At 65.7% G+C, this 55,807-nt stretch carries 55 protein-coding genes, 1 tRNA gene, 1 other RNA gene, 1 pseudogene and 1 riboswitch (1 of these 59 cut by a window edge); of the genes and pseudogenes, 24 read left to right on the top strand and 34 right to left on the bottom strand.

Annotated elements, in window-relative coordinates; all coding sequences use genetic code 11:
- Nucleotides 1–86: pseudogene (locus Q322_RS23230) on the top strand (IS982 family transposase); the annotation flags it as partial.
- On the opposite strand, the gene Q322_RS0109105 reads toward Q322_RS23230, so the two are convergent.
- Nucleotides 83–691, bottom strand: coding sequence for a hypothetical protein (locus Q322_RS0109105; RefSeq protein WP_029477595.1), 609 nt, complete (start codon nt 689–691; stop codon nt 83–85). The pseudogene Q322_RS23230 and the gene Q322_RS0109105 sit on opposite strands and share 4 nt — an antisense overlap.
- Before the next feature lie 278 nt (nt 692–969).
- Complete coding sequence (locus Q322_RS0109110) at nt 970–2,103, bottom strand: alpha-hydroxy acid oxidase (RefSeq protein ID WP_051668380.1); 1,134 nt, start codon at nt 2,101–2,103, stop codon at nt 970–972.
- 119 nt (nt 2,104–2,222) lie between these two features.
- On the opposite strand from Q322_RS0109110, the gene Q322_RS0109115 reads away from it, so the two are divergent.
- The 6 genes from Q322_RS0109115 to Q322_RS23235 all read left to right on the top strand — a co-directional run bounded on the left by Q322_RS0109115 (nt 2,223) and on the right by Q322_RS23235 (nt 6,249).
- Entirely contained in the window at nt 2,223–2,741 is a 519-nt protein-coding gene (locus Q322_RS0109115) for a DUF427 domain-containing protein (RefSeq protein WP_029477598.1), read from the top strand.
- 10 nt (nt 2,742–2,751) lie between these two features.
- Nucleotides 2,752–3,243, top strand: a complete 492-nt coding sequence (locus Q322_RS0109120; RefSeq protein WP_029477599.1) for a nucleotidyltransferase domain-containing protein — start codon at nt 2,752–2,754, stop codon at nt 3,241–3,243.
- The gene (locus tag Q322_RS0109125; protein ID WP_029477600.1) at nt 3,240–3,644 is read left to right on the top strand and encodes a hypothetical protein; all 405 of its coding nucleotides are present in this window, start codon (nt 3,240–3,242) and stop codon (nt 3,642–3,644) included. The genes Q322_RS0109120 and Q322_RS0109125 overlap by 4 nt, the downstream gene beginning before the upstream one ends.
- Nucleotides 3,645–4,316, top strand: a complete 672-nt coding sequence (gene pth / locus Q322_RS0109130; protein WP_051668381.1) for an aminoacyl-tRNA hydrolase — start codon at nt 3,645–3,647, stop codon at nt 4,314–4,316.
- Nucleotides 4,317–4,320: 4 nt separating this feature from the next.
- Nucleotides 4,321–5,397 (top strand): M42 family metallopeptidase, encoded by a 1,077-nt coding sequence (locus Q322_RS0109135; RefSeq protein WP_245593194.1) that lies wholly within the window; start codon nt 4,321–4,323, stop codon nt 5,395–5,397.
- Nucleotides 5,398–5,601: 204 nt separating this feature from the next.
- On the top strand, nt 5,602–6,249 hold the full coding sequence (locus Q322_RS23235) for a hypothetical protein (protein ID WP_156952973.1): 648 nt from the start codon (nt 5,602–5,604) through the stop codon (nt 6,247–6,249).
- Nucleotides 6,250–6,380: 131 nt separating this feature from the next.
- On the opposite strand, the gene lpdA is transcribed toward Q322_RS23235, so the two are convergent.
- From lpdA to Q322_RS0109150, 3 genes are all read right to left on the bottom strand, one after another.
- Nucleotides 6,381–7,784, bottom strand: a complete 1,404-nt coding sequence (lpdA, locus tag Q322_RS0109140) for a dihydrolipoyl dehydrogenase (RefSeq protein WP_029477604.1) — start codon at nt 7,782–7,784, stop codon at nt 6,381–6,383.
- Nucleotides 7,785–7,893: 109 nt separating this feature from the next.
- Nucleotides 7,894–8,742 carry a carbon-nitrogen hydrolase family protein gene (locus Q322_RS0109145; protein WP_029477605.1) on the bottom strand — a complete coding sequence of 283 codons (849 nt, stop codon included), beginning with the start codon at nt 8,740–8,742 and terminating at the stop codon, nt 7,894–7,896.
- A gap of 35 nt (nt 8,743–8,777) precedes the next feature.
- Nucleotides 8,778–10,037, bottom strand: a complete 1,260-nt coding sequence (locus Q322_RS0109150; protein WP_029477606.1) for a cytochrome P450 — start codon at nt 10,035–10,037, stop codon at nt 8,778–8,780.
- Between the two features lie 60 nt (nt 10,038–10,097).
- Between Q322_RS0109150 and Q322_RS23240 the strand changes: the two genes are divergently transcribed.
- Complete coding sequence (locus tag Q322_RS23240) at nt 10,098–10,760, top strand: hypothetical protein (RefSeq protein ID WP_029477607.1); 663 nt, start codon at nt 10,098–10,100, stop codon at nt 10,758–10,760.
- On the opposite strand, the gene hemW is transcribed toward Q322_RS23240, so the two are convergent.
- From hemW to Q322_RS0109170, 3 genes are all read right to left on the bottom strand, one after another.
- Entirely contained in the window at nt 10,757–11,899 is a 1,143-nt protein-coding gene (gene hemW / locus Q322_RS0109160) for a radical SAM family heme chaperone HemW (RefSeq protein WP_029477608.1), read from the bottom strand. The genes Q322_RS23240 and hemW overlap by 4 nt on opposite strands.
- A 69-nt stretch (nt 11,900–11,968) precedes the next feature.
- Nucleotides 11,969–12,463 carry a hypothetical protein gene (locus Q322_RS0109165; RefSeq protein ID WP_029477609.1) on the bottom strand — a complete coding sequence of 165 codons (495 nt, stop codon included), beginning with the start codon at nt 12,461–12,463 and terminating at the stop codon, nt 11,969–11,971.
- A gap of 19 nt (nt 12,464–12,482) precedes the next feature.
- Entirely contained in the window at nt 12,483–13,358 is an 876-nt protein-coding gene (locus tag Q322_RS0109170; RefSeq protein WP_029477610.1) for a sulfurtransferase, read from the bottom strand.
- A gap of 228 nt (nt 13,359–13,586) precedes the next feature.
- Between Q322_RS0109170 and Q322_RS23245 the strand changes: the two genes are divergently transcribed.
- The 3 genes from Q322_RS23245 to Q322_RS0109175 all read left to right on the top strand — a co-directional run bounded on the left by Q322_RS23245 (nt 13,587) and on the right by Q322_RS0109175 (nt 14,806).
- Entirely contained in the window at nt 13,587–13,871 is a 285-nt protein-coding gene (locus Q322_RS23245; RefSeq protein ID WP_156952974.1) for a hypothetical protein, read from the top strand.
- A gap of 421 nt (nt 13,872–14,292) precedes the next feature.
- Nucleotides 14,293–14,645, top strand: a transfer-messenger RNA (tmRNA) gene (ssrA, locus tag Q322_RS22385).
- A gap of 79 nt (nt 14,646–14,724) precedes the next feature.
- A tRNA-Leu gene (locus tag Q322_RS0109175) sits at nt 14,725–14,806 on the top strand.
- A 73-nt stretch (nt 14,807–14,879) separates the two neighbouring features.
- Here the strand turns inward: Q322_RS0109175 and Q322_RS0109180 are convergent.
- Nucleotides 14,880–15,746 carry an alpha/beta fold hydrolase gene (locus Q322_RS0109180; RefSeq protein ID WP_029477611.1) on the bottom strand — a complete coding sequence of 289 codons (867 nt, stop codon included), beginning with the start codon at nt 15,744–15,746 and terminating at the stop codon, nt 14,880–14,882.
- A gap of 110 nt (nt 15,747–15,856) precedes the next feature.
- Between Q322_RS0109180 and gatB the strand changes: the two genes are divergently transcribed.
- Nucleotides 15,857–17,314 (top strand): Asp-tRNA(Asn)/Glu-tRNA(Gln) amidotransferase subunit GatB, encoded by a 1,458-nt coding sequence (gene gatB, locus Q322_RS0109185; protein WP_029477612.1) that lies wholly within the window; start codon nt 15,857–15,859, stop codon nt 17,312–17,314.
- A 40-nt stretch (nt 17,315–17,354) separates the two neighbouring features.
- Nucleotides 17,355–18,035: a hypothetical protein gene (locus Q322_RS0109190; protein ID WP_245593195.1), complete on the top strand. Its 681-nt coding sequence runs from the start codon at nt 17,355–17,357 to the stop codon at nt 18,033–18,035.
- A 1-nt stretch (nt 18,036) separates the two neighbouring features.
- On the opposite strand, the gene Q322_RS0109195 is transcribed toward Q322_RS0109190, so the two are convergent.
- Both Q322_RS0109195 and Q322_RS0109200 read right to left on the bottom strand, forming a co-directional pair.
- On the bottom strand, nt 18,037–18,753 hold the full coding sequence (locus Q322_RS0109195) for an ankyrin repeat domain-containing protein (RefSeq protein WP_084147899.1): 717 nt from the start codon (nt 18,751–18,753) through the stop codon (nt 18,037–18,039).
- Between the two features lie 57 nt (nt 18,754–18,810).
- Nucleotides 18,811–20,091: an NAD(P)/FAD-dependent oxidoreductase gene (locus Q322_RS0109200; RefSeq protein ID WP_029477615.1), complete on the bottom strand. Its 1,281-nt coding sequence runs from the start codon at nt 20,089–20,091 to the stop codon at nt 18,811–18,813.
- 193 nt (nt 20,092–20,284) lie between these two features.
- On the opposite strand from Q322_RS0109200, the gene Q322_RS0109205 reads away from it, so the two are divergent.
- From Q322_RS0109205 to Q322_RS0109220, 4 genes are read left to right on the top strand one after another with little or no spacing between them, the layout of a single operon-like run.
- On the top strand, nt 20,285–21,295 hold the full coding sequence (locus Q322_RS0109205) for an ABC transporter substrate-binding protein (RefSeq protein ID WP_029477616.1): 1,011 nt from the start codon (nt 20,285–20,287) through the stop codon (nt 21,293–21,295).
- Nucleotides 21,296–21,327: 32 nt separating this feature from the next.
- A complete protein-coding gene (locus Q322_RS21710; protein WP_051668383.1) occupies nt 21,328–23,643 on the top strand; it encodes an iron ABC transporter permease in 2,316 nt (771 codons plus the stop codon).
- A gap of 22 nt (nt 23,644–23,665) precedes the next feature.
- The gene (locus tag Q322_RS0109215) at nt 23,666–24,718 is read left to right on the top strand and encodes an ABC transporter ATP-binding protein (protein ID WP_084147901.1); all 1,053 of its coding nucleotides are present in this window, start codon (nt 23,666–23,668) and stop codon (nt 24,716–24,718) included.
- A 31-nt stretch (nt 24,719–24,749) separates the two neighbouring features.
- Entirely contained in the window at nt 24,750–25,307 is a 558-nt protein-coding gene (locus tag Q322_RS0109220; protein ID WP_029477619.1) for a hypothetical protein, read from the top strand.
- Nucleotides 25,308–25,661: 354 nt separating this feature from the next.
- Here the strand turns inward: Q322_RS0109220 and Q322_RS0109225 are convergent, their stop codons facing one another.
- The 6 genes from Q322_RS0109225 to Q322_RS0109250 all read right to left on the bottom strand — a co-directional run bounded on the left by Q322_RS0109225 (nt 25,662) and on the right by Q322_RS0109250 (nt 31,842).
- Complete coding sequence (locus Q322_RS0109225) at nt 25,662–27,293, bottom strand: MDR family MFS transporter (RefSeq protein ID WP_029477620.1); 1,632 nt, start codon at nt 27,291–27,293, stop codon at nt 25,662–25,664.
- Nucleotides 27,290–27,772: a MarR family winged helix-turn-helix transcriptional regulator gene (locus Q322_RS0109230; RefSeq protein ID WP_029477621.1), complete on the bottom strand. Its 483-nt coding sequence runs from the start codon at nt 27,770–27,772 to the stop codon at nt 27,290–27,292. The genes Q322_RS0109225 and Q322_RS0109230 overlap by 4 nt, the downstream gene beginning before the upstream one ends.
- A gap of 91 nt (nt 27,773–27,863) precedes the next feature.
- A complete protein-coding gene (locus Q322_RS0109235; protein WP_029477622.1) occupies nt 27,864–28,319 on the bottom strand; it encodes an NUDIX domain-containing protein in 456 nt (151 codons plus the stop codon).
- Between the two features lie 8 nt (nt 28,320–28,327).
- A complete protein-coding gene (eutC, locus tag Q322_RS0109240) occupies nt 28,328–29,089 on the bottom strand; it encodes an ethanolamine ammonia-lyase subunit EutC (protein ID WP_051668384.1) in 762 nt (253 codons plus the stop codon).
- On the bottom strand, nt 29,086–30,534 hold the full coding sequence (locus Q322_RS0109245) for an ethanolamine ammonia-lyase subunit EutB (protein WP_342667664.1): 1,449 nt from the start codon (nt 30,532–30,534) through the stop codon (nt 29,086–29,088). The genes eutC and Q322_RS0109245 overlap by 4 nt, the downstream gene beginning before the upstream one ends.
- A gap of 90 nt (nt 30,535–30,624) precedes the next feature.
- A complete protein-coding gene (locus Q322_RS0109250) occupies nt 30,625–31,842 on the bottom strand; it encodes a CynX/NimT family MFS transporter (protein ID WP_084147903.1) in 1,218 nt (405 codons plus the stop codon).
- Between the two features lie 113 nt (nt 31,843–31,955).
- Nucleotides 31,956–32,057: riboswitch (TPP riboswitch) on the top strand.
- A gap of 95 nt (nt 32,058–32,152) precedes the next feature.
- On the opposite strand from Q322_RS0109250, the gene Q322_RS0109255 reads away from it, so the two are divergent.
- Nucleotides 32,153–33,163 carry a thiamine ABC transporter substrate-binding protein gene (locus Q322_RS0109255; protein ID WP_245593197.1) on the top strand — a complete coding sequence of 337 codons (1,011 nt, stop codon included), beginning with the start codon at nt 32,153–32,155 and terminating at the stop codon, nt 33,161–33,163.
- 134 nt (nt 33,164–33,297) lie between these two features.
- Here the strand turns inward: Q322_RS0109255 and Q322_RS0109260 are convergent, their stop codons facing one another.
- Nucleotides 33,298–33,711, bottom strand: coding sequence for a YbaN family protein (locus Q322_RS0109260; RefSeq protein ID WP_051668385.1), 414 nt, complete (start codon nt 33,709–33,711; stop codon nt 33,298–33,300).
- 96 nt (nt 33,712–33,807) lie between these two features.
- Here Q322_RS0109260 and Q322_RS0109265 point away from each other — a divergent pair, with 96 nt between their 5' ends.
- From Q322_RS0109265 to Q322_RS0109280, 4 genes are all read left to right on the top strand, one after another.
- Nucleotides 33,808–34,539, top strand: a complete 732-nt coding sequence (locus tag Q322_RS0109265; RefSeq protein WP_029477628.1) for a phosphotransferase — start codon at nt 33,808–33,810, stop codon at nt 34,537–34,539.
- Nucleotides 34,540–34,708: 169 nt separating this feature from the next.
- On the top strand, nt 34,709–37,345 hold the full coding sequence (locus tag Q322_RS0109270; protein WP_029477629.1) for an ExeM/NucH family extracellular endonuclease: 2,637 nt from the start codon (nt 34,709–34,711) through the stop codon (nt 37,343–37,345).
- A gap of 123 nt (nt 37,346–37,468) precedes the next feature.
- On the top strand, nt 37,469–37,903 hold the full coding sequence (locus Q322_RS0109275) for a S1 RNA-binding domain-containing protein (RefSeq protein WP_051668386.1): 435 nt from the start codon (nt 37,469–37,471) through the stop codon (nt 37,901–37,903).
- Nucleotides 37,904–37,998: 95 nt separating this feature from the next.
- Nucleotides 37,999–39,333: a S1C family serine protease gene (locus Q322_RS0109280; RefSeq protein WP_029477631.1), complete on the top strand. Its 1,335-nt coding sequence runs from the start codon at nt 37,999–38,001 to the stop codon at nt 39,331–39,333.
- A gap of 120 nt (nt 39,334–39,453) precedes the next feature.
- Here the strand turns inward: Q322_RS0109280 and Q322_RS0109285 are convergent, their stop codons facing one another.
- The 10 genes from Q322_RS0109285 to Q322_RS0109330 form a co-directional block, all read right to left on the bottom strand.
- Entirely contained in the window at nt 39,454–39,732 is a 279-nt protein-coding gene (locus tag Q322_RS0109285; RefSeq protein WP_029477632.1) for a hypothetical protein, read from the bottom strand.
- A 7-nt stretch (nt 39,733–39,739) separates the two neighbouring features.
- Nucleotides 39,740–40,069, bottom strand: a complete 330-nt coding sequence (locus Q322_RS0109290) for a YbjQ family protein (RefSeq protein WP_029477633.1) — start codon at nt 40,067–40,069, stop codon at nt 39,740–39,742.
- A 40-nt stretch (nt 40,070–40,109) separates the two neighbouring features.
- The gene (locus Q322_RS0109295; RefSeq protein WP_029477634.1) at nt 40,110–40,913 is read right to left on the bottom strand and encodes a [LysW]-aminoadipate kinase; all 804 of its coding nucleotides are present in this window, start codon (nt 40,911–40,913) and stop codon (nt 40,110–40,112) included.
- A gap of 65 nt (nt 40,914–40,978) precedes the next feature.
- Entirely contained in the window at nt 40,979–41,974 is a 996-nt protein-coding gene (gene ispH / locus Q322_RS0109300) for a 4-hydroxy-3-methylbut-2-enyl diphosphate reductase (protein WP_029477636.1), read from the bottom strand.
- Nucleotides 41,975–42,043: 69 nt separating this feature from the next.
- Nucleotides 42,044–43,561, bottom strand: coding sequence for a phospholipase D-like domain-containing protein (locus Q322_RS0109305; RefSeq protein ID WP_245593198.1), 1,518 nt, complete (start codon nt 43,559–43,561; stop codon nt 42,044–42,046).
- 411 nt (nt 43,562–43,972) lie between these two features.
- Nucleotides 43,973–45,658 carry a glycerol-3-phosphate acyltransferase gene (locus tag Q322_RS0109310; protein WP_029477638.1) on the bottom strand — a complete coding sequence of 562 codons (1,686 nt, stop codon included), beginning with the start codon at nt 45,656–45,658 and terminating at the stop codon, nt 43,973–43,975.
- A 131-nt stretch (nt 45,659–45,789) separates the two neighbouring features.
- Nucleotides 45,790–46,194 (bottom strand): hypothetical protein, encoded by a 405-nt coding sequence (locus tag Q322_RS0109315; RefSeq protein ID WP_051668388.1) that lies wholly within the window; start codon nt 46,192–46,194, stop codon nt 45,790–45,792.
- The gene (locus Q322_RS0109320) at nt 46,191–47,711 is read right to left on the bottom strand and encodes a glycine--tRNA ligase (protein ID WP_029477641.1); all 1,521 of its coding nucleotides are present in this window, start codon (nt 47,709–47,711) and stop codon (nt 46,191–46,193) included. Before Q322_RS0109320 ends, Q322_RS0109315 begins: the two co-directional genes overlap by 4 nt.
- 507 nt (nt 47,712–48,218) lie before the next feature.
- Nucleotides 48,219–49,838, bottom strand: coding sequence for a bifunctional metallophosphatase/5'-nucleotidase (locus Q322_RS0109325; RefSeq protein ID WP_029477642.1), 1,620 nt, complete (start codon nt 49,836–49,838; stop codon nt 48,219–48,221).
- A 568-nt stretch (nt 49,839–50,406) separates the two neighbouring features.
- Nucleotides 50,407–51,237, bottom strand: coding sequence for a metallophosphoesterase (locus Q322_RS0109330; protein ID WP_156952975.1), 831 nt, complete (start codon nt 51,235–51,237; stop codon nt 50,407–50,409).
- On the opposite strand from Q322_RS0109330, the gene Q322_RS0109335 reads away from it, so the two are divergent.
- Nucleotides 51,186–51,410, top strand: a complete 225-nt coding sequence (locus Q322_RS0109335; RefSeq protein ID WP_029477644.1) for a hypothetical protein — start codon at nt 51,186–51,188, stop codon at nt 51,408–51,410. The two genes, Q322_RS0109330 and Q322_RS0109335, sit on opposite strands and share 52 nt — an antisense overlap.
- Nucleotides 51,411–51,679: 269 nt before the next feature.
- Nucleotides 51,680–51,889 (top strand): hypothetical protein, encoded by a 210-nt coding sequence (locus Q322_RS23250; RefSeq protein ID WP_156952976.1) that lies wholly within the window; start codon nt 51,680–51,682, stop codon nt 51,887–51,889.
- 105 nt (nt 51,890–51,994) lie between these two features.
- Here the strand turns inward: Q322_RS23250 and Q322_RS24500 are convergent, their stop codons facing one another.
- From Q322_RS24500 to mutS, 6 genes are all read right to left on the bottom strand, one after another.
- The gene (locus Q322_RS24500) at nt 51,995–52,189 is read right to left on the bottom strand and encodes a hypothetical protein (RefSeq protein ID WP_245593201.1); all 195 of its coding nucleotides are present in this window, start codon (nt 52,187–52,189) and stop codon (nt 51,995–51,997) included.
- Nucleotides 52,132–52,668: an MFS transporter gene (locus tag Q322_RS24505; protein ID WP_245593199.1), complete on the bottom strand. Its 537-nt coding sequence runs from the start codon at nt 52,666–52,668 to the stop codon at nt 52,132–52,134. Before Q322_RS24505 ends, Q322_RS24500 begins: the two co-directional genes overlap by 58 nt.
- Entirely contained in the window at nt 52,574–53,221 is a 648-nt protein-coding gene (locus tag Q322_RS24510) for an MFS transporter (RefSeq protein WP_245593200.1), read from the bottom strand. Before Q322_RS24510 ends, Q322_RS24505 begins: the two co-directional genes overlap by 95 nt.
- A gap of 59 nt (nt 53,222–53,280) precedes the next feature.
- Nucleotides 53,281–53,481: a LamG domain-containing protein gene (locus Q322_RS0109345; protein WP_029477645.1), complete on the bottom strand. Its 201-nt coding sequence runs from the start codon at nt 53,479–53,481 to the stop codon at nt 53,281–53,283.
- 549 nt (nt 53,482–54,030) lie between these two features.
- The gene (locus Q322_RS0109350; RefSeq protein ID WP_029477647.1) at nt 54,031–55,428 is read right to left on the bottom strand and encodes an FAD-binding oxidoreductase; all 1,398 of its coding nucleotides are present in this window, start codon (nt 55,426–55,428) and stop codon (nt 54,031–54,033) included.
- A 137-nt stretch (nt 55,429–55,565) separates the two neighbouring features.
- On the bottom strand, nt 55,566–55,807 hold the final stretch of the coding sequence (gene mutS, locus Q322_RS0109355; RefSeq protein WP_034418136.1) for a DNA mismatch repair protein MutS. It continues 2,305 nt past the right edge of the window; the window shows 242 of its 2,547 coding nt (coding positions 2,306–2,547); its start codon lies beyond the right edge, outside the window — the gene reads right to left on this strand; it ends in the stop codon at nt 55,566–55,568.

The raw sequence follows: 55,807 nt of genomic DNA on the forward strand, positions 1-55,807 counted from the left end.
TTCGGTCTGTTCAGACCAAAACGCTGGCCTCATTGCGGTTGCGCGTCGTCCTGGCCGTCATTGCCCACAATCTCACCAAGCCCTAAACGGGGTTATTTTCCTTGAATATGTCCTCGCTCATCACAGCGTTTTCAAGCGTAAATTTGATGGCTGTCGGGCTGATGGCGTTAATGACAAGGACGCCGCTAATACTGGTCCAGTCGGTTGACTGTCGATCTCCGCTTCGATATGTCTCGCCGTAAATTACAGTCGCACCATCGGGCGGTGTGTCGGCCAGGAAAAACTTTGCCGTGTTGTAAAGCGGAAGGCGGTCACCGACCTTGAAGGTGCCCGTCTTGTTGCGGAAGAAAAAGCCCAGCGTACGATCCGAAACGCGGCCAGACGCGTACGTTTCGTAGACGACGGCCAGGCCGCCGCTGACTCCAGTGCTGTCGGGATTTTCAAATGTTCCGCCCACCGCGCCGTTCGCACCCGTCAGGGGAGCCAGACTGGCAGTGGGTGATCCTGACGCCTTGAACGTGAAGCTGGCTGTATTCGCCGTATTGCCTGGCAGCGGTTTGACAGGCGGTGGCTTGACGGGGGTGGTGTCCTCGGGCGGAGGGTTCTTAACCGGTGGCGTGTCAGGGCCACCCCCACAGGCGGACAGAAGTGTGGCGCTGAGCAACAACAGGGCAGGCAGGCGGTATTTCATCAGGAGACTCCTCTGGAGCAGTTCGTCAGACAAAAGTACGCGTCTGGGAGAGGGGCGAAGGGGGTAGGCCGTCATCCTCGCCGTCCGGGATGATGAAAAAAAAGGTCACTTTTCAATTCAGCGCGAGCATGAATGTTGGTTAAGCTTTTGCAGGTGCCGCCGCTGGGCACGGCCCAGCGGCAGCACCTGCGGCTCTGCCGTGCGGGCTGGCGTCGGTGGCTCCGGCATGCAAGGACTGCCGCAGCCGGAACTACTGCGGCAGGCTCCACGGTGCTGTGTCAGGGGTGCAGGGGGCTGGTCTCCATTCTCAGCAGGTCTGGCCCCACCTGCCCCAGATTCTGCTTGCCGCTCAGGGCCAGGGCCAGCCGCACTTCCTCGCGCAGCAGCTCCAGCACGCGGCGCACGCCGTCCTCGCCCCCAGCAGCCAGGCCCCACAGCGCGGGGCGGCCCAGAAACACCGCCCGTGCGCCCAAGGCCACGGCCTTGATCACGTCCGTACCGCGCGAGATGCCGCCGTCCAGGTAGATCTCGGCGCGGCCCGCCACCGCGTCGGCAATCTCGGGCAACGCGCCGATGGCGCTGATGGCCGTGTCCAGTTGCCGCCCCCCGTGGTTGCTGACCCACACGTGGCAACCGTGCTGCACGGCCAGTTCGGCGTCCTCGGCGGTCAGAATGCCCTTTAAGATGATGGGCAGCTCCGTCTGGGCGCGCAGCCAGTCCAGGTCGTTCCAGGTAAAGGACTTGTCCACCAGATTTTGAAAGTAATTGGTCAGTTGCGAGCCGGTGTCGGTTTCCACCCCGGCCAGCGTCTCACGGGAGGCGACGTTGGGGGCGCTCAGGTGCGGGGGCAGGGCAAAGCGGTGGCGCTCGTTGGCCTCGCGGCGGCCCAGGTACGGTGCGTCCACGGTAAAGACCAGCGCGCGTGCCCCGCTGTCCCCGGCCCGCGCGATGATCTCGCGGCTCAGTTCGCGGTCACCCAGCAGATACAGTTGAAACCAGAACCGCCCGGCGGCGGCCTGCCCCACATCGGCAATCGGCGTGTTGGAAAAGGTGCTGAGGGTCATCACGCTACCCAGCCCGGCGGCGGCCCGCGCGGTGGCCAGTTCGGCGTCCGGGTGCGCCAGCCCATGAAAGGCGCTGGGGGCGACGCCCACCGGGAAGCCCAGCGGCAGGCCCAGCACGCTGGTAGAGGTGTCCACCCTGGAGACGTCCACCAGCATGCGCGGGCGCAGGCGAATGCGCGCGAAGTCCTCGCGGTTGGCGCGCAGGGTGTGGCCGTCGTTCGCACCGCTGACGTAGTAATCGAGTGCGTTCTGGTCCAGCCGGGCGCGGCCCAGCGTCTCGATCTCGGCCAGATTGACGGCCTGCTGGAGTGCTTCCAGATGGACCTCGGTGGATGCAGTCGTGTTCATGAGACAGGGTAGCAAGTGCGGTCAGGCGGGCGTGTGTGGGGCAGGACAAAGCGCGCGGCTCTCCTTCCTCCGTAACTCCTCTGACAGCCCGTCGTATCCATTCGCGCCATGCTGACCCCATGTTCCGTTCCCGTCCAAAACCCGAAAAGCCCCGCGCCGGACCGGACGGTGTTCTCCAGGAGAGTGTCTGGGACTACCCGCGCCCGCCCCGGCTGGAGCGCACGCACAGGCGCATTGAAATCTGGCTGGGCGGCGAGAAGATTGCCGACACCACCGCCGCCTACCGTGTTTTGGAAACCAGCCACCCGCCCGGCTACTACCTGCCCCCCGAAGCCTTTTCGCCGGGCGTATTGAGCCGCGCCCAGGGCAGCAGCATGTGCGAATTCAAGGGTGCGGCGACGTACTGGACGCTGTCGGCGGGGGGCAAGGCGGCGCAGGCGGCAGGCTGGAGCTATGAATCTCCAACGCCTGCTTTCCGGGACATCGCCGGATATATCGCCCTCTACCCGGGCCAGATGGACGAGTGCCGGGTGGACGGCGAAATCGTCATTCCGCAGCCGGGCACCTTCTACGGCGGCTGGATCACTTCAGATGTGGCCGGACCGTTCAAGGGCGCGGCGGGGACGATGGGCTGGTAGATTCGGGCCAGTGCTGCACCCCCAGATTCTTTCCCTGTGCCGCGCCTTTGCTGAGGCGGGCGTCAAAGTCTGGCTGATTGGCGGGCAGGCGGTAGAGCTGCTGTGTGGCGGCAACGTGCGCGAACATGATGACATTGATTTTCTGGTGCGTGAGGCCGATGGAGTGCGGGCCACCGATGTTTTGCGCGGTATTGGCTTCTTCAAGGTCCACGGCTCCCTGGAAGAAGGCAATGTCTTTTTCTATCGGGATGGCCTGCTGGTGGACCTCGTTCCCATCCACGACGAACTTAACCCGCCCCGAACTGTCGGCAGGCTGGACGAAATCGCGTGGCCCGCCGACTTCCTGGCCCCCTTTGACGCCGACCTTGATGACCTGGCCATCCTCACCCTGACGCCTGCCAGCCACCGCGCCATGAAGGGGATCGTGGCCGCGTTCTACGGCGCAGAAATGAGGGACAAAGACTGCCTGGACCTGTCCGCCCTTGCTACCCTGGCCCCATGACCGACGCTCCGATCCGCACCCGCCTCAATGCCCTGGTCCCGGCGCTGCGCCATTTTCACTCGGCGCTGCTGGACTTCGCCAGGGGCGAATACGAGTTCCTGCACGGCCCGGTGGGCAGTCCTTTTGAGCTGTACTCGCTGGTCATGAACAACCCGGATTTTCAGTGGCTGCGCCCGCTGTCGGGCCTGATGGCGACGCTGGACGAGGTGCTGGACGCCAAGGACAAAACGCTGACCGAGCAGAACCTGACCGACGTGCGCGGCGCTCTGGGCCTGCTGTTCTCGGACAGTGACACCCGCTTTGCCGACTTCCGCGCTGGATATACCCGCGCGAAGAGTGACAACCGCGTGTGCGAGACGGAAACCGAATGGCGTGAGGTCCTGAACAGCCTGGAAGCCTGAATGAAGTTGGTGGTAGGACTCGGAAATCCCGGCTTGAAATATGCCCAGACCCGCCACAACGTCGGCTGGCTGGTGGTGGACGAGGTGGCCCGCCGCGCCGGGGCAAGCTGGCTAAAGGAGAAAAATGCGGAGGTCTGCGAGGTCCGCCTCGGTCCCGCTCCCGGCGAAAAGGTGCTGCTGGTCAAGCCGCAGACGTTCATGAATGCATCGGGCAAGGCGGTGCTGCCGCTGTTCGCCTTCTACAAGCTAGAGCTGGGCGACTTGCTGGCCGTTCAGGACGATCTGGACAGTCCATTCGGCCTCCTGAAGTTTCGGCTGGATGGGCGGCATGGTGGACAGAACGGCGTGCGCGACATGATCCGCCTGCTGGGTTCGGAGGCGTTCGCACGACTCAAAATTGGAATTTCACGCCCCCCTGCTGGCCGTGATCCGGCAGACTGGGTGCTGAGCAAATGGCATCCGGACGAGGCCGCGACGCTGGCCGAACTGGTGCGTCTGGGCGCGAATGCGGTGGAAGCCTGGGCGGCACAGGGGCTGGCCGAAGCGCAGGGGCAATTCAACGGCACGGATCTTCGCCCCAAACCTCCGGCCCCGCCCGTTCCCAAACCCGCAGCTCCTGAAAAAGATGAGGCGGAGGTTGAGCCGCCCAAGCCCGTGCAAGGCGTACCCTGAGCAAATGGCAAAATCCAAGATGGCTCCCGCTCCCGAAGCGGATTTAAGATTAGATGTATTGATGCACCTGTCCAACCTCCCCGGCGTTCCCGGCCAGGAGGACGCCGTGCGCGACTTCGTGCTGGTCGAGCTGGATGGGCTAACCGACGACGTGCGCGTGGACGCGCTGGGCAACGTGATCGCCACCCGCAGCGGTAGCGGCGGCAAGAAAGCCAAGCGCGAGCGCGTGATGGTCAGCGCCCACATGGACGAGATTGGCTTTCTGGTGCGCTTCATCGACGAGCGCGGTTTTCTGCGGGTGCAGGCGCTGGGCGGCTTCGACACCCGCAACCTGTTCGCGAGGGACGTGACCGTGCATGCGCGGGGCGGGGCGCTGCCCGGCATCATGACGCCGGGTGGCAAGCCCATTCACATCTCGTCCGCCGAGGAGCGCAAGAAGATTCCCGAGGTCAAGGAGTTCTTCATTGATCTGGGACTGGACGCCGAGGAAGTCAAACGCCGCGTGCGCGTGGGCGACATGGTCACGCTGGACCACACAGCCCGCCGCGTCGGCTCGCTGGTCTGCGGCAAGGCGATGGATGACCGTGCCTCGGTATTCATGCTGCTGGAAGTCCTGCGCCACTTCCGCAAGACGCCGCCGAAGCATGACCTGATCGCCGTTTTCAGCGTGCAGGAAGAAGTGGGTTTGCGTGGGGCGATAACAGCCGCTTATGGCGTGGAACCCACCGTCGGCATCGGCCTGGACGTGACATTGGCGGTGGACACCCCCGGCGTCAGCCCCGACGAGGCCGTCACGCGCATGGGCGAGGGCATCGGCATCAAGGTCTTCGATTCCAGCATGATCTCCACCCGCAGCCTGGTGGACGAGTTCTACGATCTGGCCGAGAGCCGGGGCATCCACGCGCAGATGGAAGTGCTGGCGGCGGGCGGCACCGACGGCGCGGCCATCCAGCGCAGCCGCGCGGGCGTGCCGACGCTCACTCTTAGCCTGCCCACCCGCTACATCCATAGCGTCGTGGAGTCCGTGCATGTGGACGATTTGCGGTCCGGGGTGGATTTGCTGGTGGCGTATCTGGAGTGAGGGCAGGCACAACGCATTGTGAGTTTATATAGAGTTTTATGAGCCTGCGTATTCTAATATACAATGAGCGATCATAGATAGCTGTGTCTACTGCTTTGAATATACCCAAGCGCATTCGCCTGCGCTCCCGAAGCAATATTCTGGCAAGTTAGTTTTCTTGAATGAACTTGGTGATTCGGTTTTGTCAAAGTTTAAGGTGGTGCGATGAGCAGAAATAATTCCAAAGCATTTGTTATAAACAACTGCTTAAATACCTCAATAATAGGGTGCAGAGCTACAGGGTTTAACACTGGTTTTGAATTTATTAATTGCCGTCATACAAGAGTTGACAAGACGGAATCAATTGGGACCCGAAACCCCAGGAATCTTGATCAAGCTACGGATTATATTTCTAAAATTCTGGAGTCTGATATGGAAAGTGAAAAACTATCTAAGGGATTTGTCGTTAAAGATAGTTTCGATACTACTTTGAAAAATACTACATCGATTGGTCATGATATTGGTTATGAGATTGACAATAGTGATTCGACATTATTGGATGGCGCTGTAACTGTGAGTAGAGAGGTCTACAAAAGTATTCACGAAATAGATTTCATAATATCATTTGTAAGGGGCAGCCGAGATGTAGAGGTTAAGCTTTTTCAACAAACTCTTGAATCCGCTAAGGCTGAGTTGATGAGTCCTACTCCTCACAAAGGAATGCTCCTCGCTTTTTTTGGTTATATATCCGGCATTGTTTCTTCCGCTGCTTCCGATGCAATTAGCAGCAAATTAAACGAACTATCTCCTGAAATCTTGGAAAGGTTGCATGAACTCTACCATGCGGTGAAAATAGTCGTCAGCCAATTCTAATTTAGAGGCTACTATGATCTAACATATTTTGTGATTGACAGTTTTATCCATCATGAAGTATGGAGTTGCTAAAGATAAATTTAGAAAATGAATGGCATATCTTAATTTCAGAATATGCCATTCATTTTTTCCTACTTATTCATGATGTGAATGGCCTGCTTATGCACGGCTTCCGCCGCTTCCAGCACGGCCTCGCCCAGGGTGGGGTGGGCGTGAATGGTCAGGGCGATGTCGCTGGCGGTGGCGGCCATTTCCAGCGCCAGGCCCGCCTCGCCTAGCAGGTCGGAGGCGTGCGGACCCACGATATGCACGCCCAGCAGCAGGTCGGTGTCCTTTTCCACCACCATTTTCACGAAGCCGTCGGTGGCTTGCAGGGTCATGGCGCGGCCAGAGGCGCTGAGGGGGAAGATGCCGGTCCTGACCTCGTAGCCCTTTTCCCTGGCTTCGGCCTCGGTCAGTCCCACCCAGGCCAGTTCGGGGCTGGTGTAGACCACGCCGGGAATCGCCACGGCGTCCTGCTCAGCGGGTTTGCCTGCAATCACCTCGGCGGCCACCAGACCCTCTTTCATGGCCTTGTGCGCCAGCATGGGGTTTCCGGCCACGTCGCCGATACTGTAGATGTGCGGCACGTTGCTGTGCTGGCGGGTGTCGGCGGGGATGAAGCCGCGCTCGGTGACGTTCACGCCCGCCGCCGCCGCGTTCAGGCCATCGGTGCGCGGGCGACGGCCCACGGCCACCAGCACGCGGTCAAAGACCTCAACTGTCTTCTCGCCGGTCTTGACGTTTTCCAGCTCCACATGCACGCCGTCGCCCTTTTTCTCGGCCTTGTTCGCCTTGGTCTCGGTGGCAATGTTGATGCCCTGCTTTTTCATGATCTTGCCGAATTCCTTGACCGCGTCGGCGTCGGCACCGGGGATGATGTTGGGAAGGAACTCGATGACTTTGACCTCGCTGCCCATGTTGTTGTAGATGTGCGAGAACTCGAAGCCGATCACGCCGCCGCCCACGCACAGCATCCGCGCGGGAACGGGGTCAGGCATGACCAGCGCGCCGGTGCTGTCCACGATCACGTCCTGATCCACCTCTAACCCCGGCAGCTTGGCGGGTTCGGAGCCGGTGGCAATGATGAAGTTGGAGGCGGTGTAGGTCTTGTCGCCCACCTTGACGGTGTGGGGGTCCACGAAGCTGGCCTCGCCGATCAGGTGCGTGACCTTGTTGGCCTTGAACAGCGCGCCCACGCCGCCGGTCAGCTTCTTGACGATGCCGTCTTTCCAGCCGTTGAGCTTGGCGATGTCCATCTTCTGCTCGCCGAAGGTCAGGCCGAAGTCGGCGGCGTGGCGGGCGGCGGCGATCTGCTCACCCGCGTGGAGCATGGCCTTGGTGGGAATGCAGCCCACGTTCAGGCACACGCCGCCCAGGGAATCGCGCTCGACACAGGCGACGTTCAGGCCCAGTTGCGCGGCGCGGATGGCGGCGTGGTAGCCGCCGGGGCCAGCGCCGATTACCAGTACGTCAAAATCCATTGGCTTGGTCATGCGGGCAGTCTAACGCCCGTTTGGGTGGGCGTCAGTAACCTGCTGGGATAGCTGGACGCGCACGATTGACAAGACGGAATGGTGGGTTGAGGCGGGGCCGTTTGTGCGACTACAGCGTCGTTCGGTTCGTGCTGCGCGGGTCATCCAGAATCTGAGCGTTGTACCTGAGATCGGTGTCGATACTGGCCCGCCAGGGCCGCGCGTACCGGAGTGCGATGTCCAGTTCCGGTGCATCCCGATCTAGCGTATTGACCGTCACGCCCCGCGCGGCGCTGACCTGCCCCAGACATTCTCCATGCGGGCCGATCAGTCCAGACCTCATCAGGTGATCTGTTTCGGTGGGCGTGGACAGGCTGACCCAGAAGTTGTGAATAGCGGCGTAGGCCCGCGCCTTGATCACGAAGATGGTGTCCACCGGATAAGCCGAGAGCAGTACACAATCGACGCCCAGCCGCCCGTATTCGATGAACAGCGCCGGGAAGTTGATCTCCACACAGATGGCGCAGCCGAAGCGGAAGCCGTCCACCTCAAAAGTAATGGCCGCCGTGCCAGGCGTGTAAAAGTGTGCGACCTCGGTGTGGGAGGGAATGCGCTTGTCGTAACGCGTCACCAGCTCGCCGCCGTCAGAAATGACGTACAGGCTGTTGTGCGGCCAGCGGGGCGGGGTCAGCGGATGGGCCGAACCCAGCACCACCCACAGCCGCAGCTCTGCCGCCAGCGCCATCACCGCTTCCAGTTCGGCCCGCACGACAGAGAAATCCACCTCGGCCCAGTCCTGAATGGGATTCTTGGCGTAGCCGGAGAGCATTCCTTCGGGAAAGTGAATCAGTCGCGCGCCCTGTGCCGCCGCCTCACGCATGGCCGCCCGCACACTTTCCCCGTTCTGGCGGGCATTCCCCGTGATGGGCAGTTGGGCGGCAGCGATACGGAACGGACTTGGGGAAGGTAGAGCGGTCACGCGGCGAGTCTAGCCAGTTTGGGGAAGCTGCTAGATCAATCCACCGCCACATCCAAGCGTTGAACGCCGCGCAGTACCGGGTTGGGCTTGAAAGGTGGATTGGTCTCCGTGACCCGCAGCCTGGGGAAACGAGTGGCGATGGCCGCGAAAGTCTCGGTGATTTCCAGCCGCGCCAGGCTGGCCCCCAGGCAGTAGTGCGGCCCGGCGGCGAAGGCCAGATGGCGGTTGCTGTTTGGGCGTTCCCAGTCGATGCGGTCAGGATCGGCAAACACCTGCGGGTCACGGTTGGCGGCCCCCAGCACCAGTTGGGCGAGGTTGCCGCCGGGCAGCCTTCTCTCGCCCACGCTCACGTCCGCGCTCAGCGTGCGGCCATCGAACTGCACCGGGGAAACCACACGCAGCAGTTCGTCGGCCACGTTGGGGCGGTGGGGGTTTTCCACCAGGGCAGCCCAGGCGTCCGGCTGGCGCGACAGTTCCAGCAGGCCGCCGGGAATCAGGTTGCTGGTGGTTTCGTGCCCGGCGGCCAGCAGCAGCACCGCGTTCGACAGCAGCTCGTCGCCGCTCAGGCATTCGCCCCCGTCCTGGGCGGCGCTCATGGCACTCAGCAGGCCCGGCTGCGGGTGGGCACGCAGTTCATCGGCCAGATCCTGGAAGAAGGCACGCATCTCGCGGGCGTCGGCGTCGATGCGGGCCATCAGTTCGGGAGACTGGTTCATGCCCCCCAGCAGATCGGCCACGCTCTGCGTCCAGCCCACGAAACGGGCCTCGTCGTCGCCGCTCAGGCCCAGCATGCCCATGATCACGCGGGCGGGCAGTGGGTTGGATAAATCGGCCACGATATCGCCCCCGCCTCGCGCGGCCATGCCGTCCAGCAGGCTATCCAGCAGTGAGCGCACCAGTTCGCGCTGCTCCTCGACGACTCTGGGGGTAAAGGCCGCGCTGACCAGCCCGCGCAGCCGCTGGTGCGACAGGCCATTGTGGAACAGCATCATGGATTGCAGCAGGCGCACACCTTCAGACGCCTCGCCGTTCATGCCCTGAATACCGTTGCCGCTGATGGCATGGGGCGAACGCAGCACTGCCGAACAGGCCGCGTGTCCGGTCAGGAAGAGCGCACGCCAGTCGGGGAACTGCGCTTCCAGCACGCCGTTCTCGCTCAGCGCCCGCACCCGCTCGTAGGCGGGATAGGGATTCGCCAGCGCCTGCGGTTCCCACAGCGCGTTGATGGCACTGCCGATAGCAGCGGCGCGGGCCTCGTTCATGGGCTCGGAAATGCTGGGCTGGGAAGAGGTCATGCTCTAGCCTGCACCGTTCTCTACTTGACGCTCAAGCTGCCCTGTCGAGTAGGCTGTCCCATGCCCCAATCCTGGCAGCAGGTCACCAACCCGGACGCCGTGAAGGTCTTCCTGTCTGGCCGTGATTTGCCTGTGCTGGGCGCATTGATGGGAGGAGAATGGGCCATTGCGCCGCTGGCCGCGTCCCTGCACCTGCCGCTGAACGCCACGCATCACCGCGTCCGCCGTCTGCTGCGGCTGGGGCTGGCGCGCGAAACCCGGCAGGAAGCACGCCGGGGCCGCCCGATCCGGCATTACCGGGCCAGTTCGCAGGCGTATCTGGTGCCGTACCACGCCACGCCGCTGGGTTCCCTGGAGGAACTCGTCGGCGTGTACGAACAGGATTTCACGGCCCGCTTTCTGCATGCCGTGGTGCAGGCCGCCACACCTCTGGTCAGCGATGAGCGCGACATCGGCCTGCGCGTCTTTCTGGATGGGGGAGAGGTGTCCTTCGACGTGACGCCCACCGCCGGGGCCTTCCAATATGCGGACCTGCTGCGCCCGGATCGCCCGGCCCTGCTGCTGAACTGGGGAACGCTGCATCTGGACCCAGCGGACGCAAAAGCCCTCCAGCGCGAGCTGAGCGAGCTGCACGCCCGCTACGCCGCCCTGCACGGCCCCGAGCGCTACCTGCTGCGTCTTGGTCTGACGCCCGATGTGCCGGGGGACGATACGGGAGGCTAAGCCTCTAAAAAGTCGGTTACCACGCGGTTGAGGACCCACCAGCCCGCAGGTGTGGCCCGCAACCATGTTCCGTCCAATTCCAGCCAGCCGCGCTCCACGTTGGTGGCGATGGCCCCGGCGTGACGCGCCCGCACGTCCAGCCCACTGCGCTGTGACACGTCAGCCAGATCGACGCCTGTCCGCAGCCGCAGCCCCATGAATAGCGCGTCGGTGACGTACTCCTCGGCGTCGATGGCCTCCGCCTCGCCGGGTTCGCCCGTCAGCCAGGTGTGCAGGTGGGGATTGGTTCGTCTCGAAGTCAATGCTGCCTCACTGACTGACGCTGCTGGGTAATGGCCCGCCGCACCCGGCCCCAGGCCCAGGTACGTGCGGTTGTTCCAGTACGCCAGGTTGTGGCGCGATTCCTGACCGGGCCGCGCGTAGTTGCTGATTTCGTAGCGGGCGAAGCCGTGGGCGGTCAGCAGTTGCTCGGTGCGCTCGAAGCCCGCGCGCTCGTCGTCCTCCTGCACGGTCACGCCGCGCCGGGCGAACTCGGTGCCGGGTTCGATGGTCAGGGTGTAGGCGCTGATGTGGTCCACGCCCAGCCCCACCAGACCGTGGATATCGCCCTCCAGCGGCTGCCCCGGCACGGCGGTGATCAGATCGCCGGACACCCGGAAGCCCGCGCCGATCAGGGTGCTGACCGCTTCCCGCGCCCCAGCCGCGTCGTGCTGGCGGCCCAGAAACTTCAGCGTGGCGTCGTCCAGACTCTGCACGCCCACGCTGGCGCGGTCAAAACCTAGCGACTTCCACAGCGCCGCCCGCGCCGGACTGACCGTGCCGGGGTTGATCTCCAGCGTGTTTTCCCCCGCGCCCCAGCCCAGGTGACGGCGAATGCTGCCCACCAGCGCTTCTAACTCGGCGTCTCGCAGAAAGCTGGGGGTGCCGCCGCCCAGATACACGGTGTCCAGCTCAACCGTGTATTGCGAGGCCAGCCACGCCGCCTCCCGCTCCAGCCGTTCCAGATACGCCTCCACCTGTCCGCTCTTGCGCGTCAGCACATGGAAATCGCAGTACGGGCAGATGCTGGGGCAAAAGGGAACGTGAACATAGAGGTGACGCACCGTCTGGTCAAGGACAGGTGCATTCAAGACGGGCATGGCAGGGACGAGAAGACTCACTGAATGGAGTCTATGCGTGGGCGTGGGTCCGGCACCGTGAGGCTTGGCTCACCGCCCGTGCGGCGTAACGTCCATCCACCCTTCCAGCGCTTTCTGAAGTGCCCCCGCCGTGGTCACGATCACCGGCACGTCCAGCCAGGTGACTGCTGAAGCTGACGCGCTCTGGCCCTTGCGTTTGCCGGTCTTCAGTGCGGTGGGGGCGGCCCAGGCCGGGAAGGTGCCGCCCTCGGCGTATTCCACGCCACCAGCGTCGGAGATCAGGGATTCAGCCACCGTTACTTCCGGCCCGGCAGCCAGCACCTGCTTTCCGATGACCAGCACCCCGCGCGGACGGACTTCGCGCACGGCGGCCAGCAATGGGGTCAGGCCGTCGTGGACGATCAATTCCACGGTTCCCTTGCCGTCCACGGCGTTTAGCGCGGCAGGCAGGTCTGCGGCCAGTTCGGGCGGCGCGGCCACCAGCCACGGGTGGCCCCCGGCGCGGCCCTCAAAACTGGCGTGGGCGCTGCCGTAAATGTCGGTCCAGGTGCGGGTGTGCTGCATGGGGTTCAGAATAGGCGGATTATTCGCTGCCTTCTCCTTCCTCGCCCAGCGCCACCGCCCGCGCGTCGTCGCTGATCCAGTCGCTCCACGATCCGGCGTACAGGCGATTTGCAGGCCCCAGCGGGACGCCCGCCAGCTCGCGCGCCAGCAGGTTGGGCGCAGCGCTGACGCCGCTTCCACAGTAGGTGATGGTGGAGGCATTTCCTGCGTCCAGCCGCGCGGCCTGCAACTCGCCGTCGCGCCAGCGACCTGCGCCGTCCAGAGCGCCGCTCCAGTCGCGGTTGACGGCCCCCGGAATATGCCCGGCCTTCGCGTCTATCGGCTCGGTCTCGCCCCGGTAGCGGGCAGGGGCGCGCGAGTCAATCAGCAGGATTTCGGGGCTGCGGTTCTCTACATCTTGCGCAGCTGCCACCAGGCCGGGCTGCACGTCCGGCGTAAAGGTGACGGGCGCGTGGGCTGCTTCCGCCGCGTCCACCACGCCACCTGCCGCCAGATATGCGGGCCAGCCGCCGTCCAGCACGCAGACCTGCGTGTGGCCCAGCCAGCGCAGCAGCCACCACGCGCGGGCGGCGTAAAAGCCCTGTCCGGTGCCGGGATCGTCGTAGGCCACCACCACGCTGCTCTGGCCGATGCCTGCGCCTCCCAGCCACCCCGCCAGCGCCGCCGGATCGGGCAGCGGGTGACGCCCGCCCGCGCCGTCCTCGCGCACGGGGCCGCTCAAATCGGTTTCCAGATCGGCGTAGATGGCCCCCGGAACGTGGCTTTCCAGGTAGGCGATGCGGCCCACCAGCGGATCGCTCAGGGCGTAGCGGCAGTCCAGCACGCGCACGTTGGCGTCATGCAGATGATCTACCAGCCACTCGGCGGACTTCAATGGAGAGGAAAGATTGGTCATGGGGGCAGGCTACACTGTCCTCTCAAAAGAGGTCAAAACGAAAAATCCGCCCTTCGCGGACGGTGATAGGTCAACTCTACCGTGGAATGCAGAGTATGTCAAATCCATTCACTGCATCTGAGAATACCGTCCTGGACAGCGTTTTCAAATTTCGGTGGCGGACGCCAGTGCATAAAGGCTCTTGCGCGCCCAGCCCGCCAGGCGGTGGGGCAGGGGAGGACAGCAACCATGCCGAATACCGTGGAGGCGGGCGACATCATGGCGGGTGGGCAGAATTTTGATCTGCGGGTCAGGTCCGACGTGATCGGTGGGCGCGATCTGGAATACCGCCCAGGTTTGCCACTGCCGCCGCCGGAGGTGATGAACACGGCGCTGGGGCCGGGGACGCGCGCCAGTCAGTCCCTATATGCTCCACGCGTTGGCCCTCGCCGAAGACCGCCTGGCCTGATCTGGAAGACAGGGCGTCCCGCTCAGGGTCCGCGCGGCTGTCGCTGGGAGCCTTTTACCGGGTGAACCCGCACGGTATTGACGCTATGCAGCCCGCCATTGCCGAGCCAAGCGCAGTGACGGCGGCTGCATGTCATTGACCGCCGCCATGCTGAGCAATCCGCCGATTAAATTGAAGTCTCCAGACGTTCGTCCAGTAGTCGGGCTACTGATGCTGCCGCCTCTTTTCCTGGCCTCCTCGCAAGCATCCGAACGGGTGTTCGCCGCGCCGCGCCGCCCCCGCCCGTGCCAGAGACTTCGGAACTCGATCAGGGGGCCAGGCCGTCACTGACCGCATCACGCGTGACGGCTGGCAGGTAGTAGAGGATAGGGCCAGGTCTCAAGGCAGGAGAAAGACTGCCGGGCGGCGCAAATAGTGGAAATGGTCTATGTGCTTTTCGCCGACGGCTGCTAGACTGCCGCTATCGGTGAAAGCCGATCAACATCTGGGGGTGACCCGGTTTCGACAGGGGAACTGAAGGCGCTGTTGCGTGTCGAGGATTCCGTTGGCCTCGTTAAAAAACGGAAAAGCCATTAACTGGCAACCAGAACGAATTTGCTTTCGCTGCATAAGTGAAGCCAGTGACCGCGAAGCCCCGCCTTTGGCGTCGCGCGAGCTGAAACAAAAGAAGGCTAGTCCGGGCGATGTTCTGTAGTCCAGGGCGAAACTAAACAGAAATAAGGAAAGGGGAAACCCGCCCACTGGTGGCCCCTGACCCGACAATCAAACAGTGGGATACACACGTAGACGCACGCTGGACGGACTTTTGGACGGCGGTTCGACTCCGCCCACCTCCACCACACTGAGCAGCACCACAGAAATGACCCCGTCACCCCGGTGGGGTTTTTCTCTATATTGAATGCGCCAGCATAGGCGTGGGCCGGGATGGCGGAAGGGTAGACGCATTCGACTTAAAATCGAACGGGAAACCGTGCGGGTTCAAGTCCCGCTCTCGGCACCAGATAAAGACGGACCTCGCTTGACGCGGGGTTTTCTTATGGCTGCCGCGCCCGTCTGATATCGCCGCCTGCCACTCAACGCGTTGTTGCTCTTTCCCCATCCACCCGCGTCCGCAGCCATTCCAGCGCCGCCTCGCCAGAGTTGAGGACCGAGATATGGCCGTCCTCCGGGCAGCGCCATAACTCTGCTGTGGGGCAATGGGCCAGCAGCCATTCGCTGTGCGGGCTGGGAACCACGCGGTCCTGCATGCCGTGTAACAACAGAATGGGCGCGTTAATTTGCGACGGTTGAAAGCCCCACGGCGCGACATACGCCAGATCATCGGCGATCATTCCGCCGGGGCCGTGGGCCATCGCCGGTCCCACCACGCTGCTGAGCCACTTCCACGGGCCGGAGAGGGCGGCGTAATCGGCGGGCGTGAAGGTTGCGGGGTCAAATTCGGGGTCTGTCGCCTCGTAAGCCTCTTTTGCGGTGCGTCCCTCGGCAGCCGCCCGCAACGACGCCGCGCCCGAAGGATTCATGCCGCCGAAATAGTCCAATCCCTCCGCCCCGTACGGAGCCAGTCCCGCCCCGCTGACCACGCCCAGCACCCGCTCTGGCAGCAGCGCGGCACAGGCCAGGGCGTGCGGCCCTCCGCCCGAATGTCCCATGACTGCAAATTCCCGTATGCCCAGCGCGTCGGCGATCTGTTCCACGTCACTCGCCGCTGCGGCCACATCCCGGCCCGGCAGCGGAGAGGAGCCGCCGTAGCCGGGGCGGTCATTCGACACCCAGCGGATATTCAGCCTTCTCGCCACCTCAAACAGCGGCAGGGGCGGCGCACCGATATTCGGCGTGCCGTGGTGCCAGAACACCGTTAGCGGGTGGGTCAATCCCTCCTCGCCCGTGTCGTAGATGTGGAGGGTACGGCCATCTTTGAGGGTCAGATCGGTCTCGGTCATGGGTAAGTCTCCTTCGGTGTGGGGCTATTTTAGCATTGAGATTCTGCTACAGAAGAAGTCGGTCTGAATCCTTCTCTTTCGTCCCGCGCCCCGGCGCTATCCTTTCCCCCATGTCTCAAGCGGCCCGTTCCTCAACAGCCCAGACCTACGCAGTGGTGATCGGTCTGGAGGTTCACCTGCAACTGCGGACGCGCAGCAAGATTTTCAGCGACTGTCCCGCCGACTACCACGGCGCGGACCCAAATACGTTTACCGATCCCCTGACGCTGGGCCTGCCCGGCACGCTGCCCACCCTCAACCGCGAGGCCGTGGAACTGGGCATCATGTTCGGCCTGGGCCTCAACTGCGACGTATCGGGCTTCACGCAGTTTCACCGCAAGAATTACTTTTATCCCGACGCGCCCAAGAACTTTCAACTGTCGCAATATGACCGCCCCATTGCGCGCGACGGCCACCTGGACATCGCCGGAACCCGCATTCGCATCAAGCGCGCCCACCTGGAGGACGACGCGGGAAAGCTGATGCACCCGGCCTACGCGCCCTACAGCCTGCTGGACCTCAACCGCGCCGGTTCGCCGCTGATTGAGATGGTCACCGAGGCCGATATCACCAACGCCGAACAGGCCCGCGCCTTTCTGGAAACCGTGCAGGCCATCGCGCAGGCGCTGGGGGTCAGCGACGCCACGCCCGAGGAGGGCAAGATGCGCTGCGACGTGAACCTCAGCATTCACCGGCCCGGCGAGCCGTGGGGAACCAAGTGCGAGGTCAAGAACCTCAACTCGTTTCGCAGCGTCGAGCGCGCTATTCAGTACGAAACGGCGCGGCAGGCGCGCGTGCTGGACGGCGGCGGGCGCATCACGCAGGACACGCTGGGCTGGGACGAGGGCGGCGGCAAGACCTTTTTGATGCGGACCAAGGAGGGCGAGGCCGATTACCGCTACTTCCCCGAGCCGGACCTGCCCCCGCTGGACATTACCCCCGAATGGATCGAGCGGGTGCGGGCGCGGATGCCCGAACTGCCCGCGCAGAAGCTGGAACGCTACCTGGCGGCAGGGGTACGCGAAAGTGATGCAGAAATGCTAAGCCTGAACGTGGAGCAATCCCGCTTCTACGACGAGGCGCTGAAGGCCGGTGCAGAGGCCCAACCCCTAGATGCACAGAAACTCGCCAACTGGCTCCTGACCGATGTGGCAGGGGCACTGGCGTCTTCCGAACAGAGCCTGAGACAGTCCTCGCTGCAACCCGCCCACCTGGCCTCGCTGGTGCGGCTGATCGACGCTGGGACCATCAGTGGCAAGATCGCCAAGGAACTGCTACCGGAGGTGCTGGCGGGCCACGATCCTGCCAGGCTGGTGCAGGAGCGCGGCCTGAGCGTGGTCACTGACACCGACGCCATCGACGCGGCCATCGACGCCGCCATGAGCAATGATCCGGCCACGGTAGAAAAGGTGCGCGGCGGCAATGCCAAGGCCATCAACGCGCTGTTCGGCCCGGTCATGAAGGCGATGGGCGGCCAGGCCAAACCGGAAGTGGTGCGCGAACGCTTGACGCACAAGCTGGGGTTGTGAGGCCGGGAGTTTTGAGGCCGGGCGCTTTGAGGACAGTGCTGTGAACCTGATCCCCAGCCTGCCGCTCTCGCGCTGGCGGGCGCTGGCGCTGGGCTTCCTGTGGGCCGAGGTGGTGGCGGTCCTCGGCACGGTGGCCTTTGTGCTGCTGCGGGGCCAGCCGGGGCCGCAGGACTGGATCAATGCCTTTGACGCCTTGCTGGCCGCGCTGGTGCTGACGTGGTGGACGCGGGTCTTCACGCGCCTGAGCGCCGGGCAGGCCACCCCGCCAGAGGACCGCACGCTGCGGGCGCTGACGGTGGCCTTTCCCTGGCTGACCTCATTCCGGGCGGCACTGTGGGGCGTGACCCTGCTGGCCCTGCTGACCGGAGCGGCCTCGGAAGCCAATACCCTGGCTCTGACCGCCTTGATGACCGTATGGGGCGCGGCGATTCTGGCCAGCAATGCGGTCAACGGCTGTCTGGTGCGGCTGGCCCCCGAGCCGGAAGATCCAGCCAACCGCAAACGCCTGATGGACTGGCTGAACCTCTCGGCGGCGTTGGCGCTGGGCATGGCGGTCTTCAACGCGGTGCCGATCGTGGGCTTTTCCGGCGACGTCACGCTGGGCGGACGACTGGTTTACGGCGTGGGCGGACTGCTGGACGTGATCGCCACCGTGCTGGCCCTGTGGGTGCTGATGGCGCGGGCTGGTCAGGGAGAGGGGCGGGCCGTCAGGGGCGGGTGACTCAATCCGCGGCCCCCAGCAGCCGAACCATTTCCGCGTAGCCGCGCTGACGGGCATGTTGCAGCGGGGTGACGCCCCCACGGTCGGCGGTCCGGCGGTCTGCGCCGTGGGCCAGCAGCTCGCGCACGATCTCGGTGTGGGTGGGGCCGCCGTCGCCCAGGATCACCGCTTCCAGCAGGGCGGTCCAGCCCAGGTTGTTGACGTGATTGACGTCGATCTCCGTGGTGTTCAGAATCTCGCGCACGTAGGGTAAGTGCCCCCGGTCTGCGGCGGGGATCAGGGCGGTGCCGCCGAAGCGGTTGGTGCGGGTCAGATCGGGCCTGGCCCTGAGGACCTCGCGCAGCATGGCGACGCTGCCAGTCTCGCCCGTCACCAGCAGGGCGTTGCTGCGCCCCTCGTCCTGCGGATCGGGGTCCGCGCCCGCCGCGATCAGGGCGCGGGCCACCGCCACATGGTCCCCTTTTGCCGCCCAGGTCAACGCCGTGCGCCCGCTGCCGTCGGTGGCATCGGCGGACGCGCCCGCTTTCAGCAGGGCCTGGACCCGGGCCAGGTCACCGCTTTCGGCGGCCTGGAGGAGTTGCACGTTCTGCTCGCTTTGTCTGGTGCTACTCACGGTGGTCCCCCTCGCGCTGCCCGCCGAACCCGCCAGCACGGGAATCAGCGTGAGGCCGCCCAGCAGGGCCAGACCGAGAATCAATGTCCTGGACAGCTTTATCATTCCTGTCATCCTATCCTGGCGGGATCAGGCTGTTTTTCACGGAACATTGCCAAACCTTCAGCCTCCCCTCGGGCGGCTCAGCGCGGCCAGATCGTCCAGCAGGATGGCCGCCGCCTTCTCGCCGCTTTCCATCGCGCCCTGGATGCCGCTCATGGAGGTGACCTCGGAGGCCAGCAGCACGCCGGGTAGCCCGGTGGCGTGGCCCGGCAGCGTGGCCGCATAGCCCGGCGGCTGCGGGTACTGCGCGTGTGGAATGCGTTCTGCCGCCAGCGTCCGCAGCCCTGATACCGCCGCCTCGCCGTACCAGGCTTCCAGTTCGCCGCGCACTTCGGCGTCCAGATCGCAGTCATTCTCGGCGTGTAACCCCAGCAGCGTGACCGCCAGCAGATGTTGCCCCGGCGGCACCCGCCCCGGCAGCACGTTACTGAGCCACTGGGCGTTGTTGATCAGTCCTGCCTCGGCGTTCAGCAGCAGCCGGGGCTGACCGTCCACCTCTTGATCCGAGGCGTAATATAGGTACGTGCTGCCCAGGCTCCCGCGCGAGACGCCCTGCCCCAGCAGCCCCGCCGCCGTGTTCGGATCGGTGGCGACGATCACGCTGCGGGCGTCCAATTCACCGTTCAAGGTCTGGAGCGTGACGTGCGATCCGTGCGCCCTTAAAGCCGTGACGCGCACATTGACCTGAACGTCCAGCCCCGCCGCCAGTTGCCCCGGAATGGCGCTCATGCCCGCGCGGGGCAGGGCCGCGCCGCCGCCTATGAGCATGCGGAAGTAATACCGGAACAGCCGTGCGGAGGTGTCCAGCTCGCGCCGCAGGAAGACGCCGCCGAAGAAGGGGCGGAAGAAGTTGTCCAGCGCGGCCTCGCTGAAGCCCTGGCCGCGCAGGTAGCTCTCGGTGGTCTCGTCGGGGCCGGTCAGCAGGGTGTGGGGCGCGCCCCTCAGCAGCTCCAGCGCCAGCCTGCCCACCCGCAGCTTGTCGCCCAGGCCCAGCACGTCCGTCGTGAGCGTGCTGAGAAATGCCGCCGGATCGCGCCGGGGGTCGCCCAGCGCGTCTTCGCGCGCGCCGCGCCGCACGGCAGCCGAGGGGAAGATGGGGACCAGATCCAGCGCGTCCAGATCCAGGTTGCGCCCCACCGCCGGATAGCTGGGAAACAGCACCTGATATCCGGCGTCCAGCGTGAAGCCGTCCAGCACGCGCGAGCGGACCCGCCCGCCCAGCACCCCGGACGCCTCCAGCACCCGCACCCGCCGCCCGGCCCGGCTCAGAATGCGCGCCGCCGTCAATCCGGCCAGGCCCGCACCCACGATCACTGTGTCCAACTGCTGCGTGTCGTGCATGGGCCACAGGGTACGGGATGCAAGGGAGGGTCAGGCCGACGCTCTGCGGTGGTCCCGCCGCCTCTGCGCCCAACTGGAAAAAGATGAGAAATCTGGCGTACACTCCAATGGTACAATCCTCACTTTTTTCGCCCTGAAGTCCACCCGTGGTCTTCGCCCCTTGTTCTACCCAGGAGGCACCATGTAGCGTTCCATGCAACGATTTTTAACCCTGACCCTTTTTGCCACGGCGGCCACGGCGGGCGCGCAGGGCAACCTGACATTTGTGTGCGGCGCACAGGCCGACTGGTGCCAGGTGGTGGCCAACGCCTACAAGAAGGAAACCGGCGGCGAGGCCAAGTTCCTGCGGCTGTCGGCGGGCGAGTCGCTGGCCCGGCTGCGCGCCGAGAAGGCCAACCCCGGCTTCGACGTGCTGTTCGGCGGCACGGGCGATGTTCACGAGGCAGGCACCAAGGAAAAGCTGTTGACGTACTACAAGCCCAAGGCCTGGAACGAGCTGTATCCGGCGCTCCGCAAGCAGGTCAAGGACGCCTATATCCCGCTGTACACCGGGGCGCTGGGCTTCGCGGTCAACGACACCGTGTTGAAGAAGCGCAATCTGGCCGCCCCCGCCGACTGGCCCGATCTGGGCGATCCCAGATACAAGGGTCTAGTCGCCATGCCCAACCCCAACACCTCCGGCACGGCCTACACCATGATCACCACGCTGGTCCAGATTTACGGCGAGGATGGGGCCTTTGACCTCCTCAAGAAGATTCACAACAACGTGCCGCGCAACGGCTACACCCGCCCCGGCTCCGGCGCGGCGTTCCTGGCGGCGCGCGGCGAGGTGGCGGTGGGCGTGACCTTTATGCACGATGCGGTGGCGCAGAACGTGCGCGGCTTTCCGGTGCGGGCGGTTGCGCCCAGGGCCGGAACCGGGACCGAGATCGGCGGCGTCAGTCTGGTCACCGACGGCCCCAACGGCGCGGTGGGCAAGCAGTTCATTGACTTTGTGCTCAAGCCTGAAACGCAGAAGCTGGCCGAGACGGTGGAATCCTTTCAGATCCAGTCCAACAGCAAAACGCCGGTGGCCGCCGCCTCGCCCAAGCTGGACAAGATCAAGCTGATCGACTACGACTTTGCTAAATGGGGCGACAGCGCCACCCGCGCCCGCATCATCTCGCGCTGGACCAAGGAGGTCTTTCCATTACCACGGCGGTAATTCCTCCCGTTTCGGAGAGGAACCGGGCCGGGGTGCAGCCAGCGCTGCTGCTGTGGCCGCTGCTGGGCCTGCTGGCCTTCTGCGTCCTGCCCTGGGCGCGTGAGGGCCGGGCCTTTCTGGCAGGCGGCCCGAGTGGTTTAAGTTTGCTGGAAACCCTGCCTGTGCTGTGGGTGCCGCTGATTGCCCTGATCGCCACCCTGGGCCTGAGCTTCCTGGGCCGCGCCGCCCGCGCCCCGCCCACGCTGATCGCTGCGCTGGCCGGATTTCTGGTCACGGCCTTTTTCATCGTGTTCAGGAACGAGCCAGCGGACCTGGGGGCGCTGATCACCGCGCTGGCGCTGCTGTCGGTCACGGGCATGGCGCTGTCGGACACGGGGATGATCAAGGCAGACCGCTTTATTGCCAGTTCCACGCTGTGGGTGGGCCTGTTTCTGATCCTGTTCGTGATGTTCCCGCTGTACAAGGTGCTACGGGGCGCTTTCGGGGAGACTGGATTTTCGCTGGAAGCGTTCCGCAGCGTCCTGACCTCTCCGGCGTTCTTCGTGCTGGAGAACGAAACCACGGCGCGGAGTGAGGCGACATTGGCCCTGATCGCCACCGTTGTCGGCGGGGTGGCCGGGCTGGGCCTGTCGCTGTGGCGGCGGCGTCCGGTCTGGGCCACCGTGCGGAATACCGTGCTGGCGGCGCTGGGCGTGGGCATTTTCGCCGCCATGTACTTCGGTTTTGGCTCGCTGCGCAACAGCGTGCTGCTTTCGGTCAGCGTGGCCGCCGTGTGTACCGCGCTGGCGCTGGGCTTCGCGCTGCTGGGAACGCGCAGCCGGGCGTCGTTCGGGCCGTACCTGTTTGTGCCGCTGGCGCTGGCGGGGTACGCGATTGGATCGCTGGCGTCCAGCACTCCGCAAACCGCCGGGCTGGGCATTCTGTTCAAGGCAGCGGGCGTGCTGGCCGCAGTCGGGCTGGCGTGGTGGCTGACCCGGCGGCGCATCACCGCCAGCAAGCTGCTGGGCGTCTTCTCGCTGCTGCCGATCATCACGCCGCCCTTCGTGATTGGCTTCGCGCTGATCTTCTTGCTGGGCCGCCAGGGGCTGATCACCAAGGACATCCTGGGGCTGGACACCGACGCGCTGCTGGGGCCGCTGGGCGTGGGCATCGCGCAGACGCTGGCCTTTACCCCGATTGCTTACCTGGTGCTGGTGGGCGTGGTCAAAAGCCTGAACGGCACGCTGGAAGAAGCCGCCGTCACCCTGGGCGCGAGCCGCTGGCACGTCCTGAAAACCGTGATCTGGCCCCTGGTGCGCCCAGGACTGGCCAACGCCTTTCTGCTGACCATCATTGAAAGTCTGACCGACTTCGGCAACCCGTTCGTGATGGGCGGCTCGTTCCTGGCCACCGAGGTCTATTTCGCGGTGGAATTCAACCCCGCCGAGGCGTCGGTCTACGGCACCGTGCTGCTGGCCCTGAGCGTCTCGGCAATTCTGGCGCAGCAGGCGTGGCTGGGCCGCACCAGCTTTACTACCATTACTGGCAAGCCCGCTGCGGGCATGGTGACGCCGCTGCCGCCCGTGCTGGAGCGCGTGCTGCTGTTTGTGTTCATGGTGTGGGTGCTGTTCGTGGGCGCGGTGTACGGCAGCATGTTCTTCGGGGCGCTGGTCAAGTTGTGGGGCTTTGACAACACCTTTACCACTGAACACATCCTGAATCTGTCTGTCGGCTCGCTGGGCGTGTTCTTCAATACCCTCAAGATCGCGGCCATCAGCAGCCTGCCCGTGCTGGTCCTCAGCGTGGTGATCGCCTACCTGATCACGCGGCAGAAGTTCTTCGGGCGCGGCTTTATTGAACTCGGCTCGCTGCTGTCCTTCGCCGTTCCCGGCACGGTCATCGGCATCGGGTACATCCTGGCGCTGAACAGCGGTTTTGCGTACATGACCGGCACCATGCTGATCCTGATCGTCGCGTTTATCTTCCGCAACATGCCGGTGGGCATCCGCTCCGCCGTCGCCAACCTGCGCCAGATTGACCCGGCGTTGGAGGAAGCCAGCACCACCCTGCGCGCGGGCAGCCTGACCACGCTGTGGCGGGTGGTCATGCCGCTCATTCGCCCCGCGCTGATCTCGGCGCTGATCTTCGCCTTCGTGCGCGCCATGACCGCCATCTCGCAGATCATCTTTTTAATCTCGCCCGATCACAAGGTGGTGACCAGCGAGGTGCTGAGCATGGTGGAACGCGGACAACTCGGGGACGCGGCGGCCCTCTCGGCGCTGCTGGTCTTCACGCTGGCCGTCGTGATCGCGCTGATGACCTGGGGCGTGGGGCGGATGGGCGGCTCACAGGCGGGGGTAAGCGTATGAACAGCATTCTTGAGGGGAACCCATGACCGCCACCCAGTCCCGTCCAACCGCTACCCCCAACAGTCAGGCGGCCCCGGTCAAGCTGGAGGGCGTGACCAAGCGCTTCGGCAAGACCACCGCCGTGCAGAGTGCCAATCTGGAGGTGGAACCCGGCACGCTTGTGACGCTACTGGGGCCTTCGGGCTGCGGCAAGACCACCATTTTGCGGATGATTGCGGGGCTGGAAACCATCACCGAGGGCAAACTGTCCATTGATCACGAGGACGTGACCCAGCTCTCGGCGGCGCAGCGTGACGTGACGATGGTGTTCCAGAGTTACGCGCTGTTTCCGCACCTGAGCGTGCTGGAAAACGTCGCCTACGGCCTGCGCGTGGCCCGCCGCCCCGACGCTGCCGAGGAGGCCCTGAAACTGGTGGGCCTGAGCGGCTACGCCAGCCGCGCGCCGTCGCAACTGTCGGGCGGACAGCAGCAGCGCGTCGCCCTGGCCCGCGCGCTGGTCATGAAGCCCAAGGTGCTGCTGTTCGACGAGCCGCTGTCCAATCTGGACGCCAAATTGCGCCGCCAGATGCGCAACGAGATTCGCGCCATCCAGCAGAATCTGGGCATCACTGCCGTCTACGTGACCCACGATCAGGCCGAGGCGCTGGCGATCTCGGATGTGGTGGTGGTCATGAGCGCGGGCCGCATCGAGCAGATCGGCACGCCCGAAGACCTCTACCGCCGCCCCGCCAACGCCTTTGTGGCGGACTTTATCGGCGAGGCCAACCTGCTGCGGGCCACCTACGACGGCCAGCAACTGGGCTTCGGCCACGTCACCCTGCCGTATACCCAGCCCGGCGCACCCACGGGTGAAGTGCGCGTGCTGGTGCGGCCCGAGTCCATCTCGTTCAGCGACACGGGCCTGGCCGGGCGCATCACCTCCGGGGCGTACCTGGGGGCCATGACCGAGTACACCATCGACACCGAGGCCGGAGACGTGTTGATCGCCCCGCCCTCCGAGTCCACCATCCTGCCCAACGGCAGCGACGTTCACCTGGATTTCCGCAGCAACGGCCTGTACATCCTGCCCGCCTGAAACCACCCTCTTTCCCTTATAGGAGCCTGCCATGCGCCATCTGATTCTGACCGCTGCCCTGCTGCTGCCCCTCGCCTCCGCCCAGATGTCTGTTTCCGATATTCCCGCCCTGCCGCCGGGCGTCGTGGCACCTGTTGCCGCCCCTGCGCCCGCTGCCCCCGCTGTACAGGCTGGTCCGGTGGACAAAGTCGAAATCGTGGAGGTAGAGGTCACGGCCCCGGCCAGCACGGGCAACACGCCCACCGTTGCCAGCGACGACGTGGGCGAGGTGATGGTTCCGGTGATGGCCACCGACAAGGACGGCAACCCGGTGGCGGGTGTGGCCGTCACCTGGGAGGTCAAGAACACCGGCAAGAACCCCATCTACGTGATCGCCAGCATCATGGATGACCAGCCCACGGGGATCGCGGCCACCATCGCCCCCGATGAAACGGCCACCTACCAAACCATGACGGGCGCGGACGGCTCGGTCATGCTGCTGCTGAACGCCACGGCCAGCACCGCCGCCTCGCTGAAGCTGACGGCCTCCACCGGAGAGGTCAAGAACATGCGCGGCTCGGCGCAGACGATTGACTGGATCGGACAGTAGAGCATTTGTCAAAAGAGTTGTTGACTTTTGACCGAACAAAGTGAGTGAATTTTGCCGAGCATTTGGGAGAGTGGAAGCATCGGGAGTCTCCTTTCCCGATGCTGTAATACGGATTCCGCTTAATTCCTTACCACTCCAGGAAAGCGCCGGAGTGTTAATCCATACGCGAAACCCGTATTTTTTCCTACTCGCTCCGCCCGGATTTTACCGTTTTTGCAAACGATTCAATCGGAATCCGTATAATACGGACAAATGCTCTAGGGCTGAAAGACACTGTCCTGCCCCGCTCCTGAAGTTGGACAACAAGAGGCCCCGGCTCGCGCTGGGGCTTTATCTGTCCACACAGGTTCTCGTTCAATCCGCCGCCTGCGCGCTTCCCTCTCCCCGCAGCGCGGCCTTCTGCGGTTGCCGTCCCAGCAGCGGGCGTTCGGGCAGCAGCAGCGCGGCCACGAACGCCAGGCCCACCAGCACCGCCGACACCAGAAACACCTCGTCAATCGCTCCTACCATCACGTCTTTCAGCGCCGCCGTGATCTGGGCCAGCAGCTCGGGCTGCCCCAGCTTTTGCAAGGCGCTGCCCAGCTCCGCGCTGGCCTGCGGGCTGGTCAGCAGGTTGGGGCTGGCGATCGCTTCCTGCAACGGCGCGGGCAGGGTTTTGGCGGCGGCGGGGAGCTGTGCGCCCAGCTTGCCGGCCAGTTGAGCGTTGACCAGCGCCCCGAACAGGCTGACGGCCAGCGTGCCGCCGATCTGCCTGAAGAACTGGTTGCCGCCCGTGGCGCTGCCCAGCTTCTCGCGCGGGGCGGCGTTCTGCACCGCCAGGGTGAGCTGGCTGTTGATCGGCCCCAGGCCGATGCCCAGCAGGACCATCGTTCCCACGGCCAGCCACATCGGGGTGGTCAGGCTCAGGGTAGAGGCCAGCGCCAGTGCGGCGGCGGCCACACAGGCCCCGGCGACGATCAGTTTCTTGTAGCGTCCGGTGCGGCTCACGAACTGGCCGGACAGGGTGCTGGTTAAAATCATGCCGCCCATCAGCGGGGCCAGCGCCAGCCCACTGCCCGCCGCGCTGGAGCCGCGCACGCCCTGCATGTACAGCGGCAGGTACAAAATCGCGGCGAACATGCCCGCACTCACCAGAAATCCGGCCAATGAGGCGGTGGCGATGCTGCGGTCCCTGAGCAGCCCCAGATCCAGAATGGGCTGCGTTTGATGGCGGCTGTGCCGCGCGTACCACACGCCCAGACCCAGCGCCCCGGCCAGCAGACCCAGAATGGGGGCGCTGCCCCAGGCATAGGTGCCGCCGCCCCAGGACATCGCCAGTGTCAGCGTGGTGACTGCGCCCGCCAGCAGGGTTGCCCCCAGCGTGTCAAAGCGGCGGTCCTCGCCTGCCACCTGCACGGGTTTGGGCAGCCGGAAGAAGCGCCAGATAAAGGACGCCGCCAGCAGCGCGAAGGGCAGGTTGACAAAAAAGACGCTGCGCCAGCCCAGGTGATCGGTTAAAAAGCCGCCCACCAATGGCCCCACCACGCTGGACACGCCCCATACCGCGCCGGTGTAGCCCTGGTAGCGCCCGCGCTCAATCGGCGTGAACAGGTCCGCAATCGCCGTGAAGCTCATGGCCATCAGGGTGCCGCCGCCGATGCCCTGCACCGCGCGCAGGATGATCAGTTGCTCCATATTCTGCGCGAGGCCCAGGCCCACGCTGCCCAGCGCGAACACCGCGATCCCCAGCAGGATCAGCGGGCGGCGGCCCACCCGGTCACTGATGGTCCCCACGATGGGAATGGTGATGGTGGTGGCCAGCGAATACGCCGTGAACGCCCAGGCATACAGGTGAAAGCCGCCCAGATCGCTGATGACGCGCGGCATGGCGCTGCCCACCACCGTCAGATTCAGACTGGACAGAAACAGCACGGTCAGGATGCCGACAAAGGCCATGATCTTGTCACGTTCGTTGAGGCCGGAGTGGGTCTGGACCGGGGGAGTCATGCGCGGACCTCTTCAGGAGCTGCGCTACTCAGGGCGTCCTGAAGGTCCTGCATGGCTTTCAATGCCGCCCGAATACGCTGCGGCGGCAGATGGCCGAAGTGCGAGGCGACGGTGGCCTGCCCCGTCTCGCGGGTGCGGGCACGGGTGGCCTCGCCCTGCGGGGTCAGGTGCAGGCGGAAGCAGCGCAGGTCGGCGGGATCGCTGACCCGCTCCACCAGCCCGCCCTTGACCAGCTTGGACACGATGCGCGTGACCGTGGGCGCGGGCAGGCTCTGTTTGGAGGCGATCCGCCCCGGCGTCTGCGCTCCATCCATGATGGACGCCAGAACGACAAGTTCTTTGGTGTTCAGGCCCAGCGCGGTTTCCAGCGGCTCGTCCAGCGCCTGCCGGAAGTGGCGCGAGAGCCGCAGCGTCAGCCGCACCAGGTCATACAGCTCGTCCGTCTGAACTTCGGTGAGGGGAGAGAGGGATAAACTCATTTCATCTGGAAGTATTTCAGATGAAAGGGGTGGAGGGCAAGCAGATGCTGTCCTTGAGCGGGACACATGATGAAAGGCTCAAGACCGGCGTTCAGGGCGACAGAATCTGCACCCCATCCACCCCGTCCAGTTGCTCGGTCAGCCACGCGCCGCGCGTCAGGTGGGCGTCCAGCACGGCGGGCAACCACGGCAGGCAGTCGTCCGGCAGGGCACTGGGAGCGAACCAGCCGACTTCGGAGGTGTTGTCCAGCGGCGTCGGCTGCGCGGCCCAGGTGTGGCTCAGGAACAGGAAATCGGTGCCCTGCATGCCGTCGATGTCAAAGCGGGACACGCCTAGAGCTTTCAGCGAGGCCATCTCAACTTGCAGTCCCAGTTCTTCCCGGGCCTCGCGCACGGCGGCGGCCATCAGCGCCTCACCGCGTTCCACCCGCCCGCCCGGCAGGCCCCACAGGCCGTCCATGTAACCCGTGCCGTCGCGGCGGCCCAGCAGCACGCGCCCGGATCTGTCCTGCACCACCAGCCAGGCGATGAGATAAAAGGTGGTCATGGGGCAGTCTAGCCGTGTGGAAGGTGGGCAAAGTCCGGTGGTGGACCGCCGCCCTCGTCCTTGAGCTGCACGCCGCTGAGTTCCCGGCGCAGCGCCTGCCGGGTCAGGTGCGCCAAGCGCCATGCCGCCACGCGCATGTCCAGTCCCGCCGGGCGGATGTTGGACACGCAGTTGCGGGCCGAATCGCGGGTGTGCGGCTGTGGGTCAAAGGTCAGGTACGCGCCCAGGCTGTCGGGACTGCTCAGGCCGGGGCGTTCGCCGATCAGGACCAGCACCAGACGCGCCCCCAGCGCCCGCGCCACTGGGTCACCCAGCGCCACCCGTGCCTGCCTTGCCAGGACGATGGGGCCGACGCTCAGGCCCGACGCGCGCAGTTCAGGCAGCAGCAGTGAGAGCAGCGGCCCCGTATGCGCCAGCGCCCCCGCCGACAGGCCGTCGGCCACGACGATCACGACATCAGTCGGAAGGTGACCCTCTAACCCTGCCAGAGCTTCGGGGGCCAGCGTGCGCCCCAGGTCCGGGCGGCGCAGGTATTCGGCGCGGTCTGCGGCGCGGCTGTGGACCTGCAAGACCACCTCTCCGGCAGCGCTCAGCGCCCCGGCCAGCGGCCCGAAATCAGCGGAAACGTGAACGGCGTCGCGTGCCGCCGCGTGCGCCGCGCCAAACTTCAGCAGCTCCCGCGTCGGCATGGATGTTCCGGCCCGTCCCAGCGCGATCCGGGCATCGGTAAATTCCTTCAGGAAGGCCCAGGGGGTCAGATCGTCGGTCATTCGCCCAGCTCCGCCGTCGCCAGCAGCCCGCGCATCTGCGCCCGGCCCGGCAGCGTCAGACCTCCATCCCGGCTCAGCCCCACTTGCTCCAGCCACGCGGCGAATTCGGGCGCTGGGGGGCGGTCAAACATGCGGCGCACGTACCACGCGTCGTGAAAACTGGTGCTCTGGTAATTCAGCATGATGTCGTCCGCGCCCGGCACGCCCATGATAAAGGTCACGCCCGCCGCGCCCAGCAGCGTCAGCAGGGTGTCGGTGTCGTCGCTGTCGGCCTCGGCGTGGTTGGTGTAACAGATGTCGCAGCCCATCGGCAGGCCCAGCAACTTGGCGCAACAATGGTCCTCCAGCCCCGCGCGGATGATCTGTTTGCCGCCCATCAGGTACTCGGGGCCAATAAAGCCCACCACCGTATTGACCAGTAGCGGGCGGTAGCGCCGGGCTACCGCGTAGGCGCGGGCCTCCAGCGTTCCCTGATCGACGCTGTGGTGCGCGCCCGCCGAGAGGGCGCTGCCCTGGCCGGTCTCGAAATACATCACGTTGTCGCCGGAGCCGCCAGCCAGATCCACACCGCCCAGTTCCGCTCCCCGCCGCAGCTCCAGCGCCGCCGCGTGCGCCTCATCCAGCAGCGCCAGATCAATCCCGAAGCCGCTGTTGGCGGCCTGCGTTCCCGCCACGCTCTGAAACACCAGGTCCACCGGAGCGCCGCGCCCGATGGCCTCCAGGGTGCTGGTCACGTGCGTCAGCACGCAGCTCTGCGTCGGCACGCCGGTTCGCTGGCGGAAGCCGTCGAGCAACCGCAGCAGGCCCACGCAACTGTCCACGCTGTCCAGCGCAGGATTCACACCGATCACCGCGTCGCCGCAGCCGAACATCAGACCGTCCAGGGTACTCGCCAGAATCCCGCGCGGATCGTCGGTGGGATGGTTGGGCTGGAGCCGGGTGCTGAAACGCCCCCGCAGCCCCAGCGTGGTGCGAAAGCGCGTCACGACTTCCACTTTGGAGGCCACCAGCACCAGGTCCTGCACGCGCATGATCTTGCTGACGGCGGCCACCATTTCGGGGATCAGGCCGGGAGCTAGGGCCGCCAGCGCCTGCGCCGTCGCCCCGTCCCCCAACAGCCAGTCGCGGAATTCGCCCACGCTCAGGCCGGACACGGGTGCAAAGGCCGCCGCGTCGTGGCTGTCCACGATCAGACGCGTGACCTCGTCGGCCTCATAGGGAATCAGCAGATCTTCTAAAAAGAGACTCAGCGGCAAGTCGGCCAGAATCTGCCGCGCCGCCTCGCGTTCCTGGGCGCTGCCCGCCGCCAGTCCCGCCAGCTCATCGCCGGATTTGGACGGGCTGGCGCAGGCCATGACGCCCCGCAGATCGGGGAAGCTGAAGTGGCGGTGGCCCAGGGTCAGGTGGTACGTGGGCGGCTCCGGTATGCGTTGGGGGGCATGGATTCAGTGTAAGCGGAGAGAAGGTGGCGGCGAAGCCGACCGAGGGGGTTGTGCGGGTGCCGCCTCAGAACACCAGGCATGAACCCATCCCCCTCACCCCGCCCGCACCCGTCCTGCCGCCACCCCCGTAATCAGCACCAGGCCCGTCATGGCCAGCAGGAACAGCAGCGGCACCTGCCAGTCGCCGGTGAGATCGTGCAGCGCACCGAAGATGAAGGGGCCGGTGGCCGCCAGCGCGTAGCCGAAACCCTGCGCCATCGCCGAGAGTTGCGGCACCTGCGCCACATTGGCGGCCCGTACGGCGATGAACATCAGGGCCAGCGGAAACATGCTGCCCGCGCCCGCGCCCATCATGAACAGCCACGGCAGCGGCGTCTGCGGCGACAGCAGCAGGCCCGTGATGCCCGCCGCGCTGACTAGCGCCGTGCCCACTGCCAGCGGCACCAGCAGCCGGGGCCGCGCCGCCAGCACCGGCACCGCCAGCGTGAAGGGCAGTTGCACCACGTTGGCAAAGGCCAGCAGTAATCCCGCCTGCGCCGCCGTGAAACCGCTGTCCTGGAGCACCCTGGGCAGCCAGGTCAGCCAGGTAAAGAAGACCAGTGACTGAAGCCCCATGTACAGCGTCACACTCAGCGCGTAGGGATTGCGCCACACCGACGGCTCCCCCTTCACCGCCGCGCGGACGTGCGTCTGCCGCCCAAAGACGGCGGGCAGCCAGGCCAGCACGCCCACCACCGCCAGCAGGGTCCACACCCCCATTGACGAACGCCACGCGCCGCCCAGCGCAGTCATCAGCGGCACCGCCACCCCGGAGGCCAGCGCCGCGCCGCCCACCACCGCCAGCGTGTACAGCCCGGTCATCGGCCCCACCCGATCTGCGTAATCGCGCCGGATCAGGCTAGGCAGCAGCACGTTGTTCACGGCGATGCCTGCGCCCACCAGCACGGTGCCGATGAGAATGACGGGCAGCGTCGCGCCGATACGAAAGACGCTCCCCAGCCCGATCAACGCGGTGGCGAACAGGATGATGGTCTCGTTGGAGTGGCGGCGGCTCAGCAGCGGCGCGAGGGGAGCCAGCACGCCCCAGCACAGCAGCGGCAGCGTGGTCAGCAGGCTCAGGGTGGCCGCGCTCACCCGGAACTCGGCCTGAAATTGCGACAGCAGCGGCCCGAACCCGGCGATGGGCGGGCGCAGGTTCAGCGCCACCAGAACCAGCCCCAGGATCAGCAGCGGGGCGGCGGTGGGTTTGCGTTGCCGCGTTGTCCCCGCCGCCTCCGACGGCTCAGGGGCGGCGAGGTCAGGACGGCTCATCCGTGCAGGCTAGCGCGTCCACTGACCAGTCTGGCTGCGTGCATTGACCAACCGTGAAGGCGAAAAATGACGACGGGGCACGCTTCTCGCCCCTCCACTCTGTTACCTTGGGCCTGCGTCACCGGGGGTGCCTGCCATTGATGGGCGGGCTGAGAAACACCCCAACGAACCTGATCCGGGTCATACCGGCGGAGGGAGCGTGACCGGCAACCCCCAGCAGAGTCTGGAGGTCTGTCCACCGCTTCCCCTCGTGACGCGAGGGGGCTTTTTTATGCGTGTACATGGTGTTTTGACAGCAGCTTTACTTCTGATGGGCCTGGCTTCGGCCCAAACTCAAGCGACGCCAGCCACCCTGACGGTGATCACCCACGATTCCTTTGATGTGGACAAGAAACTGGTGGCGTCTTTTGAGACCGCCAACAACGCCAGGGTGCGTTTCGTGAAGGGCGGCGACGCCGGGGAACTCCTCAACCGCCTGGTCCTGACCCGCCGCGCGCCGCTGGCCGACGTGGTGTACGGCCTAGACAACAGCCTGCTGAGCCGCGCCAGGCAGTTTGACCTGTTGCAGGCGTACAGGTCGCCCGAACTGGCGAAGGTTCCCGCCGCCTATCACCTGGACGATGCGGGCCTGCTGAACACGGTAGATTACGGCTACGTGGCCCTCAACTACGACCGCGCATACTTCCAGAAGGTGGGATTGAGCCTGCCCAGATCGCTGGATGACCTGAAAAGCCCGCAGTACGCCAAATTGACCGTGGTGGCGAGTCCGGCCACCAGCAGCCCCGGCCTGGCCTTTTTGCTGGCCACCGTCAACCACTACGGCGAGGCGGGGGCCTGGCAGTGGTGGCGCGACGCCCGCCTGAACGGTTTGAAGGTCACGCGCGGCTGGAGCGACGCCTACAACAAGGAATTCACGCGCAACGGGGGCCGCTATCCCATCGTGCTGTCTTACGCCAGCAGCCCCGCCGCCGAGGTCTTCTACGCCGACAGCTACGACGCCAAGAAGCTGCCCGCCCAGTCCCCCACCGCCAACCTGTTCCTGCCCGGCAGCACCTGGCTGCAACTGGAAGGCGTGGGCATCCTGAAAGGGGCGAAGCAGCCCGCCCTGGCCCGCAAATTCGTGGACTTTATGCTGGGAGGGAGCGTGCAGGCCGACATTCCCACGCGCATGTGGATCTACCCCGCCGTGGGCGGCACGCCGCTTGATCCGGTTTTCAAATTTGCCACCCTGCCGGAACTGTCCGCCGTCAAGCCTAGCCTGACCGCCAACCCTCAGCGGCTGGTGGACGCCTGGGTGACACAGGTGTTGCGGGCGCGGTAAACGGCACCTCCTGACCCAACCCTCTCCCCACGGAGAGGGCTTTTTGTTTTCTCCTCTGGCATGGTCGGGCGAGGTTGTTCTGAGCCTTTCGTAGGGGAGGAGGGTGCCGCGACAGCGGCGAATGAGGGATTCTCCTACCGCTTCGTCGGCACCTGCAAGCTGATGTAATAGATCCCTACCAGACCGACAATCACCCAGCCCACCTGCCCCACCAGCACGGGAATGCGGCCCAGGCTCAGGCCCACGGCCACGGCGATACACAGGCAGGCGATCCACTTGGCGCGCAGCGGCATGCCCCGCCCGGCGCGGTAATCTAGGACCAGTTGCCCGATCACCGGGCGCGACAGCAGCCACGCCTCCCAGCGCGGATCGCCCCGCGCAAAACAGGCGGCAGCCAGCACGAACCACACCGTTCCCGGAAAGCCCGGCAGGACCAGCCCCACGAAGCCCACCGCGCACAGCACGAAACCCAGCGCCACCCACAGCGGTTTGACCGGGCGGGCGGGGGCCTGAGTCTGGGGCGCAGAGGTGGAGGTGGGCGGCGTCACGGCCCTCAGCGTAGTCGATCCGTCCTCGTCTGTTCGGGCCAATGGTCACCTATCATTGAACTGGAGCCGTTGATCTGTCTCCAAATCACTCCTCTCATGACCACTGACCCCGCCACATATTTCACCCGCCACGGCCTGAGCATGGCTGGCCTGCGCCGCGCCGACACGGGGTTCTCCAACGAGGTCTGGCTGGCCGACACGGCAGTGCTGCGCCTCGGCCCCGGCACGGACCACGCGCGCGAGGCGGCGGTGGCACTGGGCGCACACGCGGCGGGAGTCCACACCGCCAGGCCGCTGTTCTGGGGGCCGGGTTACAGCCTGTGGGAGCGGCTGCCCGGCGGGATGCCCACCCCCGCCCAACTCACGCCCAGGTTCTGGAAGGCCGTGCTGGACGATCTGGAACGGCTGCACGCCGCGCCCCCCGAAATGGATTCGCCCCGCCCATCTGCGTGGTGGGTGGGAGAGCCGGGACTGGCCGACGGCGCAGGCTGGACGCCTGACGAACGGGCCGCGCTGCGGCGGCTGTTGACCACGCCGTATCCGCTGACCGCGCCCGTGTTCGTCCACGGCGACGCGTACCGCCACAACCTGCTGGCCGACGCGCGCGGGAATTACGCCGGACTGCTGGACTGGGGCAACGCGGGCTGGGCCACCCTGGAACACGAATGCGCCGTGCTGGACAACCTGCAATCCGCGCTGGACCGCTGGGGCGAGCGATTGGATAGGGGCCTGCTGTGGCGCTTGCGGCTGGAACTGCTGCTGAAGGTGGCGGGCGCGGGCCGCATCTCGCCGGACGCGGTGCGGGCGGTGCTGGCGCGCTGCGAATGAGGCGCTGAACAGGCGTTGACGTTGTGGTCTCAGGATGGGGCTGGACGCGCTGGCTCCCGCGTCCGGCGGCTCATGACGCCAGCGGGGACAACTCGCTAAACTAGCCCTCCATCACAATCTCTCGCCTCTCTTTTCCCGGCTGTTTGTCAACGGCCCCCACGGAGTCCCCATGACCCTAAAGTTTCTGCAAGGCAGCGCCCTGCTGCTGGGCCTGACCGCGCTGCTGGCCGCCTGCAACCCGCCTGTCGAGCCGCCCGTTGATCCTCCGGTTGGTCCCCCGCCTCCCGCCTATAGCTGCCCGGTGGGGGCCACCGTCACGCCGATTTCCACGGTTCAGGGCAGCGGGGCGGCCAGCCCGCTGGTGGGCCAGACCGTCACCGTTCGCGGCGTGGTGACGGCAGATACCCAGCCCGGTCTGAGCGGCTTTTTTGTGCAGGACGTGACGCCGGACGCTGATCCGAAGACCAGCGAGGGGCTGTTCATCTACACCGCCGCTGCGCCCAGAACCGTCAAGCCAGGCGAGGTGCTGGAGATGACCGGCACGGTCAAGGAATTCTTCGGGGCCACCCAACTGGACAGCGTGACCACCGCGACCCCCTGCGGAGAGACGACGTTGCCCGCGCCCGCCAAGCTGACCTACCCGCTGGCCTCGCCGGACGCGCTGGAAAACGTGGAGGGCATGCTGGTCATGGTCACCAACACCATGACCGTGACCAACACCTTCACGCTGGGGCGCTACGGCGAGCTGGGCCTGTCCAGTGGTGGGCGGCTGTTCAACCCCACCAACGGGCAGGGCGGCAGCCTGCAAGCCAACCAGAACCGCACCCTGATCATGGATGACGCCAGCAGCAAGCAGAATCCGCCTGCCATCCCTTACCTGAATGCGGACAACACGCGCCGCGCCGGAGACACCGTGAGCGGGCTGGAAGGCGTGATGCACTTCGCCAACGGCAACTTCAAGCTGGAACCCACCAAGACGCCCGTCTTTGTCAACAGCAACCCGCGCACCGCCGCGCCCAAGCCGGTGGGCAACAGTACCCTGAAGGTGGCCGGGGCCAACGTCCTGAACTACTTCACCACGCTGCGCGACGCCGATTCCAACGCGCGCGGCGCGGACAACGCCATAGAGTTCAAGCGTCAGAAAGACAAGATCGTGGCCGAATTGCGTGCCCTGGACGCCGATGTGATCACTTTAATGGAGATCGAGAACAACGGCGAGACCGCCCTGAATGATCTGGTGGCCGCCCTGAACACCGCCGCTGGAAAGACCGAATACGCCAGCGTCAAGACCGGCACGGTGGGTACCGACGCCATCCGCGTGGCGATCATCTACCGCCCCGGTAAGGTGGAAACGGTGGGGGGCGCGCGCATCGACGACAATCCAGCGTTTGACCGCGCCCGCAAGCCCGTCGCCCAGACCTTCCGCGACGTCGCCGGACAGGGCGTGTTCACGGTGATGGCCAACCACTTCAAGAGCAAGGGCAGTTGCCCCAAGGACGGTGACGTGGACCTGGGCCAGGGCTGCTGGAACATGCTGCGCGTGGAGCAGGCCAAGGCGGTCCTGGCCTTCGCCGACAAGCTCAAGGCCACCGACGCGGACGTGCTGGTCATGGGTGACCTGAACGCCTACGGCGCGGAGGACCCGATTGTGGCGCTGGAGGCGGGCGGCTTCGAGAGCCTGAACAAGCGCATTGCCCTGAATGACCGCTACTCCTACCAATTCGACGGCCAGTTTGGCTATCTGGACCACGCCCTGGCCAGCGCGGGCCTGCAAAGTCAGGTCACGGGCATTACCGAGTGGCACATCAATTCCGATGAGCCGGTGGTGCTGGACTACAACGTAGAGTTCAAGAACAACCCGGCCTGCATGACCTCTACCTGCACCAGCCCGGACCTGTACACCCCCACCGCCTACCGCAGCAGCGATCATGACCCGGTGGTGGTCGGCCTGAAGCTGAAAGCGGACGGCGCGACCACCATTCCGCTGACCGTGGGCGTGACCGGACCGGCCAGCGCCACCGTAGATCAGGTCTACACCATCAATGTGACCACCAGCGGCATGCCCACCACACTGGTGGCCGACTGGGGCGACGGCGGCGGCTTCGAGCGCCTGATTCCCATCGCGCCCAGCGGCCCGCACATCCACACCTACAAGACCGCCGGGAACTACACCATCACCGTGAAGGCCGGGCGGGACGGCGACAGGGAGATTGCCACCGCCACCCTGAAGGTCACGGTCACGAATCCCAGCAGCCCTAAAGTGGGCGGACTGGTCATCAGCCAGGTGTATGGCGGCGGCGGCAACAGTGGGGCCACCTTCAAGAACGACTTCGTGGAACTGTTCAACGCCGGCAAGGTGGCGGTCAGCACGATGGGTAAGAGCGTGCAGTACGCCAGTGCGACTGGCGGCTTCTCCGCCAGCAATGTGCTGAACCTGCCCGCCGCCACCATCGAGCCGGGCGCGTATTACCTGATCGGGCTGGCCCAGGGTTCGGGCGGCACGGCAGACTTACCCACCCCGGACGCCACCGGCACGCTGGCCCTCAGCGGCTCCAGCGGCAAAGTCGCCCTCGTCGGCAACACCGAGGCCGTTACCAGCGTGACTGACCCGGACCTGCTCGATTTCGTCGGTTATGGCTCCGCCAGTGAATCCGAGGGAAATACCCCCGCGCCGGGGCTGAGTAATGCCACGGCAGCCCTGCGCGCGGGCAATGGCTGCACCGACACAAACAACAACAGCGCGGATTTCACAGCGGCTGCGCCCGCACCGCGCAACAGCGCCTCGGCCAAGACCGTCTGCCCCTGAACTTCTAGACCTCTTGCTATGCCCGGACGGTCTCTGGACGGTCCGGGCCTTTTGATGCGTCTGGGGGGCGTTTGATGCTGGGAATCGACCGCCTGTCCAAGAAGTAACCCGCCCCTTGCCCGCATGGTGTACCATGTGAACCATGCTTTCCCCAGGAGAACTCCTTTAGTGCAACTTGATTCTGGCGCGGTGGCCGAGGGCCGCATCACCCGCGTGACCGATTTCGGCGCGTTTATCCAGTTCGAGAACGGCGAGACGGGCCTCGTTCACATCTCGCAGATCGCCCACTCGTTCGTGCGCAACATCCACGATCATGTGCGCGAGGGCGAGAACATCGAGGTCAAGGTGCTGGGCCGCGACGAGCGGGGCCGCCTGGACCTCTCGATCAAGGAACTGCTCGAAGAACCCGAGGAAGTGCCGCGCCCGCGCGCCATCGGGCGGCAGAGTCCGCAGTTCGAGGCCAAGTTGCGCTCGTTCATGCGTGATGCCAAGGAACGCACCACCACCGGCGGCCCCAAGAAGCCGGGCGGCGGTGGCGGCGGCAAGCGCAAGAAGTAAAGCCGACCCGAGCTGCTCCCGGTCCCCACTGGCCGGGAGTTTTGCGTTGCCGGGGCTTTAACCGCCGTGTAACCGGCCCGCGTCACACTGCGGCCATGAAGAAGAACCTGTCCATTCTGGCCCTGTCGGGCACGCTGGCCCTCGGCGCGTTGGTCGGTTACGGCGTCAATGAGCGCAGCGGCGCACAGACCGCCGCACCCGTGACCGCCTCTCAGAGCGCGCAGGGGCAGATGGTCCAGACCCTGGCGACGCCGCCCCAGGCCCCGCTGAGCCAGAACTACGATGGGGGCCGCGCCCGCACCGAATCCGAGGCCAACACGGTAGATGTGGTCAAGCAGCGGCAGGGCGGCCTGGTCTTTGTCAGCGTGACCGAGAAGGGAGACAGCTCCAGTAGCCCGCAGGCGCAGCTCCGCAAGCGGATGCAGGAGCAGATGCCCTTCGGCTTTCCGTTCGGCGATGGTCTAGGAGACAGCGGCACGCCTCAGCCGCAGACCGGCACCGGCAGCGGCTTTTTTGTCTCCAGTGCGGGCGACATCATTACCAACAACCACGTGGTGGACGGGGCCAGCGAGATCACCATTCGCGTCCACGGCGACAGGACCGAGTACAAGGCCAGGGTGATCGCCCGCGCCCCCGACTTCGATCTGGCGCTGATCCGCCCCGAGGGGCTGCCCAAGAACTTGATCCAGCCGATTCCACTGGGCGACAGCGACCAGTTGGACGTGGGCCTGAAAGCCGTGGCGATGGGCGCACCCTTCGGCCTGGATTTCAGCGTCTCAGAGGGGATTATTTCCAGCCTGGAGCGCACGGCCCCGGTGGGCATGCAGGGCATCAAACAGAGCCTGATCCAGACCGACGCGGCCATCAACCCGGGCAATTCCGGCGGGCCGCTGCTGAACAGCTCCGGCCAGGTGATCGGCGTCAATACCCAGATCCTGACGGGCGGCGCGGGTCAGAGCGCGGGCGTGGGCTTTGCCATCCCGGTGAACACCGTCAAGAAACTGCTGCCCCAGCTTCAGGCGGGCCAGGGTGGCGTGGTGCAGCCGCCGCGCATGGGCATCCAGTTCACCGATGTCAGCGGCCTAAGCGCCGCGCAGCGCAAGACCGCCGGACTGCCCACCAATGGCGCGCTGATCCAGTCCGTCGTGCTGGGCAGTCCCGCCGCCAACGCCAACCTCAAGGCGGGCAGCAACGAAGGCATCAAACTGACCAATTCTGCCACAGGCCAGACCACGGCCATTTCCACCGACGGCGACCTGATCACGGCCATTGACGGCCAGCCCATCACCGACGACAACAGCCTCCAGAGCGCCATCCTGGGCAAGAGCATGGGCGACAGCGTGAAACTGACCGTCCGGCGCGGCGGCCAGACCCGTGAGGTCACGGTCAACCTGGGCGACGTGGCCTTCCCCGGCGCGCAGCAACAGTAAAAGGAGCTGGGACGGGACAGAGGCCGTGGGAGGAGTGGGGCGGGGGGTTGTGACCTCTGCCCCCTTCTTCTTTTTGTTGTGTCGGACGTGAACGGGCGAGGCTGAAAAGCGCACACTCGCCTACCCGAACAGTGGCCCCAGATCGGTCATTTCCCCGGTGGGCGTCGCGGGGCTGAACGAATAGCTGCCAAAGACGGCCATAAACTCGGCGCGGTTCAGCAGGCGGGTCTGCCCGCTGGGGCCGGTGGCCTGGACATGGCAGCCACGCACGTTCAGGCGGTATTCGCCCAGCTCGCGCACACTGGCCTTCTTCCCCCTGCCAACGTGCAGCAGGGCAGTGACGCGGTATTCCTGGCCGCCTCTGGCATTCAGGTAGTTCAACAGTTCGGCGGCAGTCAAGGGTGGCTCAGCGCGGTTCCACCACCACCGCCGTGCCATATGCCAGCACCTCGGTCACGCCGTCGGCGATGTCGTTGGCGTCGTAGCGCATGGCGATGATGGCGTTGGCCCCCGTTTCCTGGGCATGCTGAACAAGCAGGTCATAGGCTTCCTGGCGGGCCTTTTCGGCCAGTTCGGTGTACAGGGTAATGTTGCCGCCTATCAGGGTTTGCAGCGACGCGCCGATGTTGCCCAGCACGCTGCGCGAGCGCACGGTCAGGCCGCGCACCACGCCCAGGTGGCGCACCACGCGGAAGCCCTCGAGATCGTTGGCGGTGGTGATCATCAGGTTATTCATATGGCTCCTTACGCCCGTTCCCTGCTCCGGGTTCCCGGGACTATGAAACGACCGTGCCAGCGCCGTCCAGCGCCGCCGTGATCGGCTGCCCGGCGCGGGCGTCGCCGAAAATGACGCGCTTCACGCCGCCTGCCACCGCCTCCGCCGCGCCCAGCACCTTCTTTTTCATGCGGTCCTGGGCAAATTTTAGGTACGCCTCCACATCGTCCGCCGGAATCTGGCGGATCAGGCTGGATTCGTCCGGGTAGGCGCGCAGCAGGCCCGGCACGTTGGACAGCAGCAGCAGCGCCTCGGCCTTTAATGCCACGGCCAGGGCGGCGGCGGCGCGGTCGCCGTCCACGTTGATCGCCACCCCCTCGTAGGAGCTGGCGGGCGGCGTCAGCACCGGCAGGTAACCCGCGCCCAGCAGCAGTTCGATCAGTCCGGTGTTGACCTTTTCCACCGTTCCGGTGTGATCGCCGCGCAGCACCTTCGTTTTGCCGTTCTCCACCGCGCGCACGCTGTCCTTGTGGCGGCCCTCGAAGATGCGCCCGTCCAGCCCCGACAGGCCCACCGCGTTGACGCCCAGGCGCTGCAACCGCTCCACGATGCCCTTGTTGATCTTGCCGCAGTAGACCATCTCGAAGATTTCCAACGTCTGCCGGTCTGTAAAACGGCTGGTGTACCCGCTGGGGCTGGTCACGAATCTGGGCGGGTGGCCCAGTGCCTCGGCCACGCGGTTGGTCTCGCCGCTGCCGCCATGAACAAGGATCAATTTCTCGCCCGTCTTCCACCGCGCCGCCAGATCGGCGCACACCGCGTCATAATCGATCCCGGCGCTGCCGCCCACTTTGACCACAATCAAGCCCGTACCCTCATGCTGGGCATGGTAGAGCAAAGAGCAGATGGCAGACGTTCAGACCGTCCGCCTCAGCCCATCGTGCGCGGCAGGGGCTGGCTGGCTAGAATCTTCTTCGGCTCGCGGAATTCGATGTTCTCCCACTCGCCTTCCTCGGTCACCTGTAAATCTGGGTTCAGGGCGCGGAAGTGGGCCACCACCTCCTGCACCAGATCGTCGGGGGTGCTGGCGGCGCTGGTGATGCCGACGGCCCGCACGCCGTCCAGACTGAGGTCCGCCAGATCGGCCACGGTTTCCAGCCGCTCGGCCCGGCCACACGTTTCGGCGGCCAGTTCCAGCAGCCGCATGCCGTTGCTGGAATGCGTGCTGGTCAGGATCAGAAAGGCGTCCACGTTTGGCGCGATGGCCTTGACCGCGTCCTGGCGGTTCTTGGTGGCGTAGCACAGGTCCTCGCTGGGCGGCACGATCAGCTTGGGAAAACGGCTTTTGAGGATGTCCACCGTGCGCCGGGTGTCGTCCACGCTCAGGGTCGTCTGGGTCAGCACCACCAGCTTGTCGGGATCCGGGACCGTCACCGTATGCGGGTCGTGCAACCCCTCGCCGCGCTTGCCCAGCACGCCCACCAGGATGGTGTTCTCCGGCGCTTCGCCGCGCGTGCCGATCACCTCCTGGTGCTGGGCGCTGTCGCCGATCAGCAGGATGGTGTGGCCCTCGCGGGCGTATTTCTTGGCCTCGGTGTGGACCTTGGTGACCAGCGGGCAGGTGGCGTCGATGGTGGCCAGTCCCAGCGCCCGCGCCCGCTCGCGCACCACCGGGCTGATGCCGTGGGCGGAGAACACGACGGTCTCGCCGCCTTCCGGCAGGGCCTCCACATCGTCCAGATTTTCCACGAAATGCACGCCGTGGCCGCGTTCCAGGCGGTCCACGACGGTGTGGTTGTGGACGATGGAGTGGTAGACCGTGACCGGCTTTGCCTCGGTCTGCGCGGCGCGTTCGACTGCGCCAATCGCCATGACTACGCCCGCGCAAAAGCCGCGCGGCTTGGCCAGATACAGACGCTCAACCATGCGGCGCACGCGTCAGCGGGGTGGGGGAGAGCTGGGTCATGCCCCCAGTGTACGGGCCAGGGTGGGCCGTTACCGTGTCGGCTGTCCCGGCGTCAGGTCTGGCATCAGATCGCGCAGCACGTTCTTCAGCCACCGCTCTTCCGGGACGGGGCGGCTGGCCGACCTCCAGATCTGGTCAAAGCTGGCCTCCTGCTCGGCCACCGCTGCCGGGTCACTGGTGGCCAGCGCAGCCTCGGCCAGGCCCAGGGTGCCCCACGAGCTGAAGTGAAAGTTCATGCTGCCTGCCACCACCATGCGGCGGTCCACGGTCAACGCCTTGGTGTGCATATTGAAGGTGGTGGCGCGGGCCTGGAAGCGGTCCTGGATGCCCCGGCGGCGCAGCTCCTGGCGCAGCAGGGTGATGCCGCTGCGGTTGGGAAGAGCCCCCTCGCCGTAATCCACGGTCAGCAGCCGGACATGAACTCCGCGCGCGGCGGCCTCCAGCACAGCCGTCATGTACGCTGGCCAGGTGTCCGGCCCGCAGCCCTGTGGGTTCAGGTACGCGCCCCAGCAACCCAGTGCCGGGCTGAAATCTGCCTGCATCAGATCGATCCCGGCTCTGGCCGCGCCCAGCAGGGCCAGGTGGGCGCGGTCCGCTCCATCGTCACCGGGGCGGCGGTACAGCATGAAGGCCCGCGCGTGGCCGGTGGCGACGGCCTGGCGCGCGGCTGCCGGGTGCGTGGCCGGGTCCGGCGGCGTCAACTGGCACCCGGCCCGTGCCGTCCTGCGCGTCACGTCGTCCGGGCAGCGCAGTTGCAGGCTGTGCCGCCACAGGTCGTCGAAGGCGGCCACGCCGCTCTGCGCCACCGGCCCGCTGATCCGCAGGCCCAGGTCATGCAGATTGCTCCCTCCCGTCTGGCGTCCCCCGGATTCAGAGGCGGGCAGATGCACGTCGGTATAGTTGTACCCGGCCACGGTCAGGTCCCGCCCGTCAATGACATGCAGTTTGACGTGGCTGTGCGGAAAGTAGCGGTAATTGAGAATGCTGAGTTGCCAGCCCACGCGGGCGTCGTGCAGCGGCACGCCCAGCCGCAACAGATCGTCCAGCAGGGCCAGCGGCTGCGCCCTGCTGTCGGGGTACACCAGGCTGGGAAAGCCGCCCAGCAGCGCCTGCACGGTCATGCCCTGCGGGTACGCGGCGGGATCGGCCCGCACCCGCCCGTACAGTTGTGCAACCGCCTGTGCAAAAATCCAGCCTGGATGTCCCGGTCCGGCGGCCCATTCCATGCTGGCAAACAGAACCTCGCTGCGGGCGTTGGCGATCTGGCTGGCGGTGATCTCGAAGGCGTCCAGCGGCGTGGTCAGGCTGCGCGGCGTCCGCAGAAAGCCGACGAAGGCATTGTGGCAACTCAGGTCTGGCCCGCGTTGCGTGACCACCCCCCAGACGGCCCGTTCCAGCGGGTCGGTGGGGGGGGCGCATTCAGGCAAGGTCAGCGGGGCGGCGGGCAGCGCCGGTCTCAGAAACAGCGGCAAATCCGCACCCTGGCCCTGCCCACCGCAGACCAGGACGGCGGAGACCAGCAGGGAACGCACGGCGCGGTTAAGCACGCCGCAGCATAGGCGCACTGGACGCGCGCAGGGGCGCACTTTAAGACACGTCCCGGACCCTCTCAGAGAGGCGTCAGATTAGGGAGCAGGAGGCATGCTCGTGAGCGGACTACTGGGGAAGCTCTTTCAACCACTGCGCGGCCAGCTCCACTCGAAATGCTTTGCAATCCATATCAAGCAGCGCTCGGCAGTCAGGAGCGGTTTCGCTGTCCAGAGGTGTGGCAGGACTTGCCCACTACACCTCCACCTCGCCCTCCTCCCGTGAGAGGCGAGGGAGATAAAGCCCTCGTTCGAGACGTCGATTTTCCGATTGCCTGGCAAGCGTCCAGGCATATCAAGCGTTCCGAACGGGCCGGGGTGAGGCTGGGGGTCTTCTGTTATTTCAAAGCTGTCCCAGCACCCTTCTCCCACTCAGTCCACCACTTCAAAGCCCAGCCGCGTGGCCTGGTCCACGAAGAAATTGATGTTCTCGCTCAGTGTCTGCGGTCCCAGGCTCTTGCGCCCGTGTTCGCCGGTGGCGGCGATGATCAGCGTTTCGGCTAGGCAGGCGGGAACCGCGCCCTCGCCGAATTGCAGGTCGATGTTGCTGGTCATACCGCCGGGCGGGCGCACCACACCGCCGGGAATAATGCGTACGCCGGGCACGCTCGCCACACTTTCATCCACGTCCGCCGGGCGGCCCTCGTCGAAGATCCAGGTGCCGGGTTTGACGTGCTGCGGGAAGATCACCGGCAGCGGATCGCTGGTGGCGGTAAAGATCAGGTCCGCCGTCTTCAACGCGGCGTAATCGGTGGTGGTCACGATCTCGGTGTCCTTATTCGCCCGGCGCAGGGCGGCGGCGCTACGCTCCAGCTTGTCCAGATTGCGCCCCAGCATGATGATTCTGGCCACCTGCGGCGCAATCGTCCGCGCGATGCCAAAGGCCACCACGCCGTTGGCCCCCACGATCCCGGCGGTGGCGGCCTTCAGATCGCGGCCCCCAGATTCAAAGTGCTTGAGGATGCCCGGAATCGCGGCCTTGATGGTCCCGGAAGTGTACGCGCCGCCGTTGGTCACGGTGATTTCCGGCACGGCCGCCTGCACGTCCACGCCCTTGTTGCCCACCACGGACCAGAACGCGCCCAGACCAAAGACTTCCGCGCCCAGCTCGTGCGCCAGCCGCGCGCCCTCAATGGCCCGGCGCGTCGCCAGCTCCGGCTGGGTATCGAAGACGTCGGGCAGCAGCGGACTGGACAGCAGGTAGCAGCGGATGCTCTGGCCCTCCGGGGTGCGGATGCCGCGCAGCTCACCCACTTTCATGGGGCGCAGATTCTCGGCCATCTGGCGCACGGTTCGTTCGCTGATCACGCCGCGCTCCACCAAGGGTTTTAACCACGCGAAACGGCGGGCGGACCAGAAATTTTCCAGCGTCATCGGGTGGATCATGAAGGCGGCCACCACCTCGTCGCCTCGCTTTCCGGCCAGCGGCACTTCCTCGCCAAAGCGCGGTTCGGTGCTGTCCAGCATGCGCCCGATGTTTTCCTTGAAACGCCAGCCCGCCGCCACCAGCAGCCCCAGCGCTCCCAACTTGGCCGGAACGCCGATGGGCAGCAGCGCCACCACGGCAGCAAAGGCGACCAGACCCGCCAGCGTGGCCGCGCTGACGTAGCCCCAGTAGCCGGTGACGCCCGCATAGACCACCACGGGCAGGGCGGCTGCCCACAGCGGCACGGCTCCGGTCACCGCCACTCCCGCCAGAACGCCCAGCAGCACCAGATTCCCGCGCCCGCGCGGCGGCACCGTTCCGTAAAGCGGGCGGTAAAGAGCGTTTGGTGGATTGAGATGCCCCAGGTACGCCGCCAGCGCCGCCAGCACGGTCACTTCCGGCAGGCCCAGGCTGGAGGCCATCAGCACCGCCAGCAGGCCCTTGCCCGCGTCCAGCAGCGCAGAGGCCGTCGCCAGCCCCGGCCCCACCAGCCGCAGCATGTTTTCCACACCCAGGTTGTGGGCATTGCTCAGTCGGGTGTTGACCCCGGCGCGGCTCAGCAGCAGATAACCCAGCGGCAGGCTGCCCACGAGAAAAGCCACCAGCAGCAACAGGGCGGACAGAAACAACATACTAGGCATTCTAGGGCTTCCAGGCTGTGGCTCTCGGTCAGGCTGGCCCGCGAGAGGCTGGCGTTCCCCGGCACCACAGCATCAAACACCTCCTCTTTCAATTCGGGGGGGCGTTTAGGATTCGGGCGGTTCTATTCCTCGCCGTCTGACAGTTCAGACAGAAACTGCGAGAGGTACTTCAGGTACGATTGCCGCCCCCCGGCTTTTTGCCACGTTTTGATGGACGAGCGCAGCCGGTTGATGATCTGCCGCATTTCCTCGGCGCTGACCGGTTCGGTGGGTAGGATGTTGTCCGGGCGGCCCACCAGCATTTCCGTGATGGGCAGCACGGCATCATGCACACTGGCGCGCGGGCCGTCGAGCTTGCCCGGCTTGAAGTCGTGCGCGGTGGCCTCTGCCCGGTAGCGCCGCGCCAGCTCCTCATAGGCGGCGTCCACCTGAGCGTCGGTCAGTTCAGGGTGTTCGTCGTACACGCTAGATACGGCCAGTTCGATGTTCAGCAGTTGATTCTCGTATTTGTCTGTGAATTCGCTCATCGCAACTTCTCCCTGATCCAGCCCGCCAGCTCGCTGATCTTCACGCGCTCCTGCGCCAGCGTATCGCGGTCCCGCACGGTCACGGTGTCTTTCAGGGCCGCGTCTCCACTCTCGTTCTGCCCAATGGTGTCGAAGTCCACCGTCACGCAGTACGGCGTTCCCACTTCATCGTGGCGGCGGTACGCCTTGCCGATGTTGCCGCTGTCCTCGTACAGCACGCGGCCCAGGCCCAGGCCCTGCAACTCGGCCTTGATGGCCTTGGCCACCGTCGTGATTTCCTCGCGGTTGCGGGCCAGCGGAATCACGGCCACCTTGATGGGGGCCAGATGCGGCTTCAGCTTCAGCACGATGCGCTCGTTGCCGTTTTGCAGCGTTTCTTTTGTAAAGGCCTCGCTCAGCACCGCCAGCAGCGCGCGGTCCACCCCTGCCGACGGCTCGATCACGAACGGCACCACGGGCTTGTTGGTGTCCGGGTGCGGAATGGTCAGCTTGGCCACGGAGTCGTTGTTCTCGGTCACGCTGGCCACCAGGTTCAGCTCGGATTGCGACTTGGTGTGAGACCCCAGATCGTAGTCGCTGCGGTTGGCGATGCCCTCGATTTCCTCGTGGCCCAGCGTGGGGTAGTCGTACATCAGGTCATAGGTGCGCTTGGAATAGTGGGCCAGGTCCTCGGGCGGCACGTCCAGAATCTCGATCTTGCTGCGCGGCACGCCCTGCGCTTCCCACCACGCCAGGCGCTTATCGAGCCAGTGCTGATGCCAGTCCTCGTCGGTGCCGGGAACGCAGAAGAATTCGATCTCCATCTGCTCCAGCTCGCGCACGCGGAAGATGAAGTTGCGCGGCGTGATCTCGTTCCTGAACGCCTTGCCGATCTGCGCGATGCCAAAGGGCAGGCGGCGGCTGGTGCTGTCCACCACGTTCTTGAAGTTGGTAAAGATCCCCTGCGCGGTTTCCGGGCGCAGATAACCGTAGCTCTCCTCGTCCGCCACCGGGCCGATGGTGGTCTTGAACATCATGTTAAAGGGCTTCGGTTCGGTCCAGTCGCCCACCTCGCCGGAAAAGGCGTCGCGCACTCCCGCCGCTTTCAGAACCTCGGAAGCCTTCGCGGGCTGCTTAATCAGCGCCGCCACCACCGCCGGAAAGTTGGCCGCGTCCTCGCCGATGCCCTGGGCAACCCTCTCGATCACGTCGGCCTTTTGGTCTTTCACCAGATGATCCAGGCGGTAGCGCTTGTTGTTCTTCCTGTTGTCCACCATCGGGTCAGAAAACGTTGCCTCGTGGCCGCTGTGGCGCAGCACCAGGCGGTGCATGATGATGCTGGAATCCAGCCCCTCCATGTCGTCTCGCTCGTAGACATTGGCGCGCCACCACGCGGCTTTGATGTTGTTCTTCAGCTCCACACCGAGGGGGCCGTAGTCGTAAAAGCCTTGCAGGCCGCCGTAGATCTCGGACCCCTGAAAAATAAAGCCCCGGCGTTTGCACAGGCTGACCAGTTCTTCCATCGAGTTTGCGGGCATAGTGCGTCCTCCTTTACGGGCCTCGCCCCGCTGGAGGGCAAAAAACACCCCAGACGGCACCTGCTCAGCCCGTCTGGGGACGCGAAAAACTCCGCGCGGTTCCACCCCAGTTCCAGCGCACGGCGGTCTGCCGGGACTGGCCCTCTTTGAAACTTCAACAGCTCCCCGCCGCCCTTCACGCGCTGCCGCCCACCTGACTTCCACCGTCTCAGGCTCGCTCTCTGGGCCACACACGCGCTACTCCTGCGGATCAACGCTTGAAGGGCATTGTGGCGCGGGGCGGGGGAGGGGGTCAAGTCCAGATGGGCGGCGCTGGGGAAGCGCTGCGGGGAAGCGCTGCATCCTGCCGGGCCACCCGGACCCAGGGGGCCATAAAAAACATGCAAAAGGCCGCCGGGTCAGAACTCCCGGCAGCGTGACCTAGCCCCTTGATCTGTGCAGATGGGCGGGCGATGGACCCCGGCTTGATTTGGCGGCGGTTTCTTGACTGCGGTTCCTTGGCGGCGGTTACTTGACGGCGTTGATGCGCTGGCCCACCGTGGGGGTGATGGTTCCCAGTTTCTGAACGTACTCCAGCAGCACCAAGGCGTCGGGTTCGCGCGTCACGCCCTGCCCGTCGGCCAGCATGGTGTACTCGTCGCCGCCCTCGTTGGTGAAGTCCGGCAGGGCCAGGGTATAGGTGGCGCTGTCGTTCTGAATGGCCGCCCCGCTGTCGAGCTTGACGCTGACCACCCGTGAGCCGACAGGCTTGCTGACGTCATAGCTGTACGAGAAGCCCGAGATTTGCAGGAAGCGTCCGCTGGAGCCGGGCAGCGCCGAGACGCTGTTTTCCAGCACGGCGTAGAGTTGCGAGCCGGTGACGCTGCGCGTCACGACAGTATTGCCGAAGGGCAGCACGCTGTAGATGTCGCCCTTGACCACGTCGTAGGGCGGTCCGGGCTGGTAGCCGGGCGCGGGGCGGCGCAGGGTCTTGTCCTGCGGCGCGTAGCTGGACGGCAGGGAACTGCGGATGGCCCCGCCGTTCACAATCGCCAGTTGGGTGCTGTAGCGGGTGCGATAGGCGTCGGCGATCAGGTCACCCAGCGCAACTTCTCCCAGGCGCTCGATGTTGTTGCCGCGCGGGAAGACATCGGTGGCCACCCCGATCTTGCCGTCGAGTTGCGCGGCCAGTTGGGTGCGGTAGGGAGCCAGCACCTCCACCACCGCCGGGTCGGGCGTGACCTCGCTGGCAAAGGGGGTCACGAAGGTGTTGGCCGCCCTGGTCACGCTCTTGGTGGCCGGGTCATAGGTCAGGCTGACCCTGGCGTAACTGGCCCCCTTGCTCAGGTTCTCCACCACCAGCGCGCCGCCGATGGTGCCGCTGTACTGCTGGTTGGTGTGGTCGCCCAGGATCACGTCGAAGCCCTGAAGGCTCCTGGCCAGGTCAAGCAAGGGGCCGCTGACCGTCCCCTCGATAGGGTCCTTGGCGTTCACACCCATATGCGTCAGGACCACGAAGACCTGAGCGCCCTCAGCTTTGGCGGCGGCGCGGGCCTGGGTGGCGGCGGCCACCGGGTCCGTGACCTGGATGGTCCCGAAGGCGCTGGGCGACACCAAGGTGGGCGCTTCGGGATTGGTCAGGCCGATCACGGCGACCTTCACGCCGCCGACTTCAAAGATCTTGTAGGGCTGCACCTTGTTGAGGTTGCTGCTGAGATTACTCAGGTTGGCCGACAGGTACGAGAAATTGGCCTTGTCGATCAGCGTCTGCAAGAAGGCCGTTCCCCTGTCGAAGTTGTGGTTGCCCAGGGTATCGGCGTCGAAACCCATGGCGTTCATCGCCAGCACGGCGGGAACCTCACCAAAAAAGCCTGCCAGCGGCGGCGAGCCTCCGAAAGCGTCCCCCGCAGTCAGGGTCAGGGTGTTGGGGTTCTCGGCCCGGTCTTTCTTAAAGTACGCGCTCAGGACCGCCGCCCCGCCCACTTCTTTCGAGTCGATGGTCAGCGGATCGAGTTGTGCGTGCCAGTCCGAGACGTCGAGCAGTTGAATGGTCACGGGCGGCCCCGGCGGGAGCGGGGGGGCGGGTTCAGGAGCACAGGCAGCCAGAAGCAGGGTCAGGGCAAACAGGGAAAAGGCCTTTGTGTGCATATTTTCTCCTCCAATCGACTGAGGTCTGTGGTGCAGTTGAACCTGGTAGCGCTGAGACTGCTGCGCAGAGGGCGCTCGGTTCCAGACCTTCCGTACAGTTTCACACAATGTACACCGGTCTGGAGCGGGGCCTCGCGAACGTCGGCAAGTTCTGCGGCCACTCGCCCTTGTCGTCTGAAATTGTGCAGATGTTGTGTCCGCCCCAGGTCAGCCGGGGGCCTGTATCTCTCCGGGCAGACAGTGGCGGAGGTGTCTGCTTTGGCCCAACTGGACGAGGTGTGATGCGGACTCCGCTTGTTTCGTGGATGAACCGCGATAGCGCCGGTTCGTCCTCTCCACGTCCAGGACCCATTTTTCTACCTTCCGTTCTCGTCTCTCACAGACGCCCACCGGAACGCTGTCCCTTCCGCCCGGTTTCCAGGTGTGTTCGCCGCCTTTTAATCGTCGTCCTTCTGGTAGCTCTGCGCTGTGTGGTCTGCACTCGCAGCGGTTGCAAGTGTGGGGCCAAGCCTATGGGGGCGCTGCTCAGCCAGGTTCCGCCCCTGGCCGCCCCGTCTTGCGGTCAACCTCAATCCACCCGGACCACCTGCGCCGTCAACTCTCCCTGGTCGCCGACGTGCATCAGCGCCAGCCTGCGCTGGGCCGGGTGCAGATCGAGCTGGTAGGCAGGCATGTCCTGAGTGTCCAGCAGCGTCCAGAGGTCCGGCGTTTCCATGTGGCCGTGCAAACTGGCGATCAGGCCGTCACCCAGCAGCGGCAGCGAGCGCAGGCGGCTGCCGTAGCCGCTGCCTAGCCCCAGCGGGAACCACACCACGTCGTCCTGCGCGGCGCTGGGCGTCAGATTGTCGGCGCAGTCCTGTCCGCTCAGGGAGCGTGACAGACTGGGCCGCGTGGCATGTGACAGCAGCACTCCCGCGCCCGGTGGCCCGATGGTCAGCCACAGCCGCCCGCGTTCGCGCAGCCAGCGCAGATCGTCGGCCAGTTTGCCCGCCTCGCCCTTGCCCTGCCAGGCATAGGAGGCCGCCGCTTCCCTGCCGCCCACGCGCCACCACACGTCCATCAGCGGGCGGTGATCGTCCAGCACGGTGGCCAGTGCCATGACCTCGTGGTTGCCCAGCAGCACCTCGGCGCGGCCCATTTCGGCCAGGTGCCGGACGGTCTGCATGATGGCGCGGGAGTCGTCGGGGCTGCCGGGGGCGTCTTTCGCCTTGCGGGCCAGACGGCGGCGCGGCGAGTCGTCTATCAGGTCGCCCAGAAAGGCCAGCCGCGCCCCTGGATGCTTTGCCGCCACTTTGAGCGCCGCGTCCAGCCGGGCCGCGTGGCCGTGCAAGTCGGGAATGACCAGCCATGAGCCGTCCCACTGCGCGGGCGTCCAGGGTGGGAGGGCCGGGGCGCTCAGAGCTGTGGCACCTGCGGCATGACAAAACCCCGCCGCGCGGCCTCCGAATCCAGCGCCCCGGCGTCGTAAAACGGGCCGAGCAGCTTAAATCGCCCCTCCCAGTCCAGCAGATCGGCGTTCTGTTCCGCGAATTCCTCCCAGCCTTGCCCCGCCTGGCGGCGTTCCAGGACTAGAAAAAAATAAATGGTGGTCAGGGTGGCGTTGTACTTGTCGGTCAGGTTCAGCCGCTGGGCCAGGGCCAGCAGGCCGCCGTTAAAGGTGGCCAGGGCCTCCAGCGCCGACGATTCTTTGAGCAGTTGCTAAGCCAGGTGAATGTGGGCCGGGTGGCCGAAGCGTCCGTGCCGGGCCACGCAACGCCCCAGCAGGCGGTCAAAGCGGGCGTGGGCGGGTTGTGCTGCCGATTCGTTCACTCCAGCAGCATAGCCAGAGCTGTGGGTTCCTCATGTCCTCAACCTCACGGTTGCGGGTGCGAGTGGGCGGCGCGGGGTCAGCGGGGACGCAGCAGCGCGAGGCCCACGGCACGGACGGGCAGGCGAGTCAGGCGCACGCCGAGGGTTGTCCGGGCGTGGCCGGGATGCAGCGGCGGCAGGGTGTCCCAGCCGCACCAGGCGGCGTCGGTGGTCTCCAGGGTGGGGCGGGGTTCGCCTCATAGGCGTCCTGCGCGGAGGTCAACCCGGCCAGGGCCAGGCCCCGGAGTTCGTCTGCAATCAGGGCCGGTGAGGACACCCGCAAAGTGCAGCGGTCCTGAGTCCTTTGCTCAGGCCGCGCTGACCTGCCGTCCGCCGCCTGTAAAACTGACCGCCAGCAGCGCGGCCCCGATCACCCCGATCACAATTGCCCCCCACACGAAGCCCTGTGCGGGGTGGGCGGCGGGCGCGGCCAGCAGCAGCGGACTTAGAACTGGCCCAGGAAGATGGCGCTGCTCATGCCCGCCACAATGCGCCCGCGCCACGCCCGTGGGGTCAGCTCGGCCAGCCAGGTGTACAGACTGGGCAGGGCCAGCCCGCCGCCCAGTCCGGCGACGATCAGGCCCGGCAGCACCCCGGAAATGCTGCTGCCCGCCGACACCACGCCCCAGCCCGCCGCCAGCAGCAGTAGCCCCAGTCCCGCCACTCGGCGGTGATCGAAACGCCCCGCCAGGCCCGAGTAACCCGGTGCCGTCAGGGCCGCCGTCAGCGTGAAGACGCCCAGCAGCAACCCGGTAGAGGCCGGAGACGCCCCCAGGAATTGCAGCAGAAACGGCCCCTGCGCGGGCATCAGGTAAAAGACCACCATGTACGCCAGCGCCAGAAGATAAATGACGGCGATGGTTCCCCAGCGCGGTTTTTCCTCTGCTTCATCCGTCTGTACCGGGCCGGGGACGCCGCGCGGCAACCGCAGCACCAGCGGCAGCAGCAGCAATGAGATCAGGTACAAGGCCGAACGGCGCACGCCAGCCGACCCCCGCCAGCAGCCCGCCCAGCGGCAGCAGCACCGCGCCGCCGAAACTGGTAAAGGACGCCTGCTGACTCAGGAACTTACCGCGCGCCGCACCCGTAAAATAGTCGTTGACCAGTGCGCCGCCCGCCGTCATGGTCCCGACCCCCGCCAGCCCCAGCACCACGCGGCCCACGAGCAGCGCGTCCAGCGACGAGATCACCAGGCCGCTGGCCCCACCCAGCGCGTACAGCAGCAACGAGCCGATCAGCACGGGCCGCCGCCCGAAGCGGTCTGCCAGGATGCCGCCCAGCGGCGCGCTCACGGCAATCGCCAGCCCCACGGTGGTCAGCGAGAGCTTGACCAGCAGCCCCACGTTCGGGTGACCCGCAAAGTGAAGCTGCATAGCGGGCAGCGCGGGCGCGATGGTGGCCCCCGACATGATGGTCAGCGCCGCCAGCAGCAGCAGGGTCAACCGGGTCAGGCTGTCGGGTGCGGGAGTGGCGTGCGGTTCAGAGGAGGGCGGCGCAACCGCTGAACTGGAAGCGGTTGAAGTCGTCCGGGTCATGCCCGCAGTATAGATTGAAAAAGACAAGCGGTTTGGGAATTAAAGTTATTCTTCATGGATCAAGTGCTGCCCGAAGAGGCAACACAGGGCGCGTTTCCCTTCGGAGTGCCCTCCGGCAGCACCCAGATTTTCCGGAAGCTGACCTTGCTGGCGTGGTCTTGCAGCACGGTTGGCCCCGGCGTCTCGGCTTCCGGGTCACCCAGCAAGGTGGGGGAACTCAGGGCCACGTCGTCCTGAATCCTCTCGCCGTTGAGGTCCACCGTGGCGCGGGCGTCCCCGGGGTTCTGGCCGCCCTGTCAGCGCGCGGCGCGGAACTGGATGTCGTAACTCTGCCAGGTGCCCGGCGGCAGGGCGGCGTTGCGGCTGGCGGGAAGGCGGAATTCCAGATGCAGCCGGAAGTTCCCGGAGCTGTCGCGGGTGCGGACGTCGGTGGTGGCCTGGGGCTTGCCGCAGCATGCCGAGACCGGCGTGGCGCAGGCCCCGGCGGGTGGCCCCGGCAGGTGGAACGCGCCCGTGATATCGGCTGGAACATGGGGAATATGGGCTGGGCAGGACTGGGCAGGGCGGCGCGAGGGTTGAAGGGGGTGTCGGGCAGGGGTCTTCTCCTTGCATAAAGGTGAAGATGAAACGCAGGTGGCCTCCTGGACCAGGACGGTGGGGAGCAGAATTCAGGCGCGGCCCGGCGATCAGGTCCGTGCGACACGGTCTACCCATGATTCTTCAGTTCAGTGAAAGAATCTGTGCTGCGCGGCTTGGATTTCTTGGGACCATATTGCGCGTTCCCCGGCCCGGCCCCGCCGGTGTGCGGTTCAGGGCAGGATTTTCCCCGGATTCAGCAGCCCTGCCGGGTCCAGCAGCGCCTTGACGCCGCGCATCAGCTCCAGCGTGTCACCGTGTTCGCGGGCCAGATAGCCGCGCTTGTGCAGGCCGACGCCGTGTTCGCCGGTGCATGTGCCGCCGCGCGCCAGCGTCTCGGTGATCATCGCGTCATACACGGCGTTGACCCGCGCCCACGTCTCCGCGTCGTCCGGCGGCGCGTGGAACAGCACATGGAAGTTGCCGTCCCCGACGTGCCCTACGATGCTGGCGTCCAGCTCAGCCGCATCCGCCTGCTGGCGCGTGAACTCCACCACCTCGGGCAACTGATGCAGCGGCACGCACAGGTCGGTGGTCATGTTGACGTGACCGGGATGCAGCGCGGTAAGGGCGTAATAGGCGTGGTGACGCGCCTCCCACACCCTGGCGCGCTCCTCGGCGCTGTGGGCGGCGTGCAACCCGGTTCCGCCCGCGTCCGTGACCAGTTCGCGGCACAGCTCCAGCGCCTCGGCCAGCGCCGCCGAACTGGGCGAGGCCAGCTCGATCCAGAGGGTGGGCGCTTCGGGAAACTCGGTGCCCTTGTGGACATTGACGGCGTGAATCTGGCGCTCGTCGATCAGCTCCAGCCGTTCGGGTTGCAGCGCCGCGCCCATGATGTCCACCGCCGTGCGGGCAGCGGCCCCCAGCGTCTCAAAGTTGGCCCGCAGCACCACCAGATGGGCGGGCAGCGGCCACAGCTTGACCGTCAGCTCGGTGATCACGCCCAGCGTGCCCTCCGCGCCGATGAACAGGTTCTTGAGGTCATACCCGGCGCTGGTCTTGCGGGCCTTGCTGCCCACCCGGATGACCTCGCCGGAAGCCAGCGCCACCCGCAGTTCCAGCACGTTGTCGCGCATGGTGCCGTAGCGTACCGCCGCCGTGCCGCTGGCATTGGTGGACGCCATGCCGCCCAGACTGGCCTCCGCGCCGGGATCGACGGGGAAGAAGAGGCCCAGGTGGCGCACCTGACGGTTCAACTCCGGATAGGTCACCCCTGGCTGGACGGTGGCCTGAAAGCCGCCCGCCGCCACCTCCAGCACCGCCTTCATGCCGCTCACGTCCAGCGACAGCCCGCCGCGCACCGGCACCACCTGACCCTCCAGACTGCTGCCCACCGCGAAGGGCACCACCGGAAAACCGTGTTCGCAGGCCAACTGGAGCGCGCCCACCACATCCGCCTCGCTCTGCGCGAACAGGACGGCGTGTGGCGAGGCAAATTCCTGGCGGCTCTCGTCGCGTCCATGAGATTCAAGCGTGGCAGTAGTGGTGTCGAGTTGCGTGCCGAAGCGGGCTTGCAGGGCGGTCAGGGCGGCGGGCGAAAGGGTGTCTGGGCGCGGGAGTTGGGTGGTCATGGGCGGCTCCTATCAACGAGGGCTGTTGCGGGTGGCAAGCGCTGCGGTGTCGCCTGCCTTCCCCTTCCACTCTCCCCCGCAACGAAGGGGAAGCGACAAACTCTGTTCTGACTCTAAGCGTTCTGACCTCTGGACATTCAGACCCTCTCCGCCCCCACCAGGTCCCGTTGCCAACTGTTCAGCAGCTCCAGCGCCTGCATGGGCGTCAGGCGGCCTAGGTCCAGCGCGGCCAGTTCGCGGGTCAGGCGGCCATCGTCGCTGCCGGTGTTCAGGGCGGTCAGCAGGCGGGCGGCGCGGGCGGTCACGGGGGCGGGAAGGCCTGCCAGGCGCGCGACTTCCACGCCGTAGCTCTGGCGTGCCGCGCCGGGAATGACTTGGT

It is taken from the genome of Deinococcus frigens DSM 12807 (assembly GCF_000701425.1).
Taxonomy (GTDB): Bacteria; Deinococcota; Deinococci; order Deinococcales; family Deinococcaceae; genus Deinococcus; species Deinococcus frigens.

Bases quoted from the DNA above. Each gene is read 5' to 3' on its own strand.
- Q322_RS0109105 (WP_029477595.1), bottom strand. From the start codon at position 691: ATGAAATACCGCCTGCCTGCCCTGTTGTTGCTCAGCGCCACACTTCTG.
- Q322_RS0109110 (WP_051668380.1), bottom strand. From the start codon at position 2,103: ATGAACACGACTGCATCCACCGAGGTCCATCTGGAAGCACTCCAGCAG.
- Q322_RS0109115 (WP_029477598.1), top strand. From the start codon at position 2,223: ATGTTCCGTTCCCGTCCAAAACCCGAAAAGCCCCGCGCCGGACCGGAC.
- Q322_RS0109125 (WP_029477600.1), top strand. From the start codon at position 3,240: ATGACCGACGCTCCGATCCGCACCCGCCTCAATGCCCTGGTCCCGGCG.
- pth (WP_051668381.1), top strand. From the start codon at position 3,645: ATGAAGTTGGTGGTAGGACTCGGAAATCCCGGCTTGAAATATGCCCAG.
- Q322_RS0109135 (WP_245593194.1), top strand. From the start codon at position 4,321: ATGGCAAAATCCAAGATGGCTCCCGCTCCCGAAGCGGATTTAAGATTA.
- Q322_RS23235 (WP_156952973.1), top strand. From the start codon at position 5,602: ATGAGCAGAAATAATTCCAAAGCATTTGTTATAAACAACTGCTTAAAT.
- lpdA (WP_029477604.1), bottom strand. From the start codon at position 7,784: ATGACCAAGCCAATGGATTTTGACGTACTGGTAATCGGCGCTGGCCCC.
- Q322_RS0109150 (WP_029477606.1), bottom strand. From the start codon at position 10,037: ATGACCTCTTCCCAGCCCAGCATTTCCGAGCCCATGAACGAGGCCCGC.
- Q322_RS23240 (WP_029477607.1), top strand. From the start codon at position 10,098: ATGCCCCAATCCTGGCAGCAGGTCACCAACCCGGACGCCGTGAAGGTC.
- hemW (WP_029477608.1), bottom strand. From the start codon at position 11,899: ATGCCCGTCTTGAATGCACCTGTCCTTGACCAGACGGTGCGTCACCTC.
- Q322_RS0109165 (WP_029477609.1), bottom strand. From the start codon at position 12,463: ATGCAGCACACCCGCACCTGGACCGACATTTACGGCAGCGCCCACGCC.
- Q322_RS0109170 (WP_029477610.1), bottom strand. From the start codon at position 13,358: ATGACCAATCTTTCCTCTCCATTGAAGTCCGCCGAGTGGCTGGTAGAT.
- Q322_RS23245 (WP_156952974.1), top strand. From the start codon at position 13,587: ATGCCGAATACCGTGGAGGCGGGCGACATCATGGCGGGTGGGCAGAAT.
- Q322_RS0109180 (WP_029477611.1), bottom strand. From the start codon at position 15,746: ATGACCGAGACCGATCTGACCCTCAAAGATGGCCGTACCCTCCACATC.
- gatB (WP_029477612.1), top strand. From the start codon at position 15,857: ATGTCTCAAGCGGCCCGTTCCTCAACAGCCCAGACCTACGCAGTGGTG.
- Q322_RS0109195 (WP_084147899.1), bottom strand. From the start codon at position 18,753: ATGATAAAGCTGTCCAGGACATTGATTCTCGGTCTGGCCCTGCTGGGC.
- Q322_RS0109200 (WP_029477615.1), bottom strand. From the start codon at position 20,091: ATGCACGACACGCAGCAGTTGGACACAGTGATCGTGGGTGCGGGCCTG.
- Q322_RS0109205 (WP_029477616.1), top strand. From the start codon at position 20,285: ATGCAACGATTTTTAACCCTGACCCTTTTTGCCACGGCGGCCACGGCG.
- Q322_RS0109215 (WP_084147901.1), top strand. From the start codon at position 23,666: ATGACCGCCACCCAGTCCCGTCCAACCGCTACCCCCAACAGTCAGGCG.
- Q322_RS0109220 (WP_029477619.1), top strand. From the start codon at position 24,750: ATGCGCCATCTGATTCTGACCGCTGCCCTGCTGCTGCCCCTCGCCTCC.
- Q322_RS0109225 (WP_029477620.1), bottom strand. From the start codon at position 27,293: ATGACTCCCCCGGTCCAGACCCACTCCGGCCTCAACGAACGTGACAAG.
- Q322_RS0109230 (WP_029477621.1), bottom strand. From the start codon at position 27,772: ATGAGTTTATCCCTCTCTCCCCTCACCGAAGTTCAGACGGACGAGCTG.
- Q322_RS0109235 (WP_029477622.1), bottom strand. From the start codon at position 28,319: ATGACCACCTTTTATCTCATCGCCTGGCTGGTGGTGCAGGACAGATCC.
- eutC (WP_051668384.1), bottom strand. From the start codon at position 29,089: ATGACCGACGATCTGACCCCCTGGGCCTTCCTGAAGGAATTTACCGAT.
- Q322_RS0109250 (WP_084147903.1), bottom strand. From the start codon at position 31,842: ATGAGCCGTCCTGACCTCGCCGCCCCTGAGCCGTCGGAGGCGGCGGGG.
- Q322_RS0109255 (WP_245593197.1), top strand. From the start codon at position 32,153: ATGGGCCTGGCTTCGGCCCAAACTCAAGCGACGCCAGCCACCCTGACG.
- Q322_RS0109265 (WP_029477628.1), top strand. From the start codon at position 33,808: ATGACCACTGACCCCGCCACATATTTCACCCGCCACGGCCTGAGCATG.
- Q322_RS0109270 (WP_029477629.1), top strand. From the start codon at position 34,709: ATGACCCTAAAGTTTCTGCAAGGCAGCGCCCTGCTGCTGGGCCTGACC.
- Q322_RS0109275 (WP_051668386.1), top strand. From the start codon at position 37,469: ATGGTGTACCATGTGAACCATGCTTTCCCCAGGAGAACTCCTTTAGTG.
- Q322_RS0109280 (WP_029477631.1), top strand. From the start codon at position 37,999: ATGAAGAAGAACCTGTCCATTCTGGCCCTGTCGGGCACGCTGGCCCTC.
- Q322_RS0109290 (WP_029477633.1), bottom strand. From the start codon at position 40,069: ATGAATAACCTGATGATCACCACCGCCAACGATCTCGAGGGCTTCCGC.
- ispH (WP_029477636.1), bottom strand. From the start codon at position 41,974: ATGGTTGAGCGTCTGTATCTGGCCAAGCCGCGCGGCTTTTGCGCGGGC.
- Q322_RS0109310 (WP_029477638.1), bottom strand. From the start codon at position 45,658: ATGTTGTTTCTGTCCGCCCTGTTGCTGCTGGTGGCTTTTCTCGTGGGC.
- Q322_RS0109315 (WP_051668388.1), bottom strand. From the start codon at position 46,194: ATGAGCGAATTCACAGACAAATACGAGAATCAACTGCTGAACATCGAA.
- Q322_RS0109320 (WP_029477641.1), bottom strand. From the start codon at position 47,711: ATGCCCGCAAACTCGATGGAAGAACTGGTCAGCCTGTGCAAACGCCGG.
- Q322_RS0109325 (WP_029477642.1), bottom strand. From the start codon at position 49,838: ATGCACACAAAGGCCTTTTCCCTGTTTGCCCTGACCCTGCTTCTGGCT.
- Q322_RS0109335 (WP_029477644.1), top strand. From the start codon at position 51,186: ATGAGCCGTCCCACTGCGCGGGCGTCCAGGGTGGGAGGGCCGGGGCGC.
- Q322_RS23250 (WP_156952976.1), top strand. From the start codon at position 51,680: ATGTCCTCAACCTCACGGTTGCGGGTGCGAGTGGGCGGCGCGGGGTCA.
- Q322_RS24510 (WP_245593200.1), bottom strand. From the start codon at position 53,221: ATGACCCGGACGACTTCAACCGCTTCCAGTTCAGCGGTTGCGCCGCCC.
- Q322_RS0109350 (WP_029477647.1), bottom strand. From the start codon at position 55,428: ATGACCACCCAACTCCCGCGCCCAGACACCCTTTCGCCCGCCGCCCTG.